54 protein-coding genes, 2 tRNA genes, 1 pseudogene and 1 riboswitch (2 of these 58 only partly in view) are annotated in these 56025 nt (G+C 69.7%); of the genes and pseudogenes, 26 read left to right on the forward strand and 31 right to left on the reverse strand.

The window, feature by feature from the left end; genetic code table 11:
- Window positions 1–618: the 3' portion of a glucosamine-6-phosphate deaminase gene (nagB, locus tag ACIA8X_RS11635; RefSeq protein WP_393448557.1), read on the forward strand. It extends 168 nt beyond the left edge of the window; 618 of the gene's 786 nt are visible here — the last part of the coding sequence; its start codon lies off the left edge, out of view; its stop codon occupies window positions 616–618.
- 103 nt (window positions 619–721) lie between these two features.
- On the opposite strand, the gene ACIA8X_RS11640 is transcribed toward nagB, so the two are convergent.
- The 6 genes from ACIA8X_RS11640 to ACIA8X_RS11665 all read right to left on the reverse strand — a co-directional run bounded on the left by ACIA8X_RS11640 (window position 722) and on the right by ACIA8X_RS11665 (window position 6284).
- Complete coding sequence (locus ACIA8X_RS11640; protein WP_393448554.1) at window positions 722–1252, reverse strand: hypothetical protein; 531 nt, start codon at window positions 1250–1252, stop codon at window positions 722–724.
- Window positions 1249–1497 (reverse strand): helix-turn-helix transcriptional regulator, encoded by a 249-nt coding sequence (locus ACIA8X_RS11645; RefSeq protein WP_393448551.1) that lies wholly within the window; start codon window positions 1495–1497, stop codon window positions 1249–1251. The genes ACIA8X_RS11640 and ACIA8X_RS11645 overlap by 4 nt, the downstream gene beginning before the upstream one ends.
- Window positions 1498–1564: 67 nt before the next feature.
- Window positions 1565–3064 carry a glycoside hydrolase family 3 protein gene (locus ACIA8X_RS11650; RefSeq protein WP_393448548.1) on the reverse strand — a complete coding sequence of 500 codons (1500 nt, stop codon included), beginning with the start codon at window positions 3062–3064 and terminating at the stop codon, window positions 1565–1567.
- Between the two features lie 9 nt (window positions 3065–3073).
- A complete protein-coding gene (locus ACIA8X_RS11655; protein WP_393448545.1) occupies window positions 3074–3904 on the reverse strand; it encodes a carbohydrate ABC transporter permease in 831 nt (276 codons plus the stop codon).
- Window positions 3901–4887, reverse strand: a complete 987-nt coding sequence (locus ACIA8X_RS11660) for a carbohydrate ABC transporter permease (protein ID WP_393448542.1) — start codon at window positions 4885–4887, stop codon at window positions 3901–3903. Before ACIA8X_RS11660 ends, ACIA8X_RS11655 begins: the two co-directional genes overlap by 4 nt.
- Before the next feature lie 119 nt (window positions 4888–5006).
- Entirely contained in the window at window positions 5007–6284 is a 1278-nt protein-coding gene (locus ACIA8X_RS11665; RefSeq protein ID WP_393448539.1) for an extracellular solute-binding protein, read from the reverse strand.
- Window positions 6285–6590: 306 nt separating this feature from the next.
- Here ACIA8X_RS11665 and ACIA8X_RS11670 point away from each other — a divergent pair, with 306 nt between their 5' ends.
- From ACIA8X_RS11670 to ACIA8X_RS11705, 8 genes and pseudogenes are all read left to right on the forward strand, one after another.
- Window positions 6591–7355 (forward strand): GntR family transcriptional regulator, encoded by a 765-nt coding sequence (locus tag ACIA8X_RS11670; protein ID WP_393448536.1) that lies wholly within the window; start codon window positions 6591–6593, stop codon window positions 7353–7355.
- Window positions 7356–7462: 107 nt separating this feature from the next.
- Window positions 7463–9619, forward strand: a complete 2157-nt coding sequence (locus ACIA8X_RS11675; RefSeq protein ID WP_393448533.1) for a carbon starvation CstA family protein — start codon at window positions 7463–7465, stop codon at window positions 9617–9619.
- 1 nt (window position 9620) lies between these two features.
- Window positions 9621–9788, forward strand: a complete 168-nt coding sequence (locus ACIA8X_RS11680) for a YbdD/YjiX family protein (RefSeq protein ID WP_256333360.1) — start codon at window positions 9621–9623, stop codon at window positions 9786–9788.
- A 139-nt stretch (window positions 9789–9927) separates the two neighbouring features.
- Window positions 9928–10194, forward strand: coding sequence for a DUF3311 domain-containing protein (locus tag ACIA8X_RS11685; RefSeq protein ID WP_393448530.1), 267 nt, complete (start codon window positions 9928–9930; stop codon window positions 10192–10194).
- Window positions 10191–11813, forward strand: a complete 1623-nt coding sequence (gene mctP, locus ACIA8X_RS11690; RefSeq protein WP_393448527.1) for a monocarboxylate uptake permease MctP — start codon at window positions 10191–10193, stop codon at window positions 11811–11813. The genes ACIA8X_RS11685 and mctP overlap by 4 nt, the downstream gene beginning before the upstream one ends.
- A gap of 124 nt (window positions 11814–11937) precedes the next feature.
- A pseudogene (locus ACIA8X_RS11695) lies at window positions 11938–12084 on the forward strand (GNAT family N-acetyltransferase); the annotation flags it as partial.
- Window positions 12085–12102: 18 nt separating this feature from the next.
- Window positions 12103–12292: riboswitch (cobalamin riboswitch) on the forward strand.
- Window positions 12293–12417: 125 nt separating this feature from the next.
- Window positions 12418–14802 (forward strand): ribonucleoside-diphosphate reductase subunit alpha, encoded by a 2385-nt coding sequence (locus tag ACIA8X_RS11700; protein ID WP_393448524.1) that lies wholly within the window; start codon window positions 12418–12420, stop codon window positions 14800–14802.
- A complete protein-coding gene (locus tag ACIA8X_RS11705) occupies window positions 14802–15815 on the forward strand; it encodes a ribonucleotide-diphosphate reductase subunit beta (RefSeq protein WP_393448521.1) in 1014 nt (337 codons plus the stop codon). The genes ACIA8X_RS11700 and ACIA8X_RS11705 overlap by 1 nt, the downstream gene beginning before the upstream one ends.
- Here the strand turns inward: ACIA8X_RS11705 and ACIA8X_RS11710 are convergent.
- The gene (locus ACIA8X_RS11710) at window positions 15728–15967 is read right to left on the reverse strand and encodes a hypothetical protein (protein WP_393448518.1); all 240 of its coding nucleotides are present in this window, start codon (window positions 15965–15967) and stop codon (window positions 15728–15730) included. The genes ACIA8X_RS11705 and ACIA8X_RS11710 overlap by 88 nt on opposite strands.
- A gap of 92 nt (window positions 15968–16059) precedes the next feature.
- Here ACIA8X_RS11710 and ACIA8X_RS11715 point away from each other — a divergent pair, with 92 nt between their 5' ends.
- Window positions 16060–17025 carry a helix-turn-helix domain-containing protein gene (locus ACIA8X_RS11715; RefSeq protein WP_399458243.1) on the forward strand — a complete coding sequence of 322 codons (966 nt, stop codon included), beginning with the start codon at window positions 16060–16062 and terminating at the stop codon, window positions 17023–17025.
- Between the two features lie 15 nt (window positions 17026–17040).
- Here ACIA8X_RS11715 and ACIA8X_RS11720 read toward each other — a convergent pair whose 3' ends face one another.
- From ACIA8X_RS11720 to ACIA8X_RS11765, 10 genes are all read right to left on the reverse strand, one after another.
- A complete protein-coding gene (locus tag ACIA8X_RS11720) occupies window positions 17041–18420 on the reverse strand; it encodes a cytochrome P450 (RefSeq protein ID WP_393448512.1) in 1380 nt (459 codons plus the stop codon).
- Window positions 18417–19502, reverse strand: a complete 1086-nt coding sequence (gene cyc1, locus ACIA8X_RS11725; protein ID WP_393448995.1) for an epi-isozizaene synthase — start codon at window positions 19500–19502, stop codon at window positions 18417–18419. The genes ACIA8X_RS11720 and cyc1 overlap by 4 nt, the downstream gene beginning before the upstream one ends.
- Before the next feature lie 291 nt (window positions 19503–19793).
- Complete coding sequence (gene def, locus ACIA8X_RS11730; RefSeq protein WP_393448509.1) at window positions 19794–20444, reverse strand: peptide deformylase; 651 nt, start codon at window positions 20442–20444, stop codon at window positions 19794–19796.
- A 151-nt stretch (window positions 20445–20595) separates the two neighbouring features.
- Window positions 20596–21576 (reverse strand): tetratricopeptide repeat protein, encoded by a 981-nt coding sequence (locus ACIA8X_RS11735; protein ID WP_393448506.1) that lies wholly within the window; start codon window positions 21574–21576, stop codon window positions 20596–20598.
- A gap of 109 nt (window positions 21577–21685) precedes the next feature.
- Window positions 21686–22933 (reverse strand): HD-GYP domain-containing protein, encoded by a 1248-nt coding sequence (locus tag ACIA8X_RS11740; RefSeq protein ID WP_393448503.1) that lies wholly within the window; start codon window positions 22931–22933, stop codon window positions 21686–21688.
- The gene (locus ACIA8X_RS11745) at window positions 22930–24237 is read right to left on the reverse strand and encodes an HD-GYP domain-containing protein (RefSeq protein ID WP_393448992.1); all 1308 of its coding nucleotides are present in this window, start codon (window positions 24235–24237) and stop codon (window positions 22930–22932) included. Before ACIA8X_RS11745 ends, ACIA8X_RS11740 begins: the two co-directional genes overlap by 4 nt.
- Before the next feature lie 159 nt (window positions 24238–24396).
- Complete coding sequence (gene rsrA / locus ACIA8X_RS11750) at window positions 24397–24699, reverse strand: mycothiol system anti-sigma-R factor (protein WP_393448500.1); 303 nt, start codon at window positions 24697–24699, stop codon at window positions 24397–24399.
- Window positions 24696–25391: an RNA polymerase sigma factor SigR gene (sigR, locus tag ACIA8X_RS11755; protein WP_393448497.1), complete on the reverse strand. Its 696-nt coding sequence runs from the start codon at window positions 25389–25391 to the stop codon at window positions 24696–24698. Before sigR ends, rsrA begins: the two co-directional genes overlap by 4 nt.
- 257 nt (window positions 25392–25648) lie before the next feature.
- A complete protein-coding gene (locus ACIA8X_RS11760; protein WP_393448494.1) occupies window positions 25649–26278 on the reverse strand; it encodes an alpha/beta family hydrolase in 630 nt (209 codons plus the stop codon).
- 64 nt (window positions 26279–26342) lie between these two features.
- Window positions 26343–27158, reverse strand: coding sequence for an SOS response-associated peptidase (locus ACIA8X_RS11765; RefSeq protein WP_393448491.1), 816 nt, complete (start codon window positions 27156–27158; stop codon window positions 26343–26345).
- A 50-nt stretch (window positions 27159–27208) separates the two neighbouring features.
- On the opposite strand from ACIA8X_RS11765, the gene ACIA8X_RS11770 reads away from it, so the two are divergent.
- The 4 genes from ACIA8X_RS11770 (at window position 27209) to ACIA8X_RS11785 (ending at window position 30828) form a co-directional block, all read left to right on the forward strand.
- Window positions 27209–27931: a M50 family metallopeptidase gene (locus tag ACIA8X_RS11770; protein WP_393448488.1), complete on the forward strand. Its 723-nt coding sequence runs from the start codon at window positions 27209–27211 to the stop codon at window positions 27929–27931.
- Between the two features lie 122 nt (window positions 27932–28053).
- A complete protein-coding gene (gene aroA / locus ACIA8X_RS11775; RefSeq protein ID WP_399458244.1) occupies window positions 28054–29373 on the forward strand; it encodes a 3-phosphoshikimate 1-carboxyvinyltransferase in 1320 nt (439 codons plus the stop codon).
- Window positions 29374–29384: 11 nt separating this feature from the next.
- Complete coding sequence (rsgA, locus tag ACIA8X_RS11780) at window positions 29385–30395, forward strand: ribosome small subunit-dependent GTPase A (RefSeq protein ID WP_393448482.1); 1011 nt, start codon at window positions 29385–29387, stop codon at window positions 30393–30395.
- A gap of 109 nt (window positions 30396–30504) precedes the next feature.
- Entirely contained in the window at window positions 30505–30828 is a 324-nt protein-coding gene (locus ACIA8X_RS11785; protein ID WP_393448479.1) for a DMT family transporter, read from the forward strand.
- Window positions 30829–30882: 54 nt separating this feature from the next.
- On the opposite strand, the gene ACIA8X_RS11790 is transcribed toward ACIA8X_RS11785, so the two are convergent.
- The gene (locus ACIA8X_RS11790) at window positions 30883–31494 is read right to left on the reverse strand and encodes a TetR/AcrR family transcriptional regulator (protein ID WP_399458245.1); all 612 of its coding nucleotides are present in this window, start codon (window positions 31492–31494) and stop codon (window positions 30883–30885) included.
- 354 nt (window positions 31495–31848) lie between these two features.
- On the opposite strand from ACIA8X_RS11790, the gene hisN reads away from it, so the two are divergent.
- The 6 genes from hisN (at window position 31849) to ACIA8X_RS11820 (ending at window position 36719) form a co-directional block, all read left to right on the forward strand.
- Complete coding sequence (gene hisN, locus ACIA8X_RS11795; RefSeq protein WP_393448473.1) at window positions 31849–32649, forward strand: histidinol-phosphatase; 801 nt, start codon at window positions 31849–31851, stop codon at window positions 32647–32649.
- A 135-nt stretch (window positions 32650–32784) separates the two neighbouring features.
- Window positions 32785–33177 carry a cyclic nucleotide-binding/CBS domain-containing protein gene (locus tag ACIA8X_RS11800; RefSeq protein WP_393448470.1) on the forward strand — a complete coding sequence of 131 codons (393 nt, stop codon included), beginning with the start codon at window positions 32785–32787 and terminating at the stop codon, window positions 33175–33177.
- Window positions 33178–33329: 152 nt separating this feature from the next.
- On the forward strand, window positions 33330–33746 hold the full coding sequence (locus tag ACIA8X_RS11805) for a Fur family transcriptional regulator (protein ID WP_393448468.1): 417 nt from the start codon (window positions 33330–33332) through the stop codon (window positions 33744–33746).
- A gap of 147 nt (window positions 33747–33893) precedes the next feature.
- Window positions 33894–34661 carry an ABC transporter ATP-binding protein gene (locus ACIA8X_RS11810; RefSeq protein ID WP_393448465.1) on the forward strand — a complete coding sequence of 256 codons (768 nt, stop codon included), beginning with the start codon at window positions 33894–33896 and terminating at the stop codon, window positions 34659–34661.
- Window positions 34658–35521, forward strand: coding sequence for an ABC transporter permease (locus ACIA8X_RS11815; protein ID WP_393448462.1), 864 nt, complete (start codon window positions 34658–34660; stop codon window positions 35519–35521). Before ACIA8X_RS11810 ends, ACIA8X_RS11815 begins: the two co-directional genes overlap by 4 nt.
- Window positions 35522–35552: 31 nt before the next feature.
- Window positions 35553–36719 (forward strand): ABC transporter substrate-binding protein, encoded by a 1167-nt coding sequence (locus ACIA8X_RS11820; RefSeq protein WP_399458246.1) that lies wholly within the window; start codon window positions 35553–35555, stop codon window positions 36717–36719.
- 1 nt (window position 36720) lies between these two features.
- Here the strand turns inward: ACIA8X_RS11820 and ACIA8X_RS11825 are convergent, their stop codons facing one another.
- Window positions 36721–37755 carry a hypothetical protein gene (locus ACIA8X_RS11825; RefSeq protein WP_393448458.1) on the reverse strand — a complete coding sequence of 345 codons (1035 nt, stop codon included), beginning with the start codon at window positions 37753–37755 and terminating at the stop codon, window positions 36721–36723.
- A 119-nt stretch (window positions 37756–37874) separates the two neighbouring features.
- Here ACIA8X_RS11825 and ACIA8X_RS11830 point away from each other — a divergent pair, with 119 nt between their 5' ends.
- The gene (locus ACIA8X_RS11830; protein WP_393448456.1) at window positions 37875–38495 is read left to right on the forward strand and encodes a TetR/AcrR family transcriptional regulator; all 621 of its coding nucleotides are present in this window, start codon (window positions 37875–37877) and stop codon (window positions 38493–38495) included.
- Between the two features lie 70 nt (window positions 38496–38565).
- Here the strand turns inward: ACIA8X_RS11830 and ACIA8X_RS11835 are convergent.
- The 4 genes from ACIA8X_RS11835 to ACIA8X_RS11850 all read right to left on the reverse strand — a co-directional run bounded on the left by ACIA8X_RS11835 (window position 38566) and on the right by ACIA8X_RS11850 (window position 44224).
- Window positions 38566–38639: transfer RNA gene (locus ACIA8X_RS11835), tRNA-Met, on the reverse strand.
- A 346-nt stretch (window positions 38640–38985) separates the two neighbouring features.
- A complete protein-coding gene (locus ACIA8X_RS11840; RefSeq protein ID WP_399458247.1) occupies window positions 38986–40905 on the reverse strand; it encodes a tetratricopeptide repeat protein in 1920 nt (639 codons plus the stop codon).
- 227 nt (window positions 40906–41132) lie between these two features.
- Window positions 41133–41206, reverse strand: a tRNA-Met gene (locus ACIA8X_RS11845).
- Window positions 41207–41263: 57 nt separating this feature from the next.
- Window positions 41264–44224 (reverse strand): UPF0182 family protein, encoded by a 2961-nt coding sequence (locus tag ACIA8X_RS11850; protein ID WP_399458324.1) that lies wholly within the window; start codon window positions 44222–44224, stop codon window positions 41264–41266.
- Window positions 44225–44388: 164 nt separating this feature from the next.
- On the opposite strand from ACIA8X_RS11850, the gene ACIA8X_RS11855 reads away from it, so the two are divergent.
- Window positions 44389–44931, forward strand: a complete 543-nt coding sequence (locus ACIA8X_RS11855) for a PPA1309 family protein (RefSeq protein ID WP_393448452.1) — start codon at window positions 44389–44391, stop codon at window positions 44929–44931.
- A gap of 73 nt (window positions 44932–45004) precedes the next feature.
- Here ACIA8X_RS11855 and ACIA8X_RS11860 read toward each other — a convergent pair whose 3' ends face one another.
- From ACIA8X_RS11860 to ACIA8X_RS11875, 4 genes are all read right to left on the reverse strand, one after another.
- The gene (locus tag ACIA8X_RS11860; RefSeq protein WP_393448450.1) at window positions 45005–46102 is read right to left on the reverse strand and encodes a PDZ domain-containing protein; all 1098 of its coding nucleotides are present in this window, start codon (window positions 46100–46102) and stop codon (window positions 45005–45007) included.
- Window positions 46103–46189: 87 nt separating this feature from the next.
- Window positions 46190–46354, reverse strand: coding sequence for a hypothetical protein (locus ACIA8X_RS11865; RefSeq protein WP_187284300.1), 165 nt, complete (start codon window positions 46352–46354; stop codon window positions 46190–46192).
- 170 nt (window positions 46355–46524) lie between these two features.
- Complete coding sequence (locus ACIA8X_RS11870; RefSeq protein ID WP_393448448.1) at window positions 46525–46986, reverse strand: molybdenum cofactor biosynthesis protein MoaE; 462 nt, start codon at window positions 46984–46986, stop codon at window positions 46525–46527.
- Between the two features lie 127 nt (window positions 46987–47113).
- Entirely contained in the window at window positions 47114–48232 is a 1119-nt protein-coding gene (locus ACIA8X_RS11875) for an SDR family oxidoreductase (protein ID WP_393448446.1), read from the reverse strand.
- 192 nt (window positions 48233–48424) lie between these two features.
- Here ACIA8X_RS11875 and ACIA8X_RS11880 point away from each other — a divergent pair, with 192 nt between their 5' ends.
- Both ACIA8X_RS11880 and ACIA8X_RS11885 read left to right on the forward strand, forming a co-directional pair.
- Window positions 48425–49861, forward strand: a complete 1437-nt coding sequence (locus ACIA8X_RS11880) for a zinc-dependent metalloprotease (protein WP_393448444.1) — start codon at window positions 48425–48427, stop codon at window positions 49859–49861.
- On the forward strand, window positions 49858–50379 hold the full coding sequence (locus tag ACIA8X_RS11885) for an NUDIX hydrolase (RefSeq protein ID WP_393448442.1): 522 nt from the start codon (window positions 49858–49860) through the stop codon (window positions 50377–50379). The genes ACIA8X_RS11880 and ACIA8X_RS11885 overlap by 4 nt, the downstream gene beginning before the upstream one ends.
- A gap of 74 nt (window positions 50380–50453) precedes the next feature.
- Here the strand turns inward: ACIA8X_RS11885 and ACIA8X_RS11890 are convergent, their stop codons facing one another.
- From ACIA8X_RS11890 to ACIA8X_RS11905, 4 genes are all read right to left on the reverse strand, one after another.
- The gene (locus ACIA8X_RS11890) at window positions 50454–51209 is read right to left on the reverse strand and encodes an AIM24 family protein (RefSeq protein WP_393448440.1); all 756 of its coding nucleotides are present in this window, start codon (window positions 51207–51209) and stop codon (window positions 50454–50456) included.
- A gap of 17 nt (window positions 51210–51226) precedes the next feature.
- Window positions 51227–51907: an AIM24 family protein gene (locus ACIA8X_RS11895; protein ID WP_093906729.1), complete on the reverse strand. Its 681-nt coding sequence runs from the start codon at window positions 51905–51907 to the stop codon at window positions 51227–51229.
- An 11-nt stretch (window positions 51908–51918) separates the two neighbouring features.
- Window positions 51919–53658, reverse strand: coding sequence for a TerD family protein (locus tag ACIA8X_RS11900; RefSeq protein WP_393448438.1), 1740 nt, complete (start codon window positions 53656–53658; stop codon window positions 51919–51921).
- Between the two features lie 169 nt (window positions 53659–53827).
- Window positions 53828–54424, reverse strand: coding sequence for a M48 family metallopeptidase (locus ACIA8X_RS11905; protein WP_393448436.1), 597 nt, complete (start codon window positions 54422–54424; stop codon window positions 53828–53830).
- A 378-nt stretch (window positions 54425–54802) separates the two neighbouring features.
- Between ACIA8X_RS11905 and ACIA8X_RS11910 the strand changes: the two genes are divergently transcribed.
- Window positions 54803–55957 (forward strand): TOMM precursor leader peptide-binding protein, encoded by a 1155-nt coding sequence (locus ACIA8X_RS11910; protein ID WP_399458248.1) that lies wholly within the window; start codon window positions 54803–54805, stop codon window positions 55955–55957.
- Window positions 55950–56025 carry the 5' end (the start) of an ABC1 kinase family protein gene (locus ACIA8X_RS11915; RefSeq protein WP_393448432.1) on the forward strand. 1295 nt of this gene lie beyond the right edge of the window, so 76 of the gene's 1371 nt are visible here — the first part of the coding sequence; its start codon is at window positions 55950–55952; the stop codon falls past the right edge of the window. The genes ACIA8X_RS11910 and ACIA8X_RS11915 overlap by 8 nt, the downstream gene beginning before the upstream one ends.

The following is a 56025-nucleotide window of genomic DNA, read 5'->3' on the forward strand; positions in this document are numbered from 1 at the left end:
GACACCTCGCGGGCGCGGATCGCTCAGCTCGACGAGTATGTGGGGCTGCCCGCCGAGCATCCGGAGTCGTACCGCTCGGTGCTGCGGCGCGAGGTGCTGGAGCCGCTCGGGATCGGGATGGACGCGTTCATGGGGCCGGACGGTACGGCCGAGGACGTGCAGGGGGCGTGCGAGGCGTATGACGCGGCGCTGGCCGAGGCCGGCGGCGTTGATCTGCAGCTGCTCGGGATCGGGACCGACGGGCACATCGGGTTCAACGAGCCGTGTTCGTCGCTGGCTTCACGGACGCGGATCAAGACGCTGACCGAGCAGACCCGGATAGACAACGCGCGGTTCTTCGACGGGGACATCGAGCAGGTCCCGCACCACGTCATCACTCAGGGGATCGGCACGATCCTGGAAGCGCGGCATCTGGTGTTGCTGGCCACCGGTGAGGGCAAGGCGGACGCGGTGGCCGCGACCGTAGAGGGGCCGATCTCGGCCGTCTGCCCGGCCTCGGCGCTGCAACTGCACCCGCACGCCACGGTCGTCGTCGACGAGGCCGCCGCGTCGAAGCTGAAGCTGGCCGACTACTTCCGGCACACCTACGCCAACAAGCCGGAGTGGCAGGGGATCTAGGGCGCCCGGACGCCGGCGACACAATCGGGCGATTCATGCGGCGGCGGGCGCGCGACGGAGCCCGCCGCGCGCCCGCCGGACATGAGCCGGTTCCTCGCCCGTCCTACAGGGTGGCCGCCTCGTCCTCGGCAGGCTCGTCCTGGGCGGTCAGGCCGGCCACCCACAAGGGCGTCAGCCAGTGGACCACGAGGACGGCGGCGAGGACGGGTACCGCGTAGGTGCGGAGGGCGCCGCCGTCGGCCGCGCCCGCGATCACCATGCCCACCACGACCCCGGCCAGCAGACAGGTCATCAGCCGGTGGGCTCGGGCCAGCACGCGGCTGCGTTCGGCCAGCTGCCGCTCGTCCAGGGCGCGTTCACGTAGTTCCAGCAGGCCTCGGGTCGCGCTGTTGATCACCCCTGTCGCCACCATCCAGGGCAGCAGGAGCACCACCACGACGACGGCGGCCCAGGTCGGTTCCGCCCGTGCAAGGCAGAAGTACCCGACCAGCGCCACGATGGCCGCGGTGAGGACGACATGCGCGGCGACAGCCGCCCGCCGACGTGCGGCCGTGGCATGCATCGGCCACCCTCGGCGGTCGTTCATCAACCGCAGCATGCTTCGGTCGTAGCGCGTCATCCGCGTGGTCGTCATGACTGGTTCCTCCCGTAGACCTCGTCCGTGAGCGGCCGGAACGGTTCGAGGGAGAACAGTGCCTCGACCGGCAGATCGAAGAACTTCGCGATCTTCAACGCCAGGTCGAGGCTCGGGTTGTACTGCCCCCGCTCGATGTAGCCGATGGTCTGGTAGTGGGCTCCCACTGCCTCGGCCAGGCTCTGGCGCGACACCTTTCGTTCGGCACGCACCATCGCCAACCTGTTGTGCACCTGCTCGCTCATGTATAAGAAGTACTACATTTGGAGGGAGGCCTGCAACCAGCACACGTCGAGTGACGCGCCGGTGGCCTCACGCCCCGGCGATGGCCTCCGCTGCCGCCCGCCCGCATACGCGCGCCGCTCCGTACGTGGCGATGTGCAGGGCGCCGCGGGGATCCGCCTGCGGGACGCCCATCTCGACCACGACCGTGTCCGGGCGGGACCGCAGCAGGGTGTCGAGCGCCGCCGCCATCCAGGGGTGGCGGTGTTCGTCGCGGACGACGGCCACGATGCGGCGGCCCGCCGCTGCCTCCAGAGCCGACCGCCCCGCCTCCTCCCCCGCGAAACTTCCCGTCTCGGTGCCGGGGAGCAGGTGGGCCAGTTCGGCGGCGACGCCCCAGGGGGTCTCGTCGCCGACCGCGATGTTCGCGACCGGGGTGAAGGCGGCGACATACGGCGGTTCGGTGAGGGGGGTGACGGCCCCCGTGGCTGCCGCTCCCTCCGCGCCGGTCAGCCTCAGGGCGCGGCGGGCGGCAACTAGGCCCACGTCCGGACGTGAGTCGCCCTCGGCCCGGGGAACGGTCGCCGTCCAGCGGGCCAGTTCGCGGACCCGTTCCGCCGCCTCCGCCAGCCTGGCCTCGGGGAGTTCGCCGGAGCGGACCGCCGTGACCAGGGCGTCCCGCAGGCGCCGTACCGTCTCGTCGTCCGCCAGCCCGCCGCCGACGCAGATCGCGTCCGCGCCGGCCGCGATGGCGAGGACGCTGCCGCGTTCGATGCCGTAGGTGGCGGCGATGGCCTGCATCTCCATGCCGTCGGTGACGATCAGGCCGGTGTAGCCGAGGTCGCCGCGCAGGAGGTCGGTCAGGACAGGGCGGGAGAGGGTCGCCGGGTGGTCGGCGTCCAGGGCGGGGACGAGGATGTGCGCGCTCATCACCGCCCGCGAGCCGGCGGCGATCGCCGCGCGGAACGGGGAGAGTTCGCGGTCGGCCAGGACCGAGGCGTCCGCGTCGATGCGGGGCATGGCGTGGTGGGAGTCGACCGCCGTGTCGCCGTGGCCCGGGAAGTGCTTGGTGCAGGCGGCCACGCCCGCCGACTGGAGGCCGGTGACATAGGCCGCGGTGTGCCGGGCGACCAGGGCGGGGTCGGCGCCGAAGGAACGTACGCCGATCACCGGGTTGGAGGCGTTGGAGTTCACGTCGGCGGACGGCGCCCAGTTGAGGTTCACCCCGCAGGCGGCCAGGCGGCGCCCGAGTTCGGCGGCCACCTCCCTCGTCAGCTCCACGTCGTCCACCGCGCCCAGGGCGTGGTTGCCGGGGAAGCTGGAGCCGGTGCGCACCTCCAGCCGCGTCACATCACCCCCCTCCTCGTCGATCGCGACCAGCACGTCGTCGCGCTCGGCACGCAACTGGGCCGTCAGCGCGGCCAGTTGTTCGGGCGAGGCGATGTTGCGGCCGAACAGGCCGACGGAGGCGAGGCCCTCGCCGAGCCGGCGCAGCAGCCAGTCGGGGGCGGTGGTGCCGGTGAAACCGGGCTGGAGAACGGTCAGGGCATCGCGCGTCAGAGTGTCGGTGCCGCTGGCGAATGTCGTCATCGGGTGGCGTTATCCCTTCACGGCGCCGGCCGTCAGACCGCTGACAGCCCTGCGTTGCAGGAAGACGAAGAGGATCAGGATCGGGATGGCGAAGAGGGAGGACGCCGCCATCGTCGCGCCCCAGTCGTTGCCGAAGGCGGTCTGGAAGCTGGACAGCCACAGTGGCAGGGTCTGCGCCTCGGCTTCCTTGTTCAGCACCAGGACCAGGGGGAATTCATTCCATGCGGTGATGAAGCCGAACAGCGAGGTGGACATCAGGCCCGGCGCCAGCAGCGGCAGGATGACCTTGCGGAACGCCTGGGCGCGGCTGCAGCCGTCGACCATCGCCGCCTCCTCCAGCTCCCTGGGGACCGCAGCGACGAAGCCGCGCAGGGTCAGGATCGTGAAGGGCAGGATCATCATCATGTAGAAGACCGTCAGCGGCACGAGGCTGTTCAGCATCGACGCGTCCCGGACGATCATGTACATCGCGATGATCATGACCTCCCAGGGAGCCATCTGGGCCATCATGAAGCCGATGACGAACCCGCGCCGTCCCCTGAACCGCATCCGGGCGAGCGCGAAGGAGCCCGCCAGCGCGATGACCAGGGCGAAGCCGACCGCGCAGAACGTGACGATCAGCGAGTTGGAGACGTACGTCCAGAAGTGGTCGACGCCGGTCGCCTTCTTGAAGTGCTCGAAGGTGATGTCGGTCGGGAACCAGACCGGGTTCTCCGAGATGATGTCGCCGGTCGGCTTGAAGGCCGTGGAGAACATCCAGTACACGGGGAAGACGAAGCCGATGAACAGGACGACGGCCGTGACATTGGGCCACAGGCGGCCGAAGAGCGAGCGCTTCACAGCTCGTCCTCCTCTTGCTTGAGCACGATCCGCAGGTAGTAGGCGGTGAGGCCGAGCAGGATCAGGATGGTCAGGACGGCGATCGCCGCGCCCATGCCGTAGTGCTGGTTGCCGACGCCCTCGATGTAGGCGTAGACGGGCAGGATCTCGGTGAGCCGGTCGGGGCCGCCGCCGTTGATGGTGAAGACCTGCACGAACGCCTTGAAGACCCAGATGATCTCCAGGAACGTCGTGGCGTAGAGGAAGGGGCGCAGGAACGGCAGCGTCACCGTGGTGAAGGACTTCCACGCGCCCGCGCCGTCCAGCGCCGCGGCCTCGTAGAGCTCGCCCGGGATGGTGGTCGTGGCGGCGTAGAGGTTGATCGCGACGAACGGGATCGACTGCCAGACGATCAGCACCGTGACCACGAAGAAGGTCGACATCTGGCTGCTGGTCCAGCTGTAGTCGGCCATCGAGTGCCAACCCAGTTTGTCCAGGACCCAGTTGACGACGCCGAAGCGCTGCGCGAACAGCCACTGGTAGACGGTGGTCGCGGCGACCACGGGCATCGCCCAGGCCAGCACGAGCCCGATCAGCAGCGTGACCCGCATCCGCTTGCCGAGGCGGGCCAGCAGCAGGCCGACCAGGGCGCCGAGGATCATGATCAGGACGACGTTGACCGCCGTGAACAGGATCGAGCGCAGGGTGACGCGCCAGAAGTCCTCGCCGGTGAGGACCTCCTTGTAGTTGTCGATGCCGTTCCACTCGGTGACGTGCTGGATCAGCTGCGCCATGTTGAGGTTCTGGAACGACAGCAGGACGTCCTTCACCAGCGGCCAGCCGAGCAGCAGCACGGTGGCCGCGCAGGCCGGCAGCAGCAGGAGGTACGGGGTGAGCGCGCCCGCGCGGGACGCGGCTCGCGGCCGCGGTCCGGCGGGCCCGCTCTCATCCCTCTTGGTCACGTCCACCGGGCCGGAGGGCGGCCGTTCGGTCTGCACGGTCATGCTCGCGATCTCTCTTCTCGACCTACGTACGTAGACCCGCGTGCGGTCGCCGGGGCGGGGGCGGGGGCGGCATGCGCATCCCCGCCCCGGCGCGAACACCGGCGCCTGACTGCTGCTGCTTACTGCTGCTGCGACAGGCGCTTGTTGAACTCGTCCTCGACCTGCTTGGCGGCCTCGGCCGGGGACTTACCGTTCAGCACGGCGGTCATGTACGTCTTGACCGGGTTGGGCGCGTTCTCCACGGCAGCCCACTCCGGGATCAGCGGCGTGGTGCCACCGCCCGCGGCGGCCGGCGCGGCGGCCTCGGCGACGACGTTGCCCTTCAGGTTGGTCTGGAGGGACTCCTTGTTCGGGATGACGCCGTTCTGCTTGGCGAGTTCGCCCTCGTACTGGTCGGACAGCGCGATCTTCAGGAACTCCTTGGCCAGCTCCTGCTTCGCGCTGCCCGCGGCGACCGCGAGGTTGGAGCCGCCGAGGAAGACGCCCTCGGGCTTGTCGGCCGTGGCACCCGGGATGGTGAAGTAGCCGATCTCCTTCTCGATCTTCTTGTTGGCGGCGATCGCCGTACCGGCTTCCCAGCCCATGCCGATGAAGGCACCGACGTTGCCCTTGGCGAAGACTTCGGCCTGCTGCGGGGTCGCCTCATCCTTGTCCTTGGGCGCCTCGGACAGCGCCTGGAACTTCTTGTACGTCTCCATGGCGGCGGCGACCTTGGGGTCGGCGAGGTTGGAGACGTACTTGTCGCCGTCCTTCTTCACCAGTTCGGCGCCCTCGCCGATGGTCAGGCCGACGAAGTGGTACCAGTTCTGGCCCGGCAGGTAGATCGGCTCGGCGTCGGTCTTCTCGCCGATCGTCTTCAGGTCGTCGTAGAACTCGTCGCGGGTCTTGGGGGTGTCCTTGATGCCCGCCTCGGCCCAGACCTTCTTGTTGTAGATGACGACGCGGTTGGCGAAGTACCACGGGGCGGCGTACTGCTTGCCGTCGAAGACGGAGGACGCGTTGAGGGACTCGGTCCAGTCGGCGCCGATCTCGGTCTTGAGGTCGGCGAGGTCGGCGAGGCCGCCGGTCTTGGCGTAGGCCGGGGTCTGGGTGTTGCCGATCTCGAAGACGTCCGGCGGGTTCTCCTCCGACAGGGCGGTGGTCAGCTTCTGCTGGATGCCGTTCCACTGCTGGATCTCGAACTTGACCTTGGCCTTCGTCTTCTTCTCGAAGGCGGCCTGGACGTCCTTCTGCCACTGGTCCGGAGAGGAGCCGTCCATCACCCACACGGTGAGCGTCTCGCCCGCGTAGCCGTCCGCTCCGGCCTTGTCCCCGCCGTCGCCGTTGTCGCCCCCACACGCGGCCAGGGAGATCATCATGCCCGCGACACCGATCGCGGATATCAGCTTGCGCTTCACGCCACCCTCCTCAGGGATGCCCACACCTCCCGCCCATGGGCCGGGACCTGGACCAATGGTGTAGACCAGTAGGGGGGAGCTTGGACCAGACCAGGAAGCGTGTCAAGGGTGGCCGAATAGCCCCTGACCAGCCGTTATGGGACCTACATATGCAGGAACCTTTAAGTAAGAAGCCAGCGAAATCACCGGCGCCGGAGTACTCTCGTCCGCTAGACCACTTGGCGCCGTGGACTAGACCAAAAGAGGCGGCAACGGTATACAGAAGGATCACGATGTGACCCGCATCCGGAGCCGGGAAGGCAGGCCATGAGTACCGACGTCAGCAGTGCGGAGAACGAGGGCGGAGCAGGCGTGCGGACCGCGCGCGTGCCCAAGTACTACCGCCTGAAGAAGCACCTGCTCGACATGACGGAGACACAGTCGCCCGGCACCCCGGTCCCGCCCGAGCGCACGCTGGCCGCCGAGTTCGACACCTCCCGCACGACCGTCCGCCAGGCCCTCCAGGAACTCGTCGTCGAGGGGCGCCTGGAGCGCATCCAGGGCAAGGGCACGTTCGTCGCCAAGCCGAAGGTGTCGCAGGCACTCCAGCTCACCTCCTACACCGAGGACATGCGGGCCCAGGGCCTGGAACCGACCTCGCAGCTCCTCGACATCGGCTACATCACCGCCGACGACCGCCTCGCCGACCTGCTCGACATCACGGCCGGCGGCCGGGTCCTGCGCATCGAGCGGCTGCGTATGGCGAACGGCGAGCCGATGGCCATCGAGACGACGCACCTGAGCGCGAAGCGCTTCCCGGCCCTGCGCAGGTCCCTCGTCAAGTACACCTCCCTCTACACCGCGCTCGCCGAGGTCTACGACGTCCATCTCGCCGAGGCCGAGGAGACCATCGAGACCTCCCTGGCCACCCCGCGCGAGGCCGGCCTCCTCGGCACCGACGTGGGCCTGCCGATGCTGATGCTGTCCCGGCACTCGCTGGACCGGGAGGGGCAGCCGGTGGAGTGGGTGCGGTCGGTGTACCGGGGGGACCGGTACAAGTTCGTGGCGCGGCTCAAGCGGCCGCAGGATTGAGCCAGTTCGGGAAGGTGAAGGGACAACAACTCCCGCACGCGGTGTAGCGCCTGTCCCCAACCTGCTCTACGTTCCTCCCGTCGCCGCATGGACGGGAGGACCACCCGGTGCGTACCGCGAATCCCCGAACCATCGTCATCTGGACCCTGGTCGCGCTGGTCGCCACCGCCGGCTGGACCGTGCTCGCGCTGTCCCGCGGTGAGGAGGTCTCCGCCGCCTGGATGGTCGCCGCCGCCCTCGGCTCGTACGCCATCGCCTACCGCTTCTACGCCAAGTTCATCGCGTACAAGGTCCTGAAAGTCGACCGGACCAGGGCCACCCCGGCCGAACGCCTCAACAACGGCATCGACTTCCACCCCACCGACCGCCGAGTCCTCCTGGGCCACCACTTCGCGGCGATAGCCGGCGCCGGCCCCCTCGTGGGCCCCGTGCTGGCCGCGCAGATGGGCTATCTGCCCGGCACGATCTGGATCATCGCCGGCGTCATCTTCGCGGGCGCGGTCCAGGACATGGTGGTGCTGTTCTTCTCCACCCGCCGCGACGGACGCTCACTCGGCCAGATGGCACGCGAGGAGATCGGCCCCTTCGGCGGCGCGGCCGCACTGGTCGCCACCTTCGTCATCATGATCATCCTGCTCGGCGTGCTGGCCCTGGTGATCGTCAACGCGCTCGCGCAGTCCCCGTGGGGCACCTTCTCCATCGCGATGACGATCCCGATCGCCCTGCTGATGGGCTTCTACCTACGGGTGCTGCGCCCCGGCCGGGTCGCCGAGGTCTCGCTGATCGGCGTGGCGCTGCTGCTGTTCGCCCTGGTCGCGGGCCGCTGGGTGGCCGAGTCGTCATGGGCCGACACCTTCACACTCGCGCCCTCGACGCTGGTCGTCTGGATGGTGGCGTACGGCTTCATCGCGTCGATCCTTCCGGTGTGGATGCTGCTGGCGCCGCGCGACTATCTCTCGACCTTCATGAAGATCGGCACGATCTTCCTGCTCGCCCTCGGCGTCGTCATCGCCCTGCCGACGCTGAAGATGGACGCGGTGACGGAGTTCGCCTCGCGCGGCGACGGGCCTGTCTTCGCGGGCTCGCTCTTCCCCTTCGTCTTCATCACCATCGCCTGCGGCGCCCTGTCCGGCTTCCACGCGCTCATCTCGTCCGGTACGACGCCGAAGATGATCCAGAAGGAGACGCAGGTCCGGATGATCGGCTACGGCTCCATGCTGATGGAGTCGTCGGTCGCCGTGATGGCGCTGGTGGCGGCGAGCATCATCGACCCGGGCCTGTACTTCGCGATGAACGCGCCCGCCGGGGTCATCGGCGACACCGTGCAGAACGCCTCGCAGGTCGTGGGGAGTTGGGGCTACCAGATCTCCCCCGAGGCGCTCGCGCGGGCGGCGGAGAACGTCGAGGAGGCGTCCCTGCTCTCCCGCACCGGCGGCGCTCCCACCCTCGCGATCGGTGTCTCGGAGATCTTCTCGCAGGTCACCGGCGACGGCCTGCGCGCCTTCTGGTACCACTTCGCGATCATGTTCGAGGCGCTGTTCATCCTGACCGCGCTGGACGCCGGCACGCGCGTGGGCCGGTTCATGCTCCAGGACATGCTGGGCAACGTCCACCGGCCCTTCAGGAACATCAGCTGGAAGCCCGGCCTGGTCATCACCAGCGCGATCGTGTGCGGCCTGTGGGGCTACTTCCTGTGGGTGGGCGTCCACGAGCCCCTCGGCGGCATCAACCAGCTCTTCCCGATCTTCGGCATCTCGAACCAGCTGCTCGCGGCGGTCGCCCTCGCCGTCTGCACGACCCTGCTGGTGAAGTCGGGGCGGCTCAAGTGGGCCTGGATCACCGGGGTTCCGCTGGTCTGGGACGCTACGGTGACGCTCACCGCCAGCTGGCAGAAGGTGTTCTCCAGCGACCCGAAGGTCGGCTTCTTCAAGCAGCGTCAGGTCTTCCAGGACGCCATCGACCGCGGCGAGGTCCTGCCGCCCGCCAAGTCCATGGACGACATGCACACCGTGGTCACCAACTCCACGGTGGACGGCGTCCTCACGGCGTTCCTCGCGCTCCTGATCGTCGTCGTGGTCGTCGACGCCACCCGGGTCTGCGTCCGGCACGTCCGCCGCCCGGCGCTGTCCACGCTCAGCGAGGCGCCGTACGTCGAGTCGAAGATCACCGCGCCGGCGGGGCTGTTCCCGACCAAGGAGGAGAAGGAGGAGGAACGCCTTGCGGTCGCTTCGGCGAGCAGTGAGTCTCCGGCGGGCACTCAGTAGCGTGCGCTGGTATGTGCGGGAGCTGACCGACGAGTCGGCATACGACCGCTATGTCGCCCACGTACGGCATGGGCACCCGGACGCGAAGGTGCCCTCGCGGCGCGACTTCGAGCGGATGCGGACGGACCGTCAGGAGGCCGACCCGCGCCAGGGGTTCCGCTGCTGCTGAGCTGCGGACCCGGGCACTGTTGCCCTACACACCAATCCTCCACATCCGATATGCGGACAGGGTCTTCCGCTGTCGTTGCACCGTCACCTACATTGCCTGCGCGTTTCACAGGTGATCAGCGAGGGGACGGAGCCGTCAGATGTCAGATGCGCCAGAAGTGAACAGAGAGCCGGTGGTGACGCCTGTGCGGGTCGTCATCGCGCTCTGTCTCGTCGCGCCCTTCGTGGCGATGCTGTGGGTCGGTTCGTACGCCAAGACCGACCCGGCGTTCGCCGGCATCCCGTTCTTCTACTGGTACCAGATGCTGTGGGTCCTGCTCTCCACGGTGCTGACGATGGTCGCGTACAAGCTGTGGCAGCGTGACCAGCGCGCCCGCGGCGCACAGAAGGGCGGTGCGTCGCAGTGAAGGACGGCGTGAACGGCGTCGCGCTCGGCGTCTTCATCTTCTTCTTCCTGGCCGTCACGGTCATGGGCTTCCTGGCCGCGCGCTGGCGCAAGGCCGAGAACGAGCACAGCCTCGACGAATGGGGCCTGGGCGGCCGGTCGTTCGGCACCTGGGTCACCTGGTTCCTGCTCGGCGGCGACCTGTACACGGCGTACACCTTCGTCGCCGTACCCGCGGCGATCTACGCGGCGGGCGCGGCCGGCTTCTTCGCGGTGCCGTACACGATCCTCGTCTACCCCCTGATCTTCACGTTCCTGCCCCGCCTGTGGTCGGTCTCCCACAAGCACGGCTATGTGACGACCTCGGACTTCGTGCGCGGCCGCTTCGGCTCGAAGGGGCTGTCGCTGGCGGTGGCCGTCACCGGCATCCTGGCGACGATGCCGTACATCGCGCTCCAGCTCGTCGGCATCCAGGCCGTGCTGGACGTGATGGGCGTCGGCGGCGGCGAGGACACGAACTGGTTCATCAAGGACCTGCCGCTGCTGATCGCCTTCGGCGTGCTGGCGGCGTACACCTATTCGTCCGGCCTCCGGGCCCCCGCGCTGATCGCGTTCGTGAAGGACACGCTGATCTACATCGTCATCGCGGTGGCGATCATCTACATCCCGATCAAGCTCGGCGGCTTCGACGAGATCTTCGCCAAGGCGGGCGAGGCGTACAGCCAGACCAACCCGGCGACGGGCGCGCCACGCGGATCGCTGGTGCCGGCCGAGGCGGGGCAGTGGACGTACGCCACGCTGGCGCTGGGCTCCGCGCTCGCGCTCTTCATGTACCCGCACTCGATCACCGCGACGCTGTCCTCGCGCAGCCGTGAGGTGATCCGCCGCAACACCACGATCCTGCCGCTGTACTCCCTGATGCTGGGCCTGCTGGCGCTGCTGGGCTTCATGGCCATCGCGGCCGGCATCAAGGTGCAGAACGGCCAGCTGGCGATCCCGCAGTTGTTCGAGACGATGTTCCCGGACTGGTTCGCGGGCGTGGCCTTCGCGGCGATCGGCATCGGCGCGCTGGTGCCGGCGGCGATCATGTCGATCGCGGCTGCGAATCTCTTCACCCGCAACATCTACAAGGACTTCATCAAGCCGGACGCGACGCCCGCACAGGAGACCAAGGTCTCCAAGCTCGTCTCCCTGCTGGTGAAGGTGGGCGCCCTGGCCTTCGTCCTCACGATGGACAAGACGGTCGCGATCAACTTCCAGCTCCTGGGCGGCATCTGGATCCTGCAGACCTTCCCGGCCCTGGTCGGCGGCCTGTTCACCCGCTGGTTCCACCGGTGGGCCCTGCTGGCCGGCTGGGCGGTCGGCATGATCTACGGCACGGTCGCCGCGTACGGCGTCGCCTCCCCGACCCAGAAGCACTTCGGCGGCTCGGCGAAGGAGATCCCGGGCATCGGCGAGATCGGCTACATCGGCCTCACCGCGTTCGTCCTGAACGTGGTCGTGACGGTCGTCCTCACCTTCGTCCTGAAGGCGGCGAAGGCCCCCGAGGGCATCGACGAGACGAGGCCGGAGGACTACACGGCGGATGCGGGAGATCCGGGAGTGAAGACGGAGCTCTCCAAGGTGGGCGCCGGTCACTGACGCGCCCGTCAGGGGCGCGGGTCTGTGTCGATATGCGGCTCCGCCGCGTGGGCGCGACCAGCCCACCACAACCCGCAGCGGGCCGCCGAAGAGCAACACCAACGGCGGCCCGCTGTCGTACACACGCATCGTCCTGTCCTCCCAGCGCACCATGCACAGCGCCCACCGCATCTACGAACGCCCGGGCTTCGCCCGCACACCCGATCGAGACTGGAATCCCGTCCCGCAGCTCGCCGACATCACTCTCCTCACCTATGAGTTGACACTGTGAAACCGCCGCGACACAACATCTGGGGGTGGCGTGGCGGGTGAGCACAAGATGTATGCTCATCTTCGCTGTCGCCGCAGGGGAATCCGGTGCGAATCCGGAACTGTCCCGCAACGGTGTACTTGTGCATGTCTGTTCCCAGAACACGGTTCCCGGGGCACGACGTGCGCAGGAGTCAGTCCGAGGACCTGCCGACAGCGCGCCCGGCCACCCGGCCGGTGCGCCCTGACGTCCGGGCCTCGCGGAATGGGCCGGTGGACGCGACGCCCCCGTGCGCTCGTGTGCTGCCCCCTGCCCTCGCCGAGGCCCCCGTGCCGAGCGAGGGAGAGCCCCCACGTGACCATCGCGCCAGCAGACCCGGCCTCAGCCGTCCCGACCGTCGCCATCGACGAGGACGCTCCCGGAACCGCCTTGCTGCGGACCCTCACCGAGCTGACCGCCGACCTCCCCGACGCCGACGCCGGCCGGGTCGCCGCCGCCGCGCTGCGCGGCCGGTCCGCCCGTGCCGACGAGGCGGAGCTGCGCGAGCTGGCCACCGAGGCGGCGGCCGGTCTCATCTCCGAGGACCCCGCCTACTCGAGGCTCGCCGCCCGGTTGCTGACCATCTCCATCGCCGCGGAGGCCGCCTCGCAGGGCGTTACGTCCTTCACGGAGTCGGTCGCGGTCGGACACCGCGAGGGCCTCGTCGCCGACCGGACCGCCGAGTTCGCGCGGATCCACGCGGCCCGCCTGGACGCCCTGGTCGACACCGGCGCCGACGACCGCTTCGGCTACTTCGGTCTGCGCACCCTGCACAGCCGGTACCTGCTCCGGCACCCCATCACCCGCAAGGTCATCGAGACGCCCCAGCACTTCATGCTGCGCGTCGCCGCCGGTCTCGCCGAGGACGACACCGCCCGCGCACTGGACGAAGTCGCCGCGCTCTACGGGCTCATGAGCCGCCTCGACTACCTCCCCTCCTCCCCCACGCTCTTCAACTCCGGCACCCGGCACCCTCAGATGTCGTCCTGCTACCTCCTCGACTCCCCGCTCGACGAGCTGGACTCCATCTACGACCGCTACCACCAGGTCGCCCGTCTCTCGAAGCACGCCGGCGGCATCGGCCTGTCGTACTCCCGTATCCGCTCCCGGGGTTCGCTGATCCGCGGCACCAACGGCCACTCCAACGGCATCGTCCCGTTCCTGAAGACCCTCGACGCCTCCGTCGCCGCGGTGAACCAGGGCGGCCGGCGCAAGGGTGCGGCCGCGGTCTACCTGGAGACCTGGCACTCCGACATCGAGGAGTTCCTGGAGCTGCGCGACAACACCGGGGAGGACGCCCGCCGTACGCACAACCTGAACCTCGCGCACTGGATCCCGGACGAGTTCATGCGCCGGGTCAACGCCGACGAGCCGTGGAGCCTCTTCTCCCCGTCGGACGTGCCCGAGCTGGTCGACCTGTGGGGCGACGAGTTCGAGGCGGCGTACCGGAAGGCCGAGGCCGCCGGGCTCGCCAAGAAGACCATCCCCGCCCGTGACCTGTACGGCCGCATGATGCGCACCCTCGCGCAGACCGGCAACGGCTGGATGACCTTCAAGGACGCCGCCAACCGCACCGCCAACCAGACGGCCCTGCCGGGCCATGTCGTCCACTCCTCCAACCTCTGCACGGAGATCCTGGAGGTCACGGACGACGGGGAGACGGCGGTCTGCAACCTGGGGTCCGTGAACCTGGGTGCCTTCGTGGACCTGGTCCGTCGGGACATCGACTGGGAGCGGCTCGACGACACCGTCCGCACCGCGGTCACCTTCCTGGACCGCGTCGTCGACATCAACTTCTACCCGACCGAGCAGGCTGGCCGGTCGAACGCCAAGTGGCGGCCGGTGGGCCTGGGTGCGATGGGCCTCCAGGACGTCTTTTTCAAACTCCGCCTCCCCTTCGACTCGCCCGAGGCCAAGGCGCTCTCCACGCGTATCGCCGAGCGCATCATGCTCGCCGCGTACGAGGCCTCCACCGACCTCGCCGAGCGGAGCGGCCCGCTGCCGGCCTGGGAGAAGACCCGTACCGCCAAGGGTGTCCTGCACCCCGACCACTACGGCGTCGAGCTGACCTGGCCGGAGCGCTGGGCCGCGCTGCGGAGCCGTATCGCCACGACCGGCATGCGCAACTCCCTGCTGCTGGCCATCGCGCCCACCGCCACCATCGCGTCGATCGCCGGTGTCTACGAGTGCATCGAGCCGCAGGTCTCCAACCTGTTCAAGCGCGAGACGCTCTCCGGCGAGTTCCTCCAGGTCAACTCGTACCTGGTGGCGGAGTTGAAGAAGCTCGGCGTGTGGGACGCCCGCACCCGTGAGGCGCTGCGCGAATCCAACGGGTCGGTGCAGGACTTCGCCTGGATCCCCGCGGACGTACGGGCCCTGTACCGCACGGCGTGGGAGATCCCGCAGCGTGGCCTGATCGACATGGCGGCGGCGCGCACCCCGTTCCTCGACCAGTCCCAGTCCCTGAACCTCTTCCTGGAGACGCCGACCATCGGCAAGCTCTCCTCGATGTACTCGTACGCCTGGAAGCAGGGCCTGAAAACGACGTACTACCTGCGTTCGCGCCCGGCGACCCGTATCGCCCGTGCCGCCCAGGGCCAGGCGCAGCCCGAGAAGACCATCCCCGTCCAGCAGGTCGCCGAGCCCGACGCCGTCGCCTGCTCCCTGGAAAACCCCGAGTCCTGCGAGGCCTGCCAGTAATGACCGCCCGTAACTCCAATCTCCTCGACCCGGGCTTCGAGCTCACCCTGCGCCCCATGCGCTACCCGGACTTCTACGAGCGCTACCGGGACGCGATCAAGAACACCTGGACCGTCGAGGAGGTCGACCTCCACTCGGACGTCGCCGACCTGGCGAAGCTGTCCGAGGGTGAGCAGCACATGATCGGCCGGCTGGTCGCGTTCTTCGCGACGGGCGACTCGATCGTCGCGAACAACCTGGTGCTGACGCTGTACAAGCACATCAACTCCCCGGAAGCGCGCCTGTACTTGAGCAGGCAGCTCTTCGAGGAGGCCGTGCACGTCCAGTTCTATCTGACGCTGCTCGACACCTACCTCCCCGACCCGGAGGACAGGGCGGCGGCCTTCGACGCCGTCGAGAACATCCCGTCCATCCGCGAGAAGGCCGAGTTCTGCTTCAAGTGGATCAACGAGGTCGAGAAGCTGGAGCGGCTGGAGACCAAGGCCGACCGGCGTCGCTTCCTGCTCAACCTGATCTGCTTCGCGGCGTGCATCGAGGGTCTGTTCTTCTACGGTGCCTTCGCGTACGTCTACTGGTTCCGCAGCCGGGGCCTGCTGCACGGCCTGGCCACCGGCACCAACTGGGTGTTCCGCGACGAGACGATGCACATGTCCTTCGCCTTCGACGTGGTCGACACCGTCCGCAAGGAGGAGCCGGAGCTCTTCGACGACGAGCTCCAGCAGCAGGTCACCGACATGCTGAGGGAGGCCGTCGAGGCCGAGCTCCAGTTCGGGCGCGACCTGTGCGGTGACGGCCTCCCGGGTATGAACACCGAGTCGATGCGGCAGTACCTGGAGTGTGTCGCCGATCAGCGTCTGACGCGGCTCGGCTTCGCTCCGGTGTACGGCTCCGAGAACCCCTTCTCCTTCATGGAGCTCCAGGGTGTTCAGGAGCTGACCAACTTCTTCGAGCGGCGTCCCTCGGCGTACCAGGTGGCGGTGGAGGGCACCGTCGACCTGGACGAGGACTTCTGAGCCTCGGCCTCGTCGCGTTCCTGGGCCTCCCTGATCTGACGGTCGATGCGCCGGTCGCGCGCCGCGCCGATCAGTGACGGGAGGACCAGGAGCACGAACATCCCGAGGACGGCGATCATGGCGAGCAGTGTCTGTGCCTGTTCCGTAGTCATGACACCACTGTCGCTCCGGACACTCCTTACGAACAGTGGCAGGACTGCCGCACACCCTCGATTTACTGCCACATCCGAGGCACACTGGCAACATGCTCAAAAACGTCGCCGCCGTCCTCCTCGACGGTGTACACCCCTTTGAACTGGGCGTCGTCTGCGAGGTCTTCGGCATCGACCGCAGCGACGAGGACCTGCCCAGGTACGACTTCGCCGTCGTCTCGGCGGAGGGGCCGACGCTGGGCACGCATGTCGGCGGGCTCTCCGTCTCCACGCCGTACGGCCTGGAGCGGCTGGAGGAGGCCGACCTGATCGCCGTGCCGGCGGGGAGCGACTACGTCACCCGCGACTATCCGCCCGAGCTGCTGGACGCCCTGGTCAGGGCCGTCGAGCGGGGCGCGCGGGTGCTCAGCGTGTGCTCCGGGGTCTTCGTGCTGGGCGCGGCCGGGCTGCTCGACGGGCGGCGGTGCAGTGCGCACTGGCGGCACGCCGACGAACTGTCCCTACGGCATCCGCGGGCGGCGGTCGAGCCCGACGTGCTCTACGTCGACGAGGGCCCGGTGATCACCAGCGCCGGCACGGCCGCCGGAATCGACGCCTGTCTGCACATCGTGCGGCAGGAGCAGGGGCCCGAGGTCGCCAACAAGATCGCCCGGCGCATGGTGGTGCCGCCGCACCGGGACGGCGGGCAGGCCCAGTACATCGAGCGCCCGCTGCCCCGTTCCCAGTGCGACACGGTCGGCGAGGTGCTGGCCTGGATGGAACGGCACCTGGACGAGGACCTCACCGTCGAGCAGCTCGCCGAGCGCGCGCTCATGTCCCCGCGCACCTTCGCCCGCCGCTTCCAGCAGGAGACCGGCACGACTCCCTACCGGTGGATCCTGCGCCAACGGGTGCTGCTGGCACAGGAGTTGCTGGAGGCGACGGACGAGACGGTGGACTCGATCGCGGGTCGAACGGGGTTCGGGACGGCGGCCGCGCTGCGCCACCAGTTCGTACGGGCCCTGGGCACGACTCCGAACGCGTACCGAAGGACGTTCCAGGGCCCCAGTGCGGCGTAAGTCCTCCTCTCGGCACTAGTCCCTCGGCACCGGCCTCAGCAGCAGCTTGTTCGGGCGCAGCGTGATGCCGACGCGGGTCGCGTCCTGGGAGCCCGCGACCTGCTCGAAGCGGTACTTGGTGGCCAGCGCCGCCGTGATCAGCGTCAGCTGCGCCATCGAGAAGTGGTCGCTCGGGCACTTGCGGTTGCCGACACTGAAGGGGCTCATGGCGTATTTCGGCACGTCCTTGACGCGTTCCGGGAGCCAGCGGTCGGGGTCGAAGTCGAGGTTGTCGGCATACGACTTCTCGTCACGCTGGATCGCGTAGGGGCTGTAGACGATGTCCGCCCCGGCCGGAATGCGATAGCCACCGAGTGAGGTATCGATCACTGCCCGTCGCGTGAGAATCCAGACCGCGGGGCGCAAACGCATCGCCTCCACGACGACATTGTTCGTGTGCCTGAGGCTACGGACATCCGCAAATGCCACGGGCCGTCCGCCGGTGACAGATTCGACCTCCGCGCACACCTTGTCGGCGTGTTCCGGATGTTCCGCGAGCACATGCAGCAGCCACATGATCGTGGAGGCCACGGTTTCACTGCCCGGGGTGACAATCGCGACGACCTGGTCGTGGATCTCCTGTTCCCCGATGGGGTCGCCATTCTCGTCCTTCGCCTCCAGCAATGCCGTCAGCAAATCGTCCGGCCTTTGACCAGATGCCCGGCGTTCGGCGACGATCTCGTCGACCAGGAGATGCAAATCGGCCAGCGCCCGGTTGAATTCGCGGTTGGGCGGGAGAGGCAGCTTGTACAGCGGCCCGAGGGGGACCACCATCCGCCGGTACATGCCCCGGAAGACGGTCGCGAGCGCGTTGCACAGCCGCTCGGCCCGCTCGTCCATGTACTCGCCGCGCAGCAGACAGCGGGCGGCGATGCGCACGGCTATCCGGAACGACTCGGAGGTGCAGTCGACGGTCTCGCCGGGCTTCCAGCGCTCGGTCAGCGCATGCGCCTCCTCCTCCATGATCGGCCCGTACGCGGGGATCGCGTCGAGCCGGAAGGCGGGCTGGATGGTGCGCCGCTGACGCCGGTGCCGGGTGCCGTTCGCGGTGGCCACGCCCTCCTTGCCGAGCAGGCCTTCCAGGGACTCCCACAGCGGCCCGTCGATCTTGAAGTCGGTGCTCAGCGCCATGGCGCCGGTGAGCTCCGGGGTGGTGACGGCGTACACCGTCTTCGGGCCGAGCTTCAGGCGTACGACATCTCCGTGGTCCCGGAGCGCGGCCATGAAGGCCAGGGGATCTCGGACCAGCTTCCAGCCATGGCCGAGAAGTGGAACTCCTCCGCCCGCGAGGGGCGGTTCACGCAACTCCGAAGCCTCACGGGGCTGGGCTTCGGGGTGGACGGACTCGACGGTCATTTCTCACCTGCCGCTTCGTTGTTGACGTACGGGGGCGTGGACCGGTCGTCCCAGCTGTCGACCATGTAACGGCCGGACTCGTGGTGGAACCAGTAGACCGAGCTGAACCAGTTGCGCATATTGCTGACACAGGCCCGCACCGCGGCGCTGAGTTCCTTTCCGCGCAGCGTGCCGTCGGACAGGGAGTCGGCGAATTCCAGAGCGTCGTGCTCGGCGTCGAGGAAATCGGATATGCAGGTCTCGACGCGTTGCTTCAGCTCCGTCACCGTCTCTTCCAGAGTCAGCCCCTCGTGTTTGATGAGACTGATTCCGAGATTGTGCACCTCATCGCCCGCTATTTCCTTCGGAAGCGAGCAGAGGTCGTTGTACCAGGCGGCGAATTCCTGGCTCAGTAACGCCGCCCGCCGATATGCCGGATGCCTGCGCACGCCGTCCGGGAGTTCCAGCTCGGCGCTCGGCTCCAGCAGATCGGTCCAGATCCAGTGCGCGAAGGTGAGCCGACGCAGTGCGAGGTATTCATCGACGGTCGGGATGATTCCTTCGGTGCGGTTGCGGAATTCCCGGTCGTACGCCTCGATCACCGCGTGGAAGTGACGGGCGAAGCGGGTGTTCCAGGTGCGGGGCAGGAACGAGTACAGCCGCACCATGCTGTCCGCGAACCCCGCGACCAGCGCGTCCCCGTGGTGCAGATGCTCCTCGGGGGAGTCGAGGGCCGCGTGCAGCCGGAACCTCAGCCGCCGCCAGGCGGACGGGCGGTAGTGGACGATGTCGCGGTCGTGCCGGTCGTCCCAGACGAAGAACCACGCGCTGTAGTCCGCAATCGCCTGGAGCACCTCGTCGGGGGCGCCAATGTAGTACCCCGCCATGAGGTCGGTGTAGCAAAGGCCGTCGGCATATTCTTCGACCTTGTCGGCCGGCATCAGCCGCTTTTCCAGCAGCCAGGTACGGGTCTTCTCCTGGAGCCGGGGCCAATATGGATGGAGTTGCCTGGGAAACGCTGCTTCGATCACCGGAAGAGAGAGCGATGGTGGTACCTGGACCGCCGTCGGTGTCGATGTGGTGCTGTGTGAGAAAGCATGCACGAACAAACCCCTCTCAGCCGCCAGTTGTACACGCCCCTCCCGCTGTGCCGGGCGTGCGCCGTTGCGTATCCCCGCACTTACATTCAGCACCACAACTGTCCGTTCTGGGAACGGATTTGCTTCATTCACTACCCCACAGTGCCGAGAATCTCCCCCTATGTGACTGGTTCTGGATCACAACCTGCGTGTATGGGATCGAACGTGCGACGGACATGCGAACGGCGCCTGGTCAGGATGGGGAAGCTGAACAGACGCCGTGCGCAAGGGTCATGTGGGGTTTTCCGGCAGACCTCAGTCGTTCGCGACGACGGGGTAGCGGGGCTCGTTCTCGGCCATCTGACGGAGCGCGTCCTTGCGCTCCCGCTTGGAGAGACGGTCGATGTAGAGGTAGCCGTAGAGGTGGTCCGTCTCGTGCTGCAAACACCGAGCGAAGTACCCGGTGCCGCGCACCTTGATCGGGTTGCCCTTCTCGTCCTGCCCGGTCACCTCGGCGTAGTCGGGGCGGGCCAGCGGGGCATACGCCGTCGGCACGGACAGGCAGCCCTCGTTGCTGTCGTCCAGGCTGCGCCGGTCGGCGGGCAGCTCGACGAGCTTGGGGTTGCAGACGACACCGACGTGCCGGACGCCCTGGTCGTCCTGGCAGTCGTAGACGAAGACCTTCTGGTCGACGCCGATCTGGTTGGCGGCCAGGCCCACGCCCTCGGCGGTGCGCTGCGAGGCGAACATGTCCGCCACCAGCTGGTCCAGCTCCGCGCCGAACTCGGTGACGTCCTTGCACTCCTTGTGGAGGACCGGGTTCCCGACGACGGTGATCGGCCGCGAGGTGCCGCGCTCACGCCAGGCGTTCTCGCGCTCCTCCGTGTCCTCGGTGTCGACGACGAACCCCTCGTCGTCCACGGGGAGCACGCCCGCGTGCTGCTGCTCGGTGTCCTGCTGGGCCATGACCGACGTATGCCTTCCTGCACAAGAAAAGAGGGTGTGATGCTGATACAGGGTACGGGGAGCGCCCCTTCAGGGGCGCGGGGCTCTGTCGATATGCGGCTCCGCCGCGGGGCGCGACCAGCCACGACGAGCCCGCAGTCGGCCGCGATGCCTAGCAAACCTCTTCGAGATCCCGCCAATCCCGCGAATCCGGGCTGTCCGCAACCCACCCGTCCAACAACCCCCGAACCAGCGAAGCCGGCGCGGCCACCCCGCACTCCCGCTCCGGCACCCACAGCTGCCCGTCCGTCCGATGCCCCAGCGGCCCGGGGTGACCCGGTTCACTGTGATCGTGCGGATCCAGGTGGTCCCCGTCACCCTCGTCGGACGGCATCCGCGACTCGGAGCACATCCGGCACAGCAGCCGCACGGACGACGACCAGTCCTCCGCGGCGAACCCGGCGTCCGCGGCGAGCTGCTCCAGGGCGTCCCGGTCGGCCTCCGTGGCGGCCTCCAGCAGCACCACCCACGTCGGCACCGGCGAGGGCGCCCACAGCTCGATCTCGTCGAAGACGGGGTAGGCGTGCCCGGCGGACGTGGTCCGCTCCCCGTGCGGCACTCCGTCGTGCAGCGCGACCTCGCCCCAGCGCCGCCCGGACGACGGCAGCGGGATCGACAGCACCTCGATACGGGCGGGGTCCAGCCGCCGCCCCCACACGACCTCGGCCTCCCCCTCGGGGGACAGCCGTACGGCCGCGCTGCCCAGGTCCATCCCGACCGGCTCACCGGACGCGGTCGCACCGCCGGGCACCCGCAGCCCGTACGCCTGCCAGGCCCGCCGGGCCAGCGGCCAGTCCTGCAGGGCGGTGGCCGCGATGCCGACGTTCCACCAGTCGGGCGCGCCGGTCTCCCGGTCGAGCAGCGCGACGGCACGCAGTCCGGCCGCGCGGGCCTGCTCCCAGTCGTGCCGGAACTTGTGCAGCAGCGCGAGGTTGAACCAGGACTCCGAAAGCCAGGGCTCCAGATCGGCGGCACGTGTCAACAGCGCGCCCGCGTCCTCGTACCGGCCGTCGCCGATGAGCGTGAACGCCCGGTCGGTGGCCTGCCGCCAGGAGGCGGAGGGCCGGTGCCGTCCCTTGCCGAAGATCCTCACGATTCCCGCCTGCCAGTTCCGTGGAGTGGGCTGGCTAGTGCTCGCCCCCGGACACACTCTCATTCGCATCCAACCACGTACGGCTGGAAGGGCGCTCATTACCCATGGGTTACCCAGCCACAGGGGATGTCAGACAGTCTCTGGCCAGCACCCGTGCGAGGGATCCGACCACCTCCGGCGCATAGTCCCCGGCGGTCCCCAGCCGCAGTTCCTCCAGCGCCTTCAGCGGCCCGCCAGGACCGGCTCCCCGCGCCTTCTCCTCGTATGCGTTCACGGCCCGCACGATCCGCGCGGCGACCGGCTGCTCGGGGCAGGGATCGGCCAGCCGCTCCACGACCGTGGCGACCTGCGGATTCACCCCGGTCTGCCGTACGACGGCCCCGCCCAGCAGCGCGATCCGCCGCTGCTCCTCGACGGGCAGCACGGCGGTGGCCCCGGCCGGCACCGGGTCGACCAGGCTGAGCTGCCCGATGTCATGCATCAGGGCCGCGTACTCCAGCACGGTGAGCTCGGCCTCGGACAGGCCCAGATCCCGCCCGACCTCCCGGCTGAGCGCGGCCACCCGCCGGGCGTGTCCGGCGGGCGTGTACCCGGCGATCTCGGTGGCCCGGGCGAGGGAGGCGATGGTCTGCCGATAGGTGGCCCGCACCGCGGCGTACCGGCGCAGGGACATCTGGGTGAGCAGCAGGGGGATCGAGAAGACGGGCAGCGCCCACAGCCCGACCACGGCGACCGCGAGCGCCATCACGGCGCCCGTCGCGCAGACGGCCGACCCGATCCCGAGCGTCGCCCGCAGCTCGTCCCGCAGCAGCGGCCCGAAGGGCCACCGGGTGCGGGAGTGCGCCAGCGCGGCGGTGAGCAGGGCGCCGCACAGGGTGGTGAGGGCGAGGATCGCGAGCAGCAGCAGGGCGTAGGCGGTGCCCCAGCCGTGGAACGTGCCCTGGTTGTACAGGGGTTGGAAGCAGATGGCGGCGAAGCCGACGGTGAGCACGCGCCGGGCGAGATGGTCGAGCACGGGCCGCCCGCGCGCGATGTGCGGCACGCTGCCGAGCAGCGAGGCGGCCAGGACGACGGCGACGACCTGCACGACACCGTGCCGGGTGGGCTCCCCGCCCATCTCCCCCAGCAGGGCGTACGACAGTGCGGCGGCGGCCCCGAGCGGTGCGACCTCCCTGCCCTCCGCGCCGGTCCAGCGGGTGAGCTCGCCCAGGGCGACGAGGGCCCCGAAGGCGATCGCGGTGCCGCGTTGTTCGAGGCCGCTCCCCAGGGTGCCGGCCAGACAGACGGCGGCGAGGAGGGCCGCGCAGGCGTGGATCAGGGTGAGAAGCAGGGGCGGCCGCGGCCGCGGGGCGCTCATCGGCGCGCTCCCGGGGCGCTGGAGAGCGGCGGGCGGGAGACGGGCGTACGGGCCTCGTCGGCCGTCACGGCGGGATGCCAGCCGTACTGGCCCACGGCCCGGGCGAGAGCCGTGACCATCCGGGGGTCGAACTGCGAGCCCGCGCACCTCTCCAGCTCCCGCAGGGCGACGGACACGGGCCGGGCCCGCGAGTAGGACCGGGTGGAGGTCATCGCGTCGAACGCGTCCGCGACCGCCACCACCCGGGCCGGCTCCGGAATCTGGTTGCCCCTCAGCCCGTAGGGGTAGCCGCTCCCGTCCAGCCGCTCATGGTGGTGCAGTACGGCGGCCCGGGCCTCGCCGAGGAAGGAGATACCCCGGACCATCTCGTGGCCGTACTCGGGATGCAGCTCGATCACCCGCCGCTCCTCGGGCGTGAGCGGCCCGTCCTTGCGCAGCAGCCGGGTGGGCACGCCCAGTTTTCCCACGTCGTGCAGGATCCCGGCGAACCGCACCACCTCGACGCGGTCGTCGTCCATGCCCAGCTCGCGCGCGATCATCATCGAGGCCTGCCCGACCCGCTCGCTGTGCCCGCGGGTGTAGCCGTCCTTGATGTCGACGGCCTGGACGAGCGCCCGGATGGTCGCCTGGTGCGCGGCGCGCTCCCGGTGGTACTGGGCGAACACCCACCACGACACACACATCGGCAGCAGCACGAGCAGCGCGGCGACCGGACCGTACGGGCTGCGCCACAGCACGGCCATCATCAGCCCGGCCAGACCATGGACGACGAGGGGCGCGAGCGAGCGCAGGAACAGCCCCCGCCAGGCGCGCCGCACGGGCAGGCGCTCGGCGAAGGCGCGGATGCCGCCGTCCAGCGCGGTCACGACCAGGCAGAACGCCAGGACCGCGCCCCCGGCCGGAATCAGCGCATAGGGGAAGTGGCCGGACACCACGACGTCCCGCCCGCCCAGTTCCCCGTGCACCCTGGCCGCCGCCCAGACGGCCACGGCGAGCTGGGCTGCCCGCCAGATCCGCCGTGTCCACAGCGGCCGTTGCCCGGCCGGCGACAGCAGGGCACCCGGCACCGCGACCAGTGCGGCGGCGGACGGAGACAGCAGAAAGGCGCCGGCGAGCAGGACGGGATAGAAGGTGCCGGCGAACCGCCACCGTGCGGCGACCTGCTCACCGGCCGCGTACAGCGCCGCGAGCAGGACGACCGCTCGCCAGGGCGTGGGGGCTGCGAGCAGGTGCAGGAGGCAGGCCAGGGCGCACAGCGCCACGCAGGCGACGTACACGCGAGCCCGTGCCGGTATCGCCTCCATCTGGACGCCCTCCCCCACCATGACCTGCTCAGTTCAACAGCGGAGCCTAAGTCGGCAAGAGGGGCGGCTGTGGGCCTATCACCCGCCGATTAGCACGTTCGAGTGACGACAGCCCGTTCCAGGCAGAGGTTCCGGACAAAGGTTCCCGGGAGGGGGAGTTCAGGACTCCTGGGGTGTGGCGGTCACGTCGTGCTCGGGCACCGCCTGGCCGGAGCGGATCAGGTCGAGCCGGCCCAGCACCTTGGCGCGCAGGTCGGTCGGCACGTCGTCATGTCCGCAGCACCGCTTGACCAGCTTCTTCACGGCCTGCTCAAGACCGTACTTCTCCAGGCAGGGCGAGCACTCCTCGAAGTGCTGCTCGAACTTGGTGCAGTCGGAGTCGGGCATCTCACGATCGAGGAACTCGTAGAGGTGATCGAGTACCTCACTGCAATCCGTCTCGTGCGGCTCTCCGCAGCTCATGAGCCCGAGCCTTTCGCTTCGTTCGACTCTCCGGCGCCGGCCGGGACCATCCCGCGCTCACGGGCGTAGTCCTCGAGCATGCCGCGCAGTTGACGGCGGCCCCGGTGCAGCCGGGACATCACCGTACCGATGGGTGTCCCCATGATGTCCGCGATCTCCTTGTACGCAAAGCCCTCTACATCGGCGAGGTAGACGGCGATGCGGAACTCCTCGGGGATCGCCTGGAGTGCTTCCTTCACGTCCGAGTCGGGCAGGTGGTCGAGCGCCTGGGACTCGGCGGAGCGCAGGCCGGTCGACATGTGCGACTCGGCACGCGCGAGCTGCCAGTCCTCGATCTCCTCGGCCGCGGAGCGCTGGGGTTCACGCTGCTTCTTGCGGTACGAGTTGATGAAGGTGTTGGTGAGGATCCGGTACAGCCACGCCTTGAGGTTGGTGCCCTCGCGGAACTGGTGGAAGGACGCATACGCCTTGGCGTACGTCTCCTGCACCAGGTCCTCGGCGTCGGCAGGGTTGCGCGTCATGCGCAGCGCGGCCGAGTACATCTGGTCGAGGAACTCCAGCGCGTCCCGCTCGAAGCGCGCGCTGCGCTCGGCGGTCGACTCCGTGGACGTCACCGCGCTCGTGCCCAGGCCCTCGGGCTGCTCCGCCTGGCCGTTGTCGGTCCCTGCGTCGGTACCGGGAACCGGACCCACCTCCTCAAGATTCCGGGCAGGACCGAAGCCGGTCCCACCTGAATCGGAGGATAGACGACCTGCCGTACCTGCCGCCGCTCGAATAGGAGCGGTCCGGGCCGCGTGCAGCACTGTCCAGTCCAGGTCAGTACGGCTGCTGCGGGCCGGGCAGAAGGTCGAACCCATGCGGCGGACTTCCTCTCCTACGACGTGTGCGCTGCTCGTTCGGCACCGCTGTCCGCCACAACAGAGGCCGGGTCCCCGACATTCCCGAAGCTTTACCCGAGTGACCCGACCCACTTCACGACACTGTCGGTGACGATCGCCACGGCCTCGTCCTGATTGAGGGGCGCCCGCTTGGGCACGGCGAACCCGTGATCGCCGTACGGCACCTCGATCAGTTCGTAGTCCCCGTCCGGGAACTCCTCCGGCTTGCCGAACGGATCGTTGCCGCCCTGTACGACGAGGGTGGGCACCCCGGCCCCGAGCAGCTCCTCGGCGCGGGACTTCTCGGGCTTGCCCGGCGGGTGGAGGGGGAAGCTGAGGGCGAGGACGGCATGGGCGCCCAGTTCGACGGCCGTACGGCAGGCGACGCGGGCCCCGGCGCTGCGGCCGCCGGAGATCACGGGCAGCCCGGGCGCGGTGAGTGCGGGCCAGACGCCGCGCCAGCCGACGTCGAGGGTCTTCGGAGCGGGCGCCACCTTCTTGCCGGCCACCCGCCAGGGCTGCTCGACCAGGGCGACGGTCACGCCGTGGGCCGGGAGGACCGAGGCCAGCGCCTTCAGATCCCGGGCCCCGATGCCACCGCCGGCGCCGTGGCTCACGGCCAGCACGAGCCTGGCCTGCCGCGCCGGGTGCCAGGTGATGCGGGCGTCACCCGCGTCCGTACCGATGGTCTCTGTCGTCACGTCTGGCTCGTTCACGTCTGACTCGTTCACGTCTGACTCGTTCACGTCTGACTCGTTCGTCACGTCAGAAGAGTGTGCCCTCTTCGGGGCCGTCCAGCTCCTTCAGCAGCTCCGGGCCGTTGTTGCGGACGTTGCTGACCATCGTGGAGACGGGGTAGGCGCGCATCAGCCCGGCAGGCGGCGGGGCGAGCAGCGAACGCAGTTCCTCCTGGTCCGTCCGGGCCGGATCGAGCCAGGCGTCCCAGCGGTCCGGGGTCAGCATCAGCGGCATCCGCGGGTGGATGTCGTGCAGCGAGTTCGGGCCCTCGGCGGGCGCGACGGCCAGCGGGGTCGTCTCCGCCTCCGTGGTGATGACGGAGCAGGTCACCCACCAGGCCTGGGGGTGCTCGTCGGGCAGCGTCCGGTCCCGCCAGAACTCGTACAGCCCCGCCATGGCGAACACTGTCCCATCGGCGGGCAGCACGAAGTACGGCTGCTTGCGCGGCCGTTTCCGCTTCCCCTCGACCTCCAGGTCCCGCTCCTGCGTGCCGGTGACCCACTCGTAGTAGCCGTCGGCGGGGATGATGCAGCGCCGGGAGGTGAAGGCCCGCCGGTACGACGGCTTCTCGTGCACGGTCTCCGCGCGCGCGTTGATCATCTTGAAGGCGCTCTCGGGGGTCTTGGACCAGCTGGGCACCAGCCCCCACTTCAGCTTGCGCAGCTGCCGAACCGGACGCGGGTCGTGGACGTCTTTCAAGGGACGGTCGAGGACGACGTGAACTTCCTTGGTCGGAGCCACGTTGTAATCCGCATCGAGGGTCTCCTCGGGCTCCCACTTCTCGATCTCAAAGATTCCTGCGAGATCCTCGGCCCCACGACTGGCTGCATACCTTCCGCACATACGTGCCACACTGCCAGATTCCATCCGACCACAGGGAGCCACCGCCTTACATGGACAGCACCGCATCCGCCTCGCTCGCCTCCCTCTGGGACGAGGTCGCCGGGACGCAGCCCGACCCGGACCTCTGGGTGGTGATCGCCGCCCTGGTCGCCGCACTCGCCGTGGTCGTCCCGCACGGCCTGTGGCGCATCTCGCGCAACGCCATCACCATCGCCCACGAGGGCGGCCACGGCCTGGTGGCCCTGCTGACCGGCCGGACCCTGACCGGCATACGCCTGCACTCCGACACCAGCGGCCTCACCGTCAGCCGCGGCAAACCGCACGGCCTCGGCATGATCCTCACCGCGGCCGCCGGCTACACGGCTCCCCCGCTGCTGGGCCTGGGCGGCGCGGCACTGCTGGGCGCGGGCCGGATCACCCTCCTGCTGTGGCTGGCGACGGCTCTGCTGGTGGCGATGCTGGTGATGATCAGGAACGCGTACGGGGCACTGACGGTGTTCGTCGCGGGCGGCACGTTCGTGCTGGTCAGCTGGCTGACGGGGCCGCAGGTGCAGGCCGCGTTCGCGTATGTGGCGGTGTGGTTCCTGCTGGTGGGCGGGGTGAGGCCGGCGTTCGAGTTGCAGGCGAAGAGGTCGCGGGGCGGGGCGGGTGACTCGGACGCGGACCAACTTTCGCGGCTGACTCACGTCCCGGCAGGCTTGTGGCTGTTCCTGTTCCACGCGGTGTCGCTGTGTTCGCTGATAGGCGGGGGACGCTGGTTGCTGGGGGTATGACGCGCCCCGAAGGGGCAGCGTCTCCAGGGGCGCGGGGCTGTGTCATCTGCGGCTCCGCCGCGGGGCGCGACCAGCCACAACGGGGCCGCACCCGAACGACGGCCTACTTATAAAGTGAACCCATGGCCCAAAACCCCGCCGCACACACCGCCCTATGGCCCGCCCCGCACGCGAGCGGAGCCGTCGACGCCACGGTCCACGTGCCGGGGTCCAAGTCAGTCACCAACCGCGCCCTCGTCCTCGCCGCCCTGGCGAGCGAGCCCGGCTGGCTGCGCCGCCCCCTCCGCTCCCGCGACACCCTGCTGATGGCCGGCGCCCTGCGCGCGATGGGCGTCGGCATCGAGGAGGGCGTGGGCCCCGAGGGCACCGGAGAGGCCTGGCGGGTGCTCCCCGCGGGCCTGCGGGGCCCGGCCACGGTCGACGTCGGCAACGCCGGCACGGTGATGCGCTTCCTGCCGCCGGTGGCCGCGCTCGCCGACGGCTCCGTCCGCTTCGACGGCGACCCGAGGTCGTACGAGCGTCCCCTGCACGGCGTGATCGACGCCCTGCGCGCTCTCGGTGCCCGGATCGACGACGACGGCCGGGGCGCGCTGCCGCTGACGGTCCACGGCTCGGGTGCCCTGGAGGGCGGCCCGGTGGAGATCGACGCCTCGTCGTCGTCCCAGTTCGTGTCGGCGCTGCTGCTCTCCGGCCCGCGCTTCAACCAGGGCGTCGAGGTCCGGCACATCGGCTCCTCGCTCCCCTCGATGCCGCACATCCGCATGACCGTCGACATGCTGCGCTCGGTCGGCGCCCAGGTGGACACCCCGGAGTCGGGCGGCGAGCCGAACGTCTGGCGGGTCACGCCGGGCGCCCTGCTCGGCCGCGATCTGACCATCGAGCCGGACCTGTCCAACGCCCAGCCGTTCCTGGCGGCGGCGCTGGTGACCGGCGGCAAGATCCTCGTCCCGGACTGGCCGGCCCGCACCACGCAGCCCGGTGACCGGCTGCGCGAGATCTTCACCGAGATGGGCGGTTCCTGCGAACTCACCGAGTACGGGCTCGTGTTCACCGGTTCGGGTGCGATCCACGGCATCGACGTGGACCTGAGCGAGGTCGGCGAGCTGACCCCCGGTATCGCGGCGGTCGCCGCCCTCGCGGACTCCCCGTCCACGCTCCGCGGCGTCGCGCACCTGCGGCTGCACGAGACGGACCGGCTGGCCGCGCTGACCAAGGAGATCAACGAACTGGGCGGCGACGTCACCGAGACCGCCGACGGCCTGCACATCCGCCCGCGCCGGCTGCACGGCGGGGTCTTCCACACCTACGAGGACCACCGCATGGCGACGGCCGGCGCGATCCTCGGCCTCGCGGTCGAGGGCGTACGGATCGAGAACGTGGAGACGACGGCGAAGACCCTGCCGGACTTCCCCGAGCTGTGGACCGGGATGCTCGGGGCGTAGGGACTATCGCCATGCGCCGCTACGGCAAGAACACCGACGAGGACGACATCCGCAGCCGCCCGAACCGCAAGGGCAACCGGCCTCGGACGCACATCCGGCCCAAGCACGAGGACGCCGCCGAGGGCATGGTCCTCACCGTCGACCGGGGGCGGCTGACCTGCCTCGTCGAGGACCGGGTCGTGATGGCCATGAAGGCCCGCGAGCTCGGCCGCAAGGCGGCGGTGGTCGGGGACCGGGTGGCGCTGGTCGGCGACATGTCCGGCAAGAAGGACACCCTTGCGCGGATCGTGCGGATCGAGGAGCGGACGTCGGTGCTGCGCCGGACGGCCGACGACGACGATCCGTACGAGCGCGTGGTGGTCGCCAACGCCGACCAACTCGCCATCGTCACCGCCCTCGCCGACCCCGAGCCGCGGCCGCGGCTGATCGACCGCTGTCTGGTGGCGGCGTTCGACGGGGGTCTTGAGCCGCTGCTGGTGCTGACGAAGTCGGACCTGGCGCCGCCGGACAAACTCCTTGAGCTGTACGGCGATCTGGACATCCCGTATGTCGTGACCAGCCGGGAGGAGCTGGAGAACGGCGGTGCGGCGGGGCGCGTGCGGGAGCAACTGGACGGCAGGGTCACGGCGTTCGTCGGCCACTCAGGCGTGGGCAAGACGACGCTGGTCAACGCGCTGGTGTCGGTGGAACGGCGCCGGGTGACCGGCCACGTGAACGCGGTGACCGGTCGCGGCCGTCACACGACGACGTCGGCGTTGGCGCTGCCGCTGCCCGACGTGGACGGCTGGGTGATCGACACCCCGGGTGTCCGCTCCTTCGGCCTGGCCCATGTCGACCCGTCCCGTGTGATCAACGCGTTCCCCGACCTCGAATCGGGAACCGCGGGCTGCCCGCGTGCGTGCAGTCATGACGAGCCGGACTGTGCGCTGGACGAGTGGGTGGCGCAGGGCCACTCCGATCCGGCCCGGCTGTACTCACTGCGACGGCTGCTGGCCACGCGGGAGCGCACGGAAGGGGACTGACCTCCGCGTTGTTTGTCTGCCGGTGAGTCCGGTAAGGGCATAATCGCACCGAGCCGGATCCAAGCCTGACGAAGCGGTCACAGAACGTGGGGATACGGGAGGACAGCACATGGCGTGGCTGCTGGTCATCGTGGCGGGGCTGCTCGAAACCGGCTTCGCCGTCTGTCTGAAACTGTCGCACGGGTTCACCCGGCTCTGGCCGACCGTCGCCTTCTGCATCTTCGCCCTCGGCAGTTTCGGACTGCTGACGCTGGCGCTGAAGAAGCTGGACGTGGGGCCGGCGTATGCGGTGTGGACGGGGATCGGGGCGGCGGGCACGGCGATCTACGGGATGGTCTTTCTCGGGGACATCGTGTCGACGTTGAAGCTCGTGTCGATTTCCCTGGTGATCGTGGGGGTCATCGGGCTGCAGTTGTCGGGCTCGGCGCACTGAGGCGGGGTTCCTCCGGAGGCCGGGTCGGGTGAGGTCGGGTTGGAGTGGGCTGAGTCAGCTGGCCAACTGCCGGTACAGGGCGCTGCGTACGAGGTCGGTGACGCCGCCTTCGCCGGGCGGGGCGGCGACGCAGGACAGGGCCAGCCTGACGACCAGTTCGCAGGAGCGAGCCAGGTCGGGGGTGTCGGACTTGTTGATGCCGGGGCCGGAGAGGACGGCCACCGCGCGGTCGCGGACGATGGCCACGAAGTCACCGGGTGACGGGAGCGGGCCGTCGGCCCGTCGCTGGGCCGGTACGGCCGAGGAGGACGGGACGGCGGAAAGCGTGGGTGAGGGCAGGCGCTCGCCCCAGCAGCCGGTGAGCATGGCGCGGACGAGGGCGTTGTCGCGGGCGAGGCCGGCGGTCCACTCCGCGGTGGCGGTGAGGCGTTCGCGGGCGTCGCTGTGGGTGGCGAGGGCGCGGTCGACGCCGGCGAGATAACCGTCGGCTTCCCTTCTCACGAGCGCGCGGGCGAGGCCTTCCTTGCTCCCGAACTCGTTGTACAACGTCTGCCGGGACACTCCGGCTGCCGCGGCCACGTCCACCATCCGCACGGCGGACCACGACCTGCGCGCCAGTGCCGTGTAGGCGGCATCCAGCAGGGATTCCCGCGCTGCAGGCATCATCGCCTCCCGGGGACAAGCGGCTCTGCGCCCAGATTTGACGCGCACAGCGGCACTGTCAAGGGTTCGCGAAGGCACTGGGGGGCGCCAGGCGATTGCGGTGCGCGGGCCTCCGCGGGCCACGGGGGTACGCGCCCAGCCGGTCACTTGTCAGGGCGGTCCCGGCAATCTCAGCCCGTCTGGCGTTTGAGGACGAGGCCCCTTAAGGGCCGATGCGGGGGTCTGGTTAAGGGCCGATGCGGGGGTCTGTGGGCCGCAGACCCCCAGCAGCAGCCGGAACTGACAACCGTGAGCAACCCGCCCATGACGCCATGGCGCAGTAGCTCTGGCCCGACCACGACAGATAGCGTTCGTCCCATGCCGGACTACCTCGACGATCTCCGCCTCGCCCACGTCCTCGCGGACGCCGCCGACGCCACCACCATGGGCCGCTTCAAGGCCCTCGATCTCAAGGTCGAGACCAAGCCGGACATGACCCCGGTGAGCGAGGCCGACCGGGCCGCCGAGGAGCTGATCCGCGGACAGCTGCAGCGTGCCAGGCCGAGAGACGCGATCCTCGGCGAGGAGTACGGCATCGAGGGCACCGGCCCCCGCCGCTGGGTGATCGACCCGATCGACGGCACCAAGAACTACGTACGCGGCGTCCCGGTCTGGGCCACCCTCATCTCCCTGATGGAAGCGAGCGAGGGCGGCTACCAGCCGGTCGTGGGTGTCGTGTCGGCGCCTGCCATCGGCCGCCGCTGGTGGGCCGCCAAGGGGCACGGCGCCTTCACCGGCCGTAGCCTCTCCTCCGCCAGCCGTCTGCAGGTCTCCGGCGTCTCGAAGCTGACGGACGCCTCGTTCGCGTACTCCTCGCTGAGCGGATGGGAGGAGCAGGGGCGCCTTGGCGGCTTCCTCGACCTCACGCGCGAGGTGTGGCGCACGCGCGCGTACGGCGACTTCTGGCCGTACATGCTGGTCGCCGAGGGGGCGGTGGACATCTGTGCCGAGCCCGAGCTCTCCCTGTGGGACATGGCCGCCACGGCGATCGTCGTGACCGAGGCGGGCGGCACCTTCACCGGCCTCGACGGCCGCCCCGGCCCGCACAGCGGCAACGCCGCCGCCTCGAACGGCCTGCTCCACGACGAGTTCCTCGGTTACCTCAACGAGCGCTCCTGAGCGCCCCTTTGCAGCGCCCCTGAGCGCCCCCTTGTTGACCCCCTCTTTACCTGTCACTCTGAAAGTCCCCCCACTTGTGAATTTGTGAAACCGTGAACAAACGGTGCGGGGGCACTTCAGGAGGTGGCTCCATCCATGCTCGTACGTGACGCCATGAGCACCGTGGTCCTCACCATCGGCCCCACCCACACCCTTCGCCAGGCCGCCGCGCTGATGTCCGCCCGTCGGGTCGGCGCGGCCGTGGTCCACGACCCCGACGCCGGCGGTATCGGCATCCTCACCGAACGCGACATCCTCAACTCCGTCGGCCTCGGACAGAACCCGGACATCGAGCACGCCCACGACCACACCACCAACGACGTCGTGTTCGCCGCCCCGTCATGGACTCTGGAGGAGGCGGCCCGCGCCATGGCACACGGCGGCTTCCGCCATCTGATCGTCCTGGACCACGAGGAGCCCGTGGGCATCGTCTCGGTCCGCGACATCATCCGCTGCTGGGCACCCGTACGACAGCACGTGCCCGCGTAGCCCACGCGAAAGAATGGGCCGGATCCCGAAGGGGCCCGGCCCATCTCCATGCCGGATCCCCTATCCCCTACACTGGATTTCGTCTAATCTAAGCCGCACTCCAAAGTCACATCCATTCGGAATCTGGTCCTCCTGCTGTTAAGGTGTTCTCCATGAGTGACCTTCTGGAACGGCTGCGCGGACGCGGATGGCGAATGACCGCGCAGCGGCGCGTCGTGGCCGAGGTGCTCGCCGGCGATCACGTCCACCTGACGGCCGACGAGGTGCACGCCCGGGCCGTCGCCAAGCTGCCCGAGATCTCCCGGGCGACCGTCTACAACACGCTGGGCGAGCTGGTCACCCTCGGCGAGGTGCTAGAGGTCTCCACCGACAAGCGCGCGAAGCGGTACGACCCGAACGCCCACCGGCCCCATCACCACCTGGTCTGCGCCCAGTGCGGCTCGATCCGGGACGTCCACCCGACGGGCAACCCGATGGCCGACCTCCCCGACTCCGAGCGCTTCGGCTTCACGGTCTCGGACGTCGAGGTGACGTACCGCGGCATCTGCCCGAACTGCACGAAGGCCTAGCCCGCCGCCTTCCCTGAGCCCCGGCACCGGTGAGTGCCGGGGCTTTGCGCTGCCCGGGTACGAACGGGTGGGGTTCCCGAATCTGACGGTCCGTCATATGGTCAACGGCACCCACACGTCCGTTCCGCACTCCGCGAGGAGACAGAAGTGGGAGAGCCGTATCCCAAACTCAGAGCGAACGACCTGACCCGCACCTTCGGCCGAACCCCCCACACGGTCCACGCCCTCGGCCCCCTCGAACTGACCGTCGCCCCCGGCGAGTTCGTCTGTGTCGTCGGCCCCTCCGGCTGCGGCAAGTCGACCCTCCTGCGCATCGCCGCGGGCCTGCTCCGCCCCAGCACCGGCACCCTGGAGATCCGTGCCGCGAGCCCGCGACCGGCGGCGATGATCTTCCAGGACTACGGCATCTACGACTGGAAGACGGTGCGCGCGAACGTCCGCTTCGGACTGGACATCCAGCGCGTCCCCCGCCGCGAGGCGAACGCCCGCGCCGACGACTGGCTGGCCCGCATGGGCCTGTCGGACTTCGCGGACGCCTACCCGGCCGCCCTCTCCGGCGGTATGCGCCAGCGCGTGGCCATCGCCCGGGCGCTGGCGGTGGAGCCCGAACTCCTGCTGATGGACGAGCCCTTCGCGGCGCTCGACGCCCAGCTCCGCACGATCCTCCAGGACGAACTCCTCGACCTCACCCAGTCGCTGCGGACGACCACGCTCTTCATCACCCACAGCCTGGAGGAGGCGATCGTCCTGGGCGACCGCGTGCTCGTGATGTCCGCCCGCCCGGGCCGGATCATCGCCGAACACCGCCCGCCCTTCCCCCGCCCGCGCACCGGCGAGGTCCGCGCCACCCCCGAGTTCACCGCCCTGCGCAGCGAACTGTGGGACCTGCTGCGGAAGGAGGCGGTCCCGGCATGACGACGCTCACGAAGCCGCCCGCCGACTCGGTCCTGATCCGCCGCCCCGGCCCGCGGGAGCTCCACCCGGCCCGCACCCACCGCCGCAGGCGCGCGCTTGAGGTGTCCCTGGCGCTCGCCGTCCCCCTCGTCCTCCTCCTGCTGTGGCAACTGGCGGCCGCCCAGGCCTGGATCGACGACCGCGTCTACCCGGCCCCGTCCACGATCCTCGCCGACGGCTGGGACCGGGCCGCGGCCGGCGACCTGTGGCCGGACGTGTGGGCCACCTTGAAGCGTGTCCTCGCGGGCTACGCGGCCGGCACGGCGGCGGGCTACGCCCTGGGCCTCCTGATGGGCTCCCTCTCGCTGGTACGAGCCGCGCTGGAACCACTCCTGGACGCGCTGTACGTCGTACCGAAACTGGCCCTCCTGCCCATCTTCCTGAACATGTTCGGCCTGGGCGAGGGCCCGCAGGTGGCGTTGGTGGCGGCCACGGTGTTCTTCTTCGTCTGGATCTCCACCATGTCCGCGGTCATGTCCATCCCCTCCGGCCACCGTGACGCGGGCCAGGTCTTCGGCGCCTCCCGGTGGCAGATGTTCCGCCACGTCCTGCTTCCGGCGTCACTCCCGTCCGTCCTGGTGGGCGCGCGCATCGCGGCCGGGGTCGCGGTCCTGGTCATCGTCGCCTCGGAGCAGATCGCCGCGACGAACGGCCTGGGCCATCTGATCTTCGACTCGCGCGCGCTGTTCCAGAACGACGTGATGTTCGTCGGCATCGTCTGCGTCGCGGTCCTGGGAGTCCTCTTCTCCGAACTGATCCGCTTCGCGGGCCGCCTGCTCACCCCCTGGGCACCGCGGGACCGAGGAAGGGGCCAGTCATGAGGAAGGGGCCAGCATGAGGAAGGGGCCAGTCATGAGAAGGAGGAGCCGAGGCCCGAGCCGGGCCTGTGTCGTCCTCATCGCCGCAGGAGCACTGCTGACGTCGGCGGCCTGCTCATCGCCGTACGAGAAGGACTCCTCGTCGAAGGCCGGCGCGGGCGAGCGCACCATCCGCCCGGTCGAGGGGTGCGGTACGACGTCCTGGACGGACCCGAAGGACCTCTCCGCGAACCGCACACCGGCCCGCTGCCGGCCCAGCGCCCCTCCCCCACAGCCGCTGTCCGAGCCCCGCGAGCTGACGATCGCGACGGGAACGCTGAGCGCCGAGTACGTGGCTCCGCTGCAAGTCGCCCTCGACAAGGGCGAGTTCAAGAAGGAGGGCCTGGACGTCACGCTCAAGGTGCTGCCGACGCCGGACGCGCTTCCCCTGCTGGCCAAGGGGGACATCGACGCCCTGTGGGCGGCCCCGGAGGCCGCGGTCATGAACGGCATCAAGGGCGGCTTCGACATCAAGTGGGTCGCGGGCAACTTCTCGCCCGACCCGGACTCGAAGAGCGGCCTGTGGGTGCGCCTGAAGGACGGCGACACCGCGAACCGCGTCGCCATGGCCGGCCGCAAGCTGGGCACGATGATCGGCAAGGGCTCGGTCATCGCGTACCCCATGGAGAGGGCCCTGGAGAAACACGGCGGCGGCCTGGCCGACATCCAGTACCAGCAACTGGGCTCGGCAGACGTCCTCACAGCCCTCCAGAACGGCGGCGTCGACTCCGCATGGCTCCTCGACCCGGTCTGGCGCAAGGTGGACGGCAAGCGGGGCTACGCCTTCCTGGGCGGCCAGCCGCCGGGCGAACCCCTGGGCGGCATGCTGTACGGCCGCACGCTACTGGGCGACGACGTGGACGCGGGCGTGGCCCTGCTGAGGGCCTACATCCGCACCGTGAACACCTACTTCGCGTCGGACTACAAGCAGGATGCAAGCTTCGTCACCTACCTCGCCGAGCTCCTCAAGGCGGAGAAGTCCATCCTCGAATCCACCCCGTCCCTCCGCATGGACTGGGAAATCCGCGCCGGCACGACAACCCGCCTCCAGTCCGCCTACGACTCCCAGGGCGTAGGGGAAGGAAGCCCGCTACCGGAATCGCGAACGGTCGACCGCGCCCTGTACGAAGAGGCGGTGGGCCACCTCATGACTCACGAATGACTCACGACGCGGCTCGGTCACGGTAGTAGTCGGCGAGGGCGGTGAACGCGGCCTTCGGCTCCCATGGCAGGTCGGGGTAGCTGGCTCCCGGGCGGTCTTCGAGGACCTTGACGATGCCGTAGCTGGCCAGGTCCAGGTCCTCACGGGGGTCGCCGTCGGGGCGGTGCGGGTAGTCGTGGAGGGCGAAGGTGAACACGAAGGCGCTGTCGATGCCCCCGGCGTCGAATGCCTCCAGCAACTCGCACAGATACCTGGCCTGACCGGCCTCGTCGCGGACATACTCCCCGTCCAGCCGGAGAGGGGCACGGGTGTCCTCGTCATGCTCGACGATCTCCAGACCGCGGGCACCCCTGTCGCCCGCACCGCGGTAGCCGGCCGCGCCGAACTCGGTGATCGCGACCGGCTTTCCCTGCGCGACGAGGTTGCGGACGCCTTCGGCGAATCGATCGGCGATCTCGGCCGATCGGTAGAGGTCCATGGAGATGAAGTCGAAGGGAGCCCAGTCGACGCCCTCAAGCGGTACGGCCGCATAGGTCACCTCACCGCCGAACCGCTCACGGACGAGGGCCACGGCCTTGCCGAGGAAGTCGTTGACGCGTGCGCCGACTTCGGCGATGTGCTCGCGCACGCGATGCGGTTGACTCAGCAACGCGACCCGTTCGTCCGTGCTGTCGCCGGGCAGGAATCCCTTGTTCATCAGGCTCAGTTCGGCGCCGGCGACGAAGACGACATCGGCTCCTCGCCGCCTGAGCCGCTCCGCACGCTCGGCGCAGTCGGCGAACAGCGCCAGCATCTCGTCGGTGGTCAGTTCAAGCGGGTAGGGCGAGAACCAGACCTCCAGGCCGAGGTCGGCGGCATACCCCGCCGCCAGCTCGATCCGCTCCGGATCACCGCCCATGACACGGACTGCGTTGCAGTGCAGGTCGTCGCGGATGATCCGCAGCTCGCGCCTGACCACCTCCGCATCGAAGCGACCGCGGCCGACGGCTCCGTTGTAGACGAAGCCGGTGTCGTAGCTGATACCTCTGGCGCGCATGCGTCGGATCCCTTCCACGCAGATTGCTTACGGTACGTTCAGTACCCTAATTGCCTGGTGGTCTGGACGGCAATGAAAATGGGAAGGTACGAGCAGTACCGAACCCCCGAGAAGGTGTCATGGCAGAGAAGCCGACGGGACAGTCAGGCGCCGGACAGATGCGGCGACGCGGAGCCGCCCTGGAGGAGGCGATTCTGCGAGCCGCGGTGGATGAGCTCACCGAGTCCGGATACGCCGGGCTGACGATGGACAAGGTCGCCGCCCGCGCCGGCACCAACAAGAACGCGCTCTACCGCCGCTGGCCGAACCGCCTCGCGCTCGGCATCGCCGCCTACAGGCATCTGGCGACGACGGTCCAGCCGCCCGACACGGGCACACTGCGCGGCGACGCCCTGGAGTGGCTCCGCCAGGCGAACCGCTACTGGAGCTCCCCTCTCGGGGCGATCCTGCGGGAGCTGCTCGCCGCCGCCGGCGGCGCGCCGGAACTCCTGGCGCAACTCCAGGATCAGTCCTCCGACAGCGCCGCCGCTCCCTGGCTGACCATCCTGGGGCGCGCGGTCGCCCGCGGTGAGGCCTCCCCCGAAGCACTCCATCCACAGGTCGCCACCGTGGCGATGGTCCTGCTGCGCAACGAGTTCGTCGTACGCGGGGTCCCCGCCGCTCCCGACGACGTGCTCGTGGAGATCGTCGACGAGGTGTACCTGCCGCTGGTGCGCGGCCGAGGCATGCCGCCGGCCTGAGGCGGAGCGACCACAGGCGCAACACGACTTAGGGCCGGAACCCTCATCGGTTCCGGCCCTAGGCCTTCAGTAGCGGGGACAGGATTTGAACCTGCGACCTCTGGGTTATGAGCCCAGCGAGCTACCGAGCTGCTCCACCCCGCGTCGGTAAACGCAACATTACGTCAACACCTCAGGCAGAGGCAAATCGCTTCCCCGCGGACGCCTGTCCAGGCATTTCAGCAGGTCCGGCGTCTGAGGACGAGGTCCCACCGCCCCGATCCCCCACCCAGGCGTCATGGTGAAGCGAGGGGCGACGTCCCGGCGCAGGCATTTCAGCCCGTCCGGCGTTTGAGGACGAGGCCCCTTAAGGGCCGAAACGGGGGTCTAGGGGCGGAGCCCCCAGAAAGGGCCCGGGGTCGAAGGGGCAGAGCCCCTGGGGGATGGGACGGGTAGGGGCGGCGGGGGCGAGAACACCGCGACACCAGCGGCAGCGACACCCACCCCAACCTCACGCCGACAACTCCTCCCGCAAAGCATCCCGCAGCCGAGCCGCCCGCTCCGAAACCTCCCCCGGCCCCAACGTCACCGCCCGATCAGCCCACCGCTGCCCCTCAGCCAGCTCCCCGCGACGCGCGTAGACCAGGGCCATCCGCAACGCCGACCGCCCGTGCCCGGCGTCAGCAGCCCGGGTCCACCACACCGCCGCCTCCGGCTCGCTCCCCTCCCGAGCCAGCAGCAGCCCAAGATTGAACGCGCCGTTCCGTGAGCCGGCCTCGGCAGCCTCCCGGTACCACCGAGCCGCCTCCACCACGTCACCCCGGGCGGCGGCCAGCATCCCGACCCGCACCTGCGCCCGCCGGTGCCCCTGGGAGGCAGCCCGCTCGTACCACTCCTCGCACTCGGTCTTCTCGTGCACCGTCTCCCCGAGCTCATGCGCGGGCTCCGGCGGCCGACGGGCATCCAGCAGCGTCGCCAGCCGATACGCACCCTCCGCGCTGCCACCCCCGGCCGCGCACCGCAGATGCCGCTCCGCCGCGGGCTCGTCCCCGTCCCGCAGCCGGGCGATCCCGACCTGCAGCGCGGCCTCGGTGTGCCCGGCGGCAGCGGCACGCACGTACCACCGCAGCGCGGCCCGCTCCTCGCCCCGCCCGGCGTGCAGGATCCCGAGGTTGAACGCGGCGTCCACGCTCCCCGCCTCGGCGGCCTTGGAGAACCACGGCTCGGCACCCGTCGCGTCCCCGCCCTGGAGCAGCAGGATCGCCAGCGCGTTCGCCGCCTCGCGGTGCCCGGCGTACGCCGCCCGCCGGTACCACTGCTCGGCCTGCGCGGTGCGGCCCTGCTCGGCGCAGAGCAGCCCGAGGTTGTACGCGCCATTCACATCACCGGCGTCCATCGCGGCCCGGTACCAGCGCTCGGCGGTCTGCGTCTCCCCGCGCTCGGCGTGCAGCGCGCCCAGCGCGTTCGCGGCGTTGCCGTCACCGTCCTGCGCGGCCCGCAGCCACCACACGGCGGCGCTCTCGCTGTCCCCCGCGTCCCGCAGCAGGAACCCGAGCGCACAGGCGGCCCGCGCCTCCCCGTCCTTGGCGGACGTCAGATACCAGCGCCCGGCCTCCTTGAGCTCCCCCCGCTTCTCCAGGATCGCCCCGAGGTGCAGCGCGGCCCTGCGGTGCCCGCGCGCGGCGGCCTGCCGGTACCACTGCTCAGCCTCGTCCAGCAGCGCATCGCTCACCGCGACACCGTTGTCGTTCCCGTCCTCGCCCACATGGGGCGCCTGCCGGTCGAGCGCACGCGCCAGCCGGTACGCCGCCTCCCGGTGCCCCCGCTCGGCCGCGGCCCGCATCCACCGCTCGGCCCCGGCGTCGCTGCGGTGCTCCAGCAGATCGGCGAGCGCGTACGCGCCCAGCGCGTGCCCCTGCTCGGCGGACTGCCGCAGCCAGTACTCGGCGGCGGGCTCGTCGCCCCGCTCGCGGTGATGACGTCCCAGCGCGTGCGCGGCCGCGGCCGACCCGGCGACGGCGGCGATGCGCCACCATCCGGCGGCCTCGTCGGCGTATCCGCGCTGGTGAAGCAGGACTCCCAGGTTGTTGGCTGCGGCACGGTCCCCGGCGGCGGTGGCGGCACGCAGATGGGACTCGGCTCCGTCGAGATCACCGCGGCGCAGCAGCATGGCACCGAGGACGCTCATCGCCTCGACGTCGCCGGCCTCGGCGGCGAACCGCTGCCGCGCCTCCTCGATCGCCTCCCCGGCCTCGTCCCGGTCCGCGGGTCGGTCCAGGGCGAAGTCGCCCTCCGACTGCGTGAGTTCACTCACCGGCTGAGAGGCACCGTCCGTCGGCTGCACGAAATCGCCTGTCGGCCGCACAAAGTCGGCAGGCTGCACAAACCGCCCTGTCTCCAACAGAGTTGCCTTGTCCCCCATAACGTCCATCGTCGCACCACCTGCAACCTGGGTACACCTGGTATACCGCAGCCATTGAGGTCACTACAGCGTTTTGTCGACATGCCCACAGAGAGACAAGTCAAACACAGACCTCTCAACTCCCCGCCGCGGCGTGGCCGCCCCGCCCTTCGGCACATGCGTTCGCACACCACGAAGGCCCGGATCCTCTGGAGGATCCGGGCCTTCGCTGTCGTACGAATAATCGTCGACTTCAGTAGCGGGGACAGGATTTGAACCTGCGACCTCTGGGTTATGAGCCCAGCGAGCTACCGAGCTGCTCCACCCCGCGCCGTTGTTCTGCAACCGTATCACGGCGCGGGGTGGGCTATTCGATCAACCGTCGTCCCTAAGTGCCGGTGGGACTGCTGGTCGGGCTCGGACTCGAACTCGGGCTGGGGCTGCTGCCCCCGCCTCCGCCTCCGCTGCCGCCGGTCTTGTCCGCCTGCGCCTGCGCGTCCTCGGCCCGCTTCAGCGCATCCTCAAGGTCCTCCTGCGCCCGGCCGTACGCCTCCCAGTCACCGTTCTTCAGGGCTTCCTGGCCGGCCTCGAATGCCTTCTGGGCGTCGTTGAGCGCGTCTTGGACCGTCGGGTTGTCGGACGTCGGTGGTGGCGTCGTGCCGCCGCCGTCCTCGTCGCCCTCGTCCGGTGGCTCGGTGGTCGGGCCCTCCGCTCCGAAGACCTTGTTGAGGGCCTCCCCGAGCGTGTCCTCGAAGGCGGTGGTGCCGCCGTAGGACACCAACACCTTCCGCAGCAGCGGGTACTTGAGTCCGCCACCGCGGACATAGACCGGCTCCACGTAGAGCAGTCCGCCGTCGAGCGGGACCGCCAGCAGGTTGCCGTACTCGACCTCGGAGTCGCCGCCTCTCAGCAGCCTGATGGTCTCGGCGATGTTCTGCTCGGAGTTGAACTGGCTCTGGACCTGACTGGGTCCGTTGACCGTGGTGTTGGTCGGCAGTTTCAGAATTCTGATCTTGCCGTAGTCACTGGTGCCCGCCTCGGCGTCGACGGCCATGAAGGCGCTGAGGTTGTCCCGGCCGTTCGGCGTGAACGTCGTCGTCAGCGAGAACGCCTGCGCCGCCTGGTCGGGCATCTTCATGCTCAGGTAGTACGGCGGCACCGCGTTGCCCGACTTGTTGGTCGGGTCATCCGGCACCTGCCAGACCTCGCTGCCGCTGAGGAACGTCGTCGCGTCCTTCACGTGGTAGCGGGTGAGCAGCTCGCGCTGGACCTTGAACAGGTCCTGCGGATAGCGCAGATGGGCCATCAGCGACTTCGAGATCTTGCTCTTGGGCTCCACCGTGTCCGGGAACGCCTTCATCCAGGTCTTCAGGACCGGGTCCTTGGTGTCCCACTGGAAGAGCTTGACCTGTCCGGTGTAGGCGTCGACGGTCGCCTTCACCGAGTTGCGGATGTAGTTGACCTGGTTCTGCTGTGCCACGACCGCGCGCTGATCGTTGGTCGCGGTCAGCGAGTCCGCCGTCGTGTCACCGAGGGTCGTACGGGAGGAGTACGGGTAGCCGTTCGTCGTCGTGTACGCGTCGACGATCCACTGGATACGGCCGTCCACGACCGCCGGGTAGGCGTCACCGTCGATGGTCAGCCACGGGGCGACCGCCTCGACGCGCTCCTTGGGCGTGCGGTTGTACAGGATGCGCGAACCGTCGCCGATCGCACCGGAGTACAGGATCTGCGGTTCGCCGAACGCCACCGCGTACGCGGCCCGGTTGACCGGGTTGGAGAGACTGACCCCGCTGTCGGCCTTGTAGCTGTAGGTCTTCTCACCGCTGTCGTCGGAGTAGTCGATCTCCTTCTGGGGGCCGCCGACGATCGAGTACATGGTGGTCTTCTCGCCGTAGTAGACCCGCTGCTCGTACGTCCCGAGGTCACCCCTGGACGGCAGGTCGGACTCGGTGAAGTCCGGTCGGCCCTGGGAGTCGGCGTTGGTGCCCTCGGCGGCGACCACGCCGTAGCCGTGGGTGTAACGGAAGTGGTCGTTGATCCAGTTGCGCTTCGGGATGCCGTTGAGGTTGATCTCGCGCAGACCGATGACCGTGTCCTGGTCCTTGCCGTCCTTGTTGTACCGGTCGACGTCCAGGTTGGTCGGGAACGCGTAGTAGTTCCTGATCTGCTGGAGCTGCTGGAACGTCGGCGAGACGATGTTCGGGTCCAGGATCCGGATGCTCGCCGTGGCGTCCACGTCGTCGCGCAGCTGGGTCTTGTCCTCGGTCTTGCTCGTGCCCGGGTACTCGGTGACCTTGGTGCCGTCGATGCCGTACGCGTCGCGCGTCGCCTTGAGGTTCTTCTCGACGTACGGCGCTTCCTTGGCCTGCTCGTTGGGCTGCACCTGGAACTTCTGGACGATCGCCGGGTAGAGGCCGCCGATGAGGATCGCCGAGAGCACCATCAGACCGAAGCCGATGACGGGCAGCTGCCAGGTGCGCCGCCACAGGGTGGCGAAGAACAGCAGCGCGCAGATGACGGCGATGCAGAACAGGATCGTCTTGGCCGGGAGATAGGCGTTGGCGTCGACGTACCTGAGGCCGGTCCAGTTGTCGGTGGCCTTGAAGTCGCTGGACTTCACCGCGAGTCCGTACCGGTCGAGCCAGTACGCGACCGCCTTCAGGGCGACGAAGATGCCGATGAGGACCGAGAGATGGCCGGTGGCCGCGGCCGTGGCGCGCGCGCCCGGGCTGGTGATGCGAAGCCCGCCGTACAGGTAGTGGGTGAGCGCGGCGGCGATCACGGAGAGGATCGCGGCGGCGAAGCCGAAGCCGAGCAGGAACCGGTACCAGGGCAGGTCGAAGGCGTAGAAGCCGACGTCCAGGTGGAACTGCGGGTCCTTCTCACCGAAGGGCACGCCGTTGACCCACATCAGCCAGGTGCGCCACTGGCTGGAGGCGGAGGCGCCGGCGATCAGACCGACCAGGGCGGTGATCGCAAGCAGCAGCCACTTCTTGTACGGCGCGATGCCCATGCGGTAGCGGTCGAGGCTCTGCTGCTCCATCGACATGGCGCTCAGCGGCGGGCGCAGCCGGTGGGCCAGCCAGATGTTGAAGCCGACCGCGAGGGCCATCAGCAGACCGAAGACGAAGAACAGCCCGATCTTCGTCCACAGCGTGGTCGTGAACACGGACGAGTAGTTCACCGACCGGTACCAGAGCCAGTCCGTCCAGAAGCCCGCGAACATGGTGAAGGCCATGCCGAGGACGGCGAGGACGCCCAGTGTCATGAGCAGCGTCCGGACACGCCGGGACGGGCGGCCCACTCTGATCCGTGGCCCGGTCGGGCCTCCGCCGCGGTCCGGCATCTGGAAAGCCAAGGTTCGCACCCCGAGGTTCGCTGTTGATCCGTCAGGCCCGCGTCTTCGTGGACCCCTCGTGGCCCCCCGTGATCGTGGGCCCACACCTATGCAACTTACTCACCGTTTACTCAGTTCCCGATTCCGGCCAGGAACGAGAGAGGATTGTGACCATGTCCAACACTCCCATGGCGGCGAGCCCGCTCACCCGGGCCGTTCTCGAGATCGACGAGTACGCCTCCGGCCTCGGCTGGGACCAGCCCGCCCGCCTCTTCGCCCTCGTAGACACCGCACGGCTGCGGGCTCAGGAACCCGGCCTAGCCGCCCAGCTCGGCCTGGGGGACGAGCAGGAGTCCACCGGCCTGACCCCGATCGAGCAGGACGAACTTCCAACGGGCAAGGCGCTCGACGAGTTCCTCGGCACGATCGCCTGGCCCGACGCGGTGGTCGGCTGCGCGCTCACCGTCGAGCGCCTGATGCTGCCCCCGTCCGCCGAGGCCCAGGTCCCGCAGGGCCTGAGCGAGGCCAAGCTCACGCAGTGGGTGGCGGAACACCCCGACCGCCAGGAGGTCCGCATGACGGTCGCGGTCCTGCGCGACGGCGCCCGCGAATCGGCCCTGCGCCTGCGCGAGAAGGACACCCCGACGGAGGTCCTCACCGGCCCCGACCTGATCCCGGGCCTGGCTGAGGCGCTGGCGGCGACGTTCGAGGACTGAGCTCTTCCGGTACGGCAGTGGGGGCGCCCTCGATGCGACGAGCGCCCCCACTGCCGTACACAAGACTTGCCGCTCAGCTCTTGGTCGTGCACTTCGGCAGGTCGGCGGTGTCGCCGGAGCGGATGTCCTTCAGGGCGCCGAGGGCGTCGTCGATGGTGTCGACCTTGACGAGGGTGAGCCCCTCGGGGACGTCCCTGGCCGCCGTCGCGCAGTTGTCGGCGGGCGTGAGGAAGTACTGGGCGCCCTTTTCGCGCGCGCCGACGGTCTTCATCTCGATGCCGCCGATGGGGCCGACCTTGCCGTCGTCGTCGATGGTGCCGGTGCCGGCGACGAACTTGCCGCCGGTGAGGTTGCCCGGGGTGAGCTTGTCGTAGAGGCCGAGCGCGAACATCAGGCCCGCGCTGGGTCCGCCGACGTCGGCGAGCTTGATGTCGATCGTGAACGGGAAGGTGTGGTCGGTCCCGGCGGAGATCCCGACGATGGCACGCTTCTCGGCGCTGTCGTCGGACTCCGCGGTCCTGATCGTGATCTTCTCCGTCTTCGTCGGCGTCCTGCGCTCCTTCTCGGCGGCGGTCTGCTCCTTGGCCGGGACGATCGTGAACACGACGTCCTCGCCGGGCTTGTGCTTGGTCACCAGCTCGGCGACGTCCGCGGGCTCCTTCACCGCCGTACCGTCGACGGCCTTGATCACGTCACCGGCGTGCAGCTTGCCCTCGGCCGGAGTCCCCTTCACCACGGTCGAGACGATCACCCAGCTCTGCACCGGGATGTCCAGCGCCTTCAGGGCGGCGACCTTGGCGCTCTCCTGGGACTGGCTGAACTCCTCGGCGTTCTCCTGGGTGGACTGCTCCTCGGTCTTGCCGTCCGGGTAGAGGGTGTCGTGCGGCACGACCTTGTTGTCATGTGCGAGCCACCCATAGACGGCCTCGACGAGGTTCATCTTGTAGTCGGCGCTGGTGACCCGGACGGTGGTCATGTTGAGATGCCCGGTCGCGGGATAGGTCTTACGCCCGGACACCTGCAGCACCGGCTCGCCGTCATGCTCGCCGAGGGTGTTCACCGTCGGCCCCGGGGACATCTCCGAATACGGCACGGGGATGAAGACTCCCGCGCACAGGAGCGCGATCAGCATCAGGGTGGAGGCGAGCATCGTCGCGGTGCGGCGTGGCATGGCACGAATGTACGTGACACTTCTGTCAGCGCCCCGTCAGGGCTGTCTGACCGTGACCCGTCAGAGCCGCGAGCCCGCCGCCCATGATCATGTACGGGAAGAGGGCTTCTCCATGGCCGCACGGAAGCGCGCATAGCCGTCGAGCTCGGGGCCGTCACCCCGTGCTTTCCGGGTCCGGTTGGCCCAACTGCCCCACAGACCGGCGAAGATCGCAGCCACAAGCGGAATCAGCAACCAGGCGAGCGCCGCCATGCCGTCCTCCCATCCCCAATGAGTGACCGCAAACTGACTGATCAGCAGATTAACCACTGGCACTGACAACGCTCACGCCAGGGGTGCGGTTACGCAACCGGAGTGAGGTGGATGGGGCTGCGGAGGGGCTGTTCGAGGCTCGGATGGGTTATTCAGCAGGCGCCGACCACTCAGCAGGCGCCGACCCACTCCTCGGTCCCGTCCGAGAACCGCTGATGCTTCCAGATGGGCACTTCGTGCTTGAGATCGTCGATCAGCTTCCGGCAGGCTTCGAAGGCCTCGCCGCGATGAGGACAGGAGACGGCGACGACCACGGCGAGATCCCCGACCTTGAGGTCCCCGACGCGGTGCACGGCCGCGAGCGCCCGCACCGGGTACTCGGCGACGACCTTCTCGGCGACGCGCCGCATCTCGGCCTCGGCCTGGGGATGGCACGAGTACCCGAGTTCGTCGACATCGGCACCACTGTCGTGGTTCCGCACGGTTCCCACGAACAACGCGGTCCCACCGGCGGCATCGTCCCCGACAGCCCGGAAGACCTCGTCCAGGGAGAGGGCCGTCTCGCGAATGGCGATGAGCTTGACGGGATCCTGAGCGCCCTGCTCACCGGGATGATCGTTGGAAGGTGCCATGGTCCCATCGTGCCCCACGCGCGCGAGGTCGGGAAATAGCGTTATCGCCCGGCACACACGCGTGCGGCTTGGAGCCTCCTACAGTCCGCGAGCGGGCGGCACCGCACGAGGCCGCGCCCTGGCACCCTCAGATCCGCCGCCTGGCCTTCCGCGCGCGCCGCACCACTGCCGCCGCGCCCAGCAGGGCGACCGTCGCTCCCGCGGCCCCGGCCGCCGTCGCGTCCTTGCGCCCGAGCCGCCGCCCGGCGACCGTGTGCCTGCCGGAGACCTCCTCCAGCAGCTCCGCGAGTACTTCCTCGTTGGTCCACTGCGGCCGCCACCCCGCGTCATGGAGCCGGCTCCCGCTGACCACCCAGGGGTACATCGTGTACGCCAGGTCCCCGGCCGGAGAGGGCGTCAGGCCGATGCGGTGCAGTCGGGCCGCCGCGCCCAGCGCGACCGCCGACGGCAGCTCCATCCGGCGGATCCCGCTGAGCTCCTCGACCTCCTCCTGCTCCAGCCAGCCGTCGCAGCCGACGGCGAGCTCCCCGTCGACCTTCTCCAGGACGGCGTACTCCAAGGCGCTGCACAGATCCTCGACATGGCAGAACTGCCAGGCGGGGCGCGACCCGGCGACGACGAGCAGCCGAGGTGACTCGAAGTACCTGGTCAGCGCGGTGTCCGTGCCGCCCACGAGTACCGCGGGGCGGACCACGGTGACGTTGAGTCCGGGGTGGGCCCGAGGCGCCCTGCGCGCGAGGCGCTCGATCTCCAGCAGATCGCCCACCCCGGTGGCCTCCGCCGTCGCCCGCAGCTCGGCGTCCTCGGACAGCGGCAGCTCGTTGTCGGGCAGCGCCCCGTAGACCATCGCCGAGGTGCACAGCACGACCCGGTGGATCCCGGCCGCCGCCGCGGCCGTCAGCACGGTCTGCGTCCCCCGAACGTTGTATGCCGTCCGAGCGGCCGAATCCGTCTCCAGATCCAGATCGAGGGCCAGGTGTACGACCACGTCGGCGCCCCGCAGCTTCTCCGCGATGGCCGGATCCCGCACGTCCAGGATGTGCCACTGGGCCGCCGCGCACTCACCGCGCCGCTCGTCGATGGCGATGACCTGCTTGACCTCGTCAGACTCGACGAGACGCTCGGTGAGCAGGGCGCCGATGCCGGACGCGGCACCGGTCACCGCGACGACGGGCCCGCGCACGCCGCGCGCGGGAGGGGTTGACTGGTTTCGCGCTGCGCGAACCTGCGGATCAGGGGAACTCACCGGGCGTCTCCAGCGGTTGTCTTCAGTACGAACGCTAGTGACGCGTACGTACCAGGTGGCATCCATCCTGCCGCAGGCCAAGAGTCGGCGAAGCACCGAGGCCCGAACGGCTCGCGGTGTCTACGCTGGGTGGTGTTATCGGGCAGTCGCGCCGCCGGTGCCAGCCGGTGGCCTTACCAGCCGAGGAATCCCGTGAGTGACACCCCATTCGGATTCGGCCTTCCGCCGGAGGAGCCGGACGACGGCGACGAGGGCAAGAAGAAGGACCAGCAGAGCGGCGGTGGTCAGGGACCGGCCAACCCGTTCGGATTCGGCGGGCTGCCCGGAGCCGGTGGCTTCGGTGGCCCCGGCGCCGACAATCCGTTCGCTGCCATGTTCGGTTCCCTGAACCCCACCGACCTGGGCGCCGCGTTCCAGCAGCTGGGCCAGATGCTCTCGTACGAGGGCGGCCCGGTGAACTGGGACATGGCCAAGCAGATCGCCCGCCAGACGGTCTCCCAGGGCACCGCGGACGGCACGAAGGACGCGAGCGTCGGCCCCGCCGAGCGCACCGCCGTCCAGGAGGCCGTCCGCCTGGCCGACCTGTGGCTGGACGACGCGACGTCCCTGCCGTCCGGTGCGGGCACCGCCGTCGCGTGGTCCCGTGCGGAGTGGGTCGAGGCGACCCTGCCCGCGTGGCAGGAGCTCGTCGACCCGGTCGCCGAGCGCGTCGGCACCGCGATGGGCGATGTCCTGCCGGAGGAGATGCAGGCCATGGCCGGCCCGCTGATCGGCATGATGCGGTCGATGGGGGGCGCCATGTTCGGCACCCAGATCGGGCAGGCCGTCGGCGTGCTCGCGGGTGAGGTCGTCGGCTCGACCGACATCGGCCTGCCGCTCGGCCCCATCGGCAAGGCCGCGCTGCTGCCGGTGAACATCGAGACGTTCGGCAAGGACCTGGGCGTCCCCAAGGAGGAGGTGCGGCTGTATCTCGCCCTGCGCGAGGCGGCCCACCAGCGCCTCTTCGCCCACGTGCCGTGGCTGCGCTCGCACCTGTTCGGCGCGGTCGACGGCTACGCGCGCGGGATCAAGGTCGACACCGCGAAGCTGGAGGACGTGGTCGGCCAGTTCGACCCGCAGAACCCCGAGCAGTTGCAGGACGCCTTGCAGCAGGGCATGTTCCAGCCGGAGGACACGCCGGAGCAGAAGGCGGCCCTGGCTCGTCTGGAGACCGCTCTGGCGCTCGTCGAGGGCTGGGTGGACGCGGTGGTGCACGCGGCCGCGAAGCCCCGCCTGTCGTCCGCTGACGCGCTGCGCGAGACCCTGCGCCGCCGGCGCGCCTCGGGTGGCCCGGCGGAGCAGACCTTCGCCACGCTGATCGGCCTGGAGCTGCGCCCGCGCCGTCTGCGCGACGCCTCCCGCCTGTGGGCCTCGCTCACCGACGCGCGCGGTGTCGACGGCCGTGACGCTCTGTGGGCCCACCCGGACATGCTGCCGACGGCCACCGACCTGGACGACCCGGACGGCTTCGTGCACCGCGAGCACATCGATTTCTCCGAGCTGGACAAGATGCTCGGCGAGGCGGCGAGCGGCTCCGGCGAGAAGCCGAACCTGAAGAAGGACGACTCCAAGGGCGACGACACCGAGTGAGCCTGTACGACGACGCGGTCCTCGTACTCAAGGGCTACGAGGGCCAGGAAGAGCTGCGCCAGACCTACCTGGAGCATCTTCAGGCCCACCCGGACGGCATGTGGAAGGCGTGCGAGGACGGGCACATCACGGCGAGCGCCCTGGTGATCGACCCGTCCCGCGGCCGCGTGCTGCTCACCCTGCACAAGAAGCTGCGCATGTGGCTGCAGATGGGCGGCCACTGCGAGCCCGCCGACGAAACGCTGGCGACGGCCGCCCTGCGCGAGGGAACCGAGGAGTCGGGCGTCGCGGGGCTGACACTGCTCCCCGGCGGCCCGGTGCGCCTGGACCGCCATCACACGCCCTGCGCCTGGCACCTCGACGTCCAGTACGCGGCGCTGGCGCCGGCCGGTGCCGTGGAGGCGATCAGTGATGAGTCCCTCGACCTGCGCTGGTTCGCCTACGACGAGGTGGCGGACGTGGCGGACGAGTCGGTCGTACGACTGCTTCAGGCCACGCGAGCGAGGCTCGCGGCCTGAAGCACGTCAGCACTGAAACATGTGTAAGGGGCGACCGCAAAGGCGGTCGCCCCTTACGTTTGCTTTCCGGACGGTCAACTCCAGACGTTGCCCTGGTTCTGCCCCCGCGCCCCCTGCTGGCCGACGCCGTATTGCGCGGCGAGGCCCGAGCCGATCTGGGCGTTCTGCGGCGGCAGCAGCTCACTGGGCTGGACCAGCGCGAAGCCGGTGCCCATGAAGCTGAGCTCCCAGCCCTCACCGGTGCTGCCACGGCGCCGCCACACCCCGGAGGAGTGCGTCTGGGACTGCATCTGCACGCGCAGCCCGGTCGACCAGGCGACGATCGCGTCGGCGTCGCAGTTGACGTACTTGTCGGGCGTCACCTGCATCATCAGCGGACTGCCGGAGGTCATGAGCGCGACCTTGCCGCGGCCGGTGATGTTGAGCTGGTACTTACCTGAGCCGGAGATGCCGTAGAGGCTGTCCACGGCGATGACCTCGTGGTGCAGCGAGGAATCCATCGCCAGCACATAGCTGCTGTCGACGGTCAGCCCGTCCTGGTCGACGTCCACCAGGTGAACATGCTGCTTGAGGTTGGCGAGGTAGACCGTGCCCTGTCCGTGACAGCGCATCAGGTCCAGGCCCTCGCCGGTCTGCGCACGCGCGCGTCCCTGCTGGTTGCTCTGGAACTCGGCGTCGAACTCGACGAGGCCCTGGTAGGCGACCATGGTGCCCTTGCGGGCGAGGATGTCGTCGTGGCCCTCCAGGGCGACGCGGAGCATCTGCTTGTTCTGCAGGCTCCAGCGGTCCTGGGTCTGCTGGTCGTTGTAGGCGAAAAGCGGACTCTGCATGGTGTTTCTGGCCCCCCTCAGCCCCGGACTCGGAGACGGTCGGTGCTGTCCTCACTGGGCTGGACTACGACGATGCCCTGGCCGGAGAAGGCCATCTGGTAGGCCTCGCCGCTGCCCCGGCCGATGAGCGACTGCGCCTTGAAGCTGCGCTTGCCCTTCACCTTGAGGTTCGGGGACCAGGCGACGAGCGCGTCCGGGTCGACGTACGTCTCGTCCTCGCCGCCACCGCAGTCGACGACGATCGGCTTGCCCCGGGAGGTCAGCGCGACCCAACCCTGCCCGGAGATCTTGGTGTTCCACAGGCCCTGCCCGGCGAACTTCGCCAGGCCCTTCACGCGCTCGACGCCCCAGGTGAGGTGAGCGTCGAAGGCGAGCAGGTTGGTGGCGTTGACGGAGATGCCGTCGCCGTTGAGGTTGATGACGACGACGTTGGCACCGTAGTCGGCGAGGTAGAGCAGACCGTCCCCGGAGCACTTCATCAGGGGCGCTCCCTCGCCGGTCATCCAGTCCTTGGCGATCTGGCGCACGGCCGGCGGGTTGGGCTCGTACTGGACGAAGCCCTCGTAGGCGGTCATCGACCCCACGCGCGCGAAGAGGTCGTTCCCGGTCTGCATGGCGACCTTCAGCATGTGGTTGCCGTGGTTCTCCATGCGGGCGGTGACGGGTGCGGGGGCGTAGCCCGCGAGTGGCTGGTTCATGACGGGCTCCCTCAGATCTCGTACGGCTGGACGACGATGAAGTTGCCGGGCGCGCCACGGAACTGGAGGTTGACGCTCTCTCCGGTGTCGCCGGGGTAGGCGTTGCGGCGCATCCGGACCTGGCTTGAGACGACCACCTGGGAGGCGGCCGACCAGGCGACGACGGCATTGCAGTCGGCGAACGTCGTGGGCGTGACCGGGAGCACCACAGGGGTGCCGTGGGTCTTCACGACGATCGTGCCGGTGCCCGTGAACTGCATCGTGAACAGCGCGCCACCGGGGATGCCGTGTCCCTCGATGCGGCGGACCTCGTGCTGAAGGCTCTCGTCGAAGGCGAGGACGTTCTCCGCGGAGACGCAGATGCCGTCGCCCTGGAGCTCGATGGGGTGCAGCATCGAGGAGTTCTCGGCGAGGAACACCTGGCCCTGGCCGGTGCAGCGCATCAACTGCATCTCCTGGCCGGTCGCGTTGCCCACGATCCGGCCGGCGAACCCGGCGCCCTTGTAGCTGAAGTCGACCTTGCCCTGGTAGAGCACCATGCTGCCCTGCCGGGCCAGCACGGGCAGCCCGCCGATGCCGAGGTCGACCCGGACCAGCTTCTTGTTCTGCTGGGTCCAGCGCTGGCCGGTGGGCGTCTCCTTGAACTGCTGGAGCGCGGCGGCCACGCCGGCCCCCTGGGGCGCGCCTTGCGGGACGCCCTGAGGGGCGCCCTGCGGGGCCCCGTAGGGCGCCTGCTGGCCCGGGACCTGGCCGTAGCCAGGGGGCGGGGTCGGCTGGCCGTAACCGGGCGGCAGGTTCGGAGCCTGCGGGGCCTGAGGCTGGGGGTAGCCGGGGGGCGGCGGGGCGGTCGGGGCGGAAGCCTGGCCGTACGGCGCCTGCTGGCCGGGCTGGCCGTACGGCTGCTGCTGACCCGGCTGGCCGTAGGGCGCCGGGGCCGGAGCCGGGGGCGGCGGGGCGCCGCCGGGCGGCGTCATGGGCGCGACGATGGTGGGCTGGGCGTGCACCGACGGTGCGGGCGCCGGGGCCGGGGGCGGCGAGGCGGAGGCGGGCGGGGGCGCGAAGCCCTGCGCGGAGGGCTGCGGAGCGGGGGCCGGCGCCGGGACGGCCGCGGGAGCCGGTGCGGCCGGGGCGCCGAACGCGGGCGGCGCGGCGGCCTGGGCGGGCGGGGCGAAGCCGGGAGTCGCCCCGGTCTGCGGCTGCTGCGGGGCGGCGGGCGCCTCCTCCTCGGCGACCTCGCCGCCGAAGTTCCTCAGCAGCGCGTCGAGGCCGCCGTCGAAGCCCTGGCCGACCGCGGCGAACCGCCAGACGTCCTTCAGGTAGAAGTCGCCCAGCATCACGGCGCGTTCGGTGGAGAACTCCGAGCCGTTGAAGGCGTACCGGGCCACCTCCTCGCCGCCGGCGACGATACGGATGTACCCGGGGCTGATCTGCGACATCTGTCCGGCGCCGTCGATCGTCGCCGTGAAGGACAGCTTCTGGATCTGCGGGGGGATCTTGTCGAGCGTGACCCGGAAGGACTCCGTGTCACCGGCCTGGGTGCCGAGGAGCTGGATGGACTCCTCGGGGGACTTCGGCTGGTTGAAGAAGACGAAGTAGCGGTCGTCCGAGAGCCGTTCGTCGGCGTCGAGACCGAAGCAGCTGATGTCGAAGCTCAGCCCTGGGGCGGAGATCTGCACGCCTACGTACAGATCCGTGCCCGCAGTGAGGTCACTGATCTTGGCCTTGTGGCCGCGTTGGAATTCCCTGGCCATGCGTAACGACCGTCCCCCATCCCGAGTGCAAGTGCGTCGCGCCAGGCTAACGGCAAACTCGGACATCGGACGAAGCCGGTACAGACCCGGTACACAATCCCTGCCCAGCCGGACCGGAGGCACCGCCTCCGGGGTGTCTCAGGGAGCGCCGGGGTGACTCAGGGAGCGGTCACTCGCCGCGCGCGCCCGGCACGTAGGGCAGTCGCTCGGCGGCGACCACGCCCTCCAGATAGCCCTTCGCCCGCTCGGTGCGGGGGTACGCCTCCAGCAGCCGCCAGAAGCGGGGCCCGTGACCGGGCACCAGAAGATGCGCGAGCTCGTGGAGGAGGACGTAGTCGACGACGTACTCGGGCATGCCCTGCAGACGGTGCGAAAGGCGGATGCTGCCCTCGGCCGGAGTGCACGAGCCCCAGCGGGTGTTCTGGTTGGTGACCCAGCGGACCGAGCTGGGCCGCGCCCGGCCGTCGAAGTACTGTGCCGACAACTGCTCGGCGCGCTCGGCCAGTTCGGAGTCGCCGAGTACCTGCTTGCTCTCCTGGGCTGCCAGCTTGTCGAGCATGACGTTCACCCAGCGTTGCTCCTCGGCCTCGGACATCCGGGCGGGGATGAGCACGACGGTGCGATCGCCCTCGCGGTACGCCGAGACCGTCCGGCGGCGCCGGGCGCTCCTGCGGACCTCGATCGCGCTCGCCCCCGAGCCGCTCTGCGGCGGGCTCGTCGTACTGCGCTGTGGCGTTCCGGCGCGGTGCAGTGGGTCGGCGGACACGCCCCGACCGTACCCGCTGGGGATAGGGGAAGTCCCGCCTCATGGACAGTTCGATGCTGATCCCCCGCCATGCGTTTGATTTGTACGACGAATATCCACCACCTGTGGACAACTTTCGACGCCGGGCGCCGCGTCCGGGCATGCTGGCAGTCACCGGCGGAGCTGCGACCGAGCTCCACCGGCACAACGGGGACGTTCCACGACGGCTACGGGGGCCTGTTCATGCACGCGACGGTTTCGTCTGATTCGGCAACTTCACCTGTTCCGGCGGCTTCGACGGTTGCAGCGGATTCAACGGCTGCAGCGGATCCGACGGCTCCGCTGGTGAAGCCCGCGCTACGGCGAGGGTGGCGCGACCTCAACACCGTGCAGTTCGGGATGACTCCGGCACACGCGATGACCGTGGGCCCGATGGACACGGCGACGGGCAGTTTCCTCGACCTGCTCAACGGCACGCGCGGACCGGAGCTGCTGCGCGAGGAGGGCCGCCGCATGGACCTGCCGGACGGTCATGTCGACGGGCTGTTGCGGAGACTCGCGCGGGCAGGGCTGCTCGACGACGCCAAGGGAGGCGGCCCGGCCGCCGACGCCCTGCGCGGCAAGAAGGAGGTCCTGGACCGGCTGCGCCCTGACCTGGCCTCCCTGTCCCTGACCACGTCCGAGCCGGGCGAGGCGATCGACCGCCTCGCCGCCCGCCGCTTACTGCGCGTGCAGGTCAGGGGTGCCGGCCGGGTGGGCGCGATGGTGGCCTCCCTGCTGTCGGGTGCGGGCGTCGGCGAAGTCGACGTACGCGACGTCGGCCGCGTCGAGCCCTGGGACGTGGCGCCCGGAGGACTGCCCGCCGAGGCGGTCGGCGACCGCAGGGACGAGGCGGCGCGACGGGCAGCACGCCGCTCGGCGCCGGACCGCCCACCGCGCCGCGGCCCCCGGTCGGCTTCCGGCGAGGACAGCACGGGCCACTCCCTGGTGATCATCGCCCCGCGGGACGATGTCGCCGTGCACGCACCCTCCCCGTCCGCCGCCGAACCCCTCATCACTTCCGGTACGCCCCATCTGTACGTCGGCGTCGTGGAGGGAACCGGGGTCGTCGGCCCGCTCGTCCTGCCCGGCGAGACCGGCTGCGCCGGCTGTCTCGACCAGGGGCGCACCGACCGGGACCCGACCTGGCCCCGCCTGGTCGCGCAGTGGCGCTCGGGCTCCGGAAAGGCGCGCCAGGTGCCGCCTTGCGATCTGGCGCTGGCCACGTCTGTCGCCGGACTGGCGGCCGCACACGCCCTCACCTTCCTGGACGGCCACGTTCCGTCGAGCGCGGGCGCACGCTGGGAGGTGTCCCTGCCCGTTCTGAGCTGGCACGCCAGGCCCGTTTGGGCGCACCCGGCATGTCTCTGCGGCGCCGCGGAGAAAGGTGAGGGAGAACACCCCTCCGAGGACGAGGAGTCGCACGAGACAATGGCGGAGCAACGGCCGTCGAAGGAGTCATGCCGTACGGCAGACACCAAGCGGCCGGCTGGGACCTGGAGGGCGCATGTCTGATCTTCCCCGCAAGGCGGTCACGCGTACCGCCAAGCTCGCCGCGCTCCCGCTCGGCTTCGCCGGGCGGG

It is taken from the genome of Streptomyces sp. NPDC051738 (assembly GCF_044453205.1).
GTDB lineage: Bacteria > Actinomycetota > Actinomycetes > Streptomycetales > Streptomycetaceae > Streptomyces.

Excerpts from the sequence above, each read along its gene's own strand:
- ACIA8X_RS11685 (WP_393448530.1), top strand. The coding sequence starts at position 9,928 with ATGTCAGATGCGCCAGAAGTGAACAGAGAGCCGGTGGTGACGCCTGTG.
- ACIA8X_RS11645 (WP_393448551.1), bottom strand. The coding sequence starts at position 1,497 with ATGAGCGAGCAGGTGCACAACAGGTTGGCGATGGTGCGTGCCGAACGA.
- ACIA8X_RS11715 (WP_399458243.1), top strand. The coding sequence starts at position 16,060 with ATGCTCAAAAACGTCGCCGCCGTCCTCCTCGACGGTGTACACCCCTTT.
- ACIA8X_RS11895 (WP_093906729.1), bottom strand. The coding sequence starts at position 51,907 with ATGAACCAGCCACTCGCGGGCTACGCCCCCGCACCCGTCACCGCCCGC.
- ACIA8X_RS11865 (WP_187284300.1), bottom strand. The coding sequence starts at position 46,354 with ATGGCGGCGCTCGCCTGGTTGCTGATTCCGCTTGTGGCTGCGATCTTC.
- ACIA8X_RS11840 (WP_399458247.1), bottom strand. The coding sequence starts at position 40,905 with ATGGACGTTATGGGGGACAAGGCAACTCTGTTGGAGACAGGGCGGTTT.
- ACIA8X_RS11745 (WP_393448992.1), bottom strand. The coding sequence starts at position 24,237 with ATGGAGGCGATACCGGCACGGGCTCGCGTGTACGTCGCCTGCGTGGCG.
- ACIA8X_RS11650 (WP_393448548.1), bottom strand. The coding sequence starts at position 3,064 with ATGACGACATTCGCCAGCGGCACCGACACTCTGACGCGCGATGCCCTG.
- ACIA8X_RS11765 (WP_393448491.1), bottom strand. The coding sequence starts at position 27,158 with ATGTGCGGAAGGTATGCAGCCAGTCGTGGGGCCGAGGATCTCGCAGGA.
- ACIA8X_RS11800 (WP_393448470.1), top strand. The coding sequence starts at position 32,785 with ATGCTCGTACGTGACGCCATGAGCACCGTGGTCCTCACCATCGGCCCC.
- ACIA8X_RS11855 (WP_393448452.1), top strand. The coding sequence starts at position 44,389 with ATGTCCAACACTCCCATGGCGGCGAGCCCGCTCACCCGGGCCGTTCTC.
- ACIA8X_RS11670 (WP_393448536.1), top strand. The coding sequence starts at position 6,591 with ATGAGTACCGACGTCAGCAGTGCGGAGAACGAGGGCGGAGCAGGCGTG.
- ACIA8X_RS11740 (WP_393448503.1), bottom strand. The coding sequence starts at position 22,933 with ATGAGCGCCCCGCGGCCGCGGCCGCCCCTGCTTCTCACCCTGATCCAC.
- ACIA8X_RS11785 (WP_393448479.1), top strand. The coding sequence starts at position 30,505 with ATGGCGTGGCTGCTGGTCATCGTGGCGGGGCTGCTCGAAACCGGCTTC.
- ACIA8X_RS11640 (WP_393448554.1), bottom strand. The coding sequence starts at position 1,252 with ATGACGACCACGCGGATGACGCGCTACGACCGAAGCATGCTGCGGTTG.
- ACIA8X_RS11890 (WP_393448440.1), bottom strand. The coding sequence starts at position 51,209 with ATGCAGAGTCCGCTTTTCGCCTACAACGACCAGCAGACCCAGGACCGC.
- ACIA8X_RS11830 (WP_393448456.1), top strand. The coding sequence starts at position 37,875 with ATGGCAGAGAAGCCGACGGGACAGTCAGGCGCCGGACAGATGCGGCGA.
- def (WP_393448509.1), bottom strand. The coding sequence starts at position 20,444 with ATGGCCCAGCAGGACACCGAGCAGCAGCACGCGGGCGTGCTCCCCGTG.
- ACIA8X_RS11870 (WP_393448448.1), bottom strand. The coding sequence starts at position 46,986 with ATGGCACCTTCCAACGATCATCCCGGTGAGCAGGGCGCTCAGGATCCC.
- ACIA8X_RS11900 (WP_393448438.1), bottom strand. The coding sequence starts at position 53,658 with ATGGCCAGGGAATTCCAACGCGGCCACAAGGCCAAGATCAGTGACCTC.
- hisN (WP_393448473.1), top strand. The coding sequence starts at position 31,849 with ATGCCGGACTACCTCGACGATCTCCGCCTCGCCCACGTCCTCGCGGAC.
- ACIA8X_RS11705 (WP_393448521.1), top strand. The coding sequence starts at position 14,802 with ATGACCGCCCGTAACTCCAATCTCCTCGACCCGGGCTTCGAGCTCACC.
- ACIA8X_RS11910 (WP_399458248.1), top strand. The coding sequence starts at position 54,803 with ATGACTCCGGCACACGCGATGACCGTGGGCCCGATGGACACGGCGACG.
- ACIA8X_RS11790 (WP_399458245.1), bottom strand. The coding sequence starts at position 31,494 with ATGATGCCTGCAGCGCGGGAATCCCTGCTGGATGCCGCCTACACGGCA.
- rsrA (WP_393448500.1), bottom strand. The coding sequence starts at position 24,699 with ATGAGCTGCGGAGAGCCGCACGAGACGGATTGCAGTGAGGTACTCGAT.
- rsgA (WP_393448482.1), top strand. The coding sequence starts at position 29,385 with ATGCGCCGCTACGGCAAGAACACCGACGAGGACGACATCCGCAGCCGC.
- ACIA8X_RS11770 (WP_393448488.1), top strand. The coding sequence starts at position 27,209 with ATGGACAGCACCGCATCCGCCTCGCTCGCCTCCCTCTGGGACGAGGTC.
- ACIA8X_RS11710 (WP_393448518.1), bottom strand. The coding sequence starts at position 15,967 with ATGACTACGGAACAGGCACAGACACTGCTCGCCATGATCGCCGTCCTC.
- ACIA8X_RS11805 (WP_393448468.1), top strand. The coding sequence starts at position 33,330 with ATGAGTGACCTTCTGGAACGGCTGCGCGGACGCGGATGGCGAATGACC.
- ACIA8X_RS11860 (WP_393448450.1), bottom strand. The coding sequence starts at position 46,102 with ATGCCACGCCGCACCGCGACGATGCTCGCCTCCACCCTGATGCTGATC.
- ACIA8X_RS11720 (WP_393448512.1), bottom strand. The coding sequence starts at position 18,420 with ATGACCGTCGAGTCCGTCCACCCCGAAGCCCAGCCCCGTGAGGCTTCG.
- ACIA8X_RS11820 (WP_399458246.1), top strand. The coding sequence starts at position 35,553 with ATGAGAAGGAGGAGCCGAGGCCCGAGCCGGGCCTGTGTCGTCCTCATC.
- ACIA8X_RS11825 (WP_393448458.1), bottom strand. The coding sequence starts at position 37,755 with ATGCGCGCCAGAGGTATCAGCTACGACACCGGCTTCGTCTACAACGGA.
- ACIA8X_RS11850 (WP_399458324.1), bottom strand. The coding sequence starts at position 44,224 with ATGCCGGACCGCGGCGGAGGCCCGACCGGGCCACGGATCAGAGTGGGC.
- ACIA8X_RS11815 (WP_393448462.1), top strand. The coding sequence starts at position 34,658 with ATGACGACGCTCACGAAGCCGCCCGCCGACTCGGTCCTGATCCGCCGC.
- aroA (WP_399458244.1), top strand. The coding sequence starts at position 28,054 with ATGGCCCAAAACCCCGCCGCACACACCGCCCTATGGCCCGCCCCGCAC.
- ACIA8X_RS11660 (WP_393448542.1), bottom strand. The coding sequence starts at position 4,887 with ATGACCGTGCAGACCGAACGGCCGCCCTCCGGCCCGGTGGACGTGACC.